The sequence below is a fragment of the Streptomyces sp. NPDC101152 genome, from assembly GCF_044768275.1.
Classification (GTDB): Bacteria; Actinomycetota; Actinomycetes; order Streptomycetales; family Streptomycetaceae; genus Streptomyces.
Window position 1 is genome coordinate 170,860 of the sequence record NZ_JBIWPO010000004.1, and the last position, 56,059, is coordinate 226,918.

At 71.4% G+C, this 56,059-nt stretch carries 50 protein-coding genes and 3 tRNA genes (2 of these 53 running past the window's edge); 28 read left to right on the forward strand and 25 right to left on the reverse strand.

Going from position 1 to position 56,059, the window contains the following annotated elements; all coding sequences use genetic code 11:
* On the forward strand, positions 1-1,022 hold the 3' portion of the coding sequence (locus ACIRVK_RS07090) for a hypothetical protein (RefSeq protein WP_404244401.1). 388 nt of this gene lie to the left of the window's left edge; 1,022 of the gene's 1,410 nt are visible here — the last part of the coding sequence; the start codon falls outside the window, past its left edge; the stop codon is at positions 1,020-1,022.
* Here ACIRVK_RS07090 and ACIRVK_RS07095 read toward each other — a convergent pair whose 3' ends face one another.
* Positions 1,023-1,619 carry a histidine phosphatase family protein gene (locus tag ACIRVK_RS07095; protein ID WP_404244402.1) on the reverse strand — a complete coding sequence of 199 codons (597 nt, stop codon included), beginning with the start codon at positions 1,617-1,619 and terminating at the stop codon, positions 1,023-1,025. It lies immediately after the preceding gene.
* Positions 1,620-1,816: 197 nt separating this feature from the next.
* Here ACIRVK_RS07095 and ACIRVK_RS07100 point away from each other — a divergent pair, with 197 nt between their 5' ends.
* From ACIRVK_RS07100 to ACIRVK_RS07130, 7 genes are all read left to right on the forward strand, one after another.
* Positions 1,817-2,764, forward strand: coding sequence for a phosphatase PAP2 family protein (locus ACIRVK_RS07100; protein WP_404244403.1), 948 nt, complete (start codon positions 1,817-1,819; stop codon positions 2,762-2,764).
* Positions 2,715-3,869, forward strand: coding sequence for a hypothetical protein (locus ACIRVK_RS07105; RefSeq protein WP_404244404.1), 1,155 nt, complete (start codon positions 2,715-2,717; stop codon positions 3,867-3,869). The genes ACIRVK_RS07100 and ACIRVK_RS07105 overlap by 50 nt, the downstream gene beginning before the upstream one ends.
* Positions 3,860-5,461: a hypothetical protein gene (locus ACIRVK_RS07110; protein WP_404244405.1), complete on the forward strand. Its 1,602-nt coding sequence runs from the start codon at positions 3,860-3,862 to the stop codon at positions 5,459-5,461. The genes ACIRVK_RS07105 and ACIRVK_RS07110 overlap by 10 nt, the downstream gene beginning before the upstream one ends.
* Positions 5,458-6,804, forward strand: coding sequence for an AAA domain-containing protein (locus ACIRVK_RS07115; protein ID WP_404244406.1), 1,347 nt, complete (start codon positions 5,458-5,460; stop codon positions 6,802-6,804). Before ACIRVK_RS07110 ends, ACIRVK_RS07115 begins: the two co-directional genes overlap by 4 nt.
* 108 nt (positions 6,805-6,912) lie before the next feature.
* Complete coding sequence (locus tag ACIRVK_RS07120) at positions 6,913-7,278, forward strand: hypothetical protein (protein ID WP_404244407.1); 366 nt, start codon at positions 6,913-6,915, stop codon at positions 7,276-7,278.
* Positions 7,279-7,424: 146 nt separating this feature from the next.
* Positions 7,425-8,012, forward strand: a complete 588-nt coding sequence (locus ACIRVK_RS07125) for a bifunctional DNA primase/polymerase (protein ID WP_404244408.1) — start codon at positions 7,425-7,427, stop codon at positions 8,010-8,012.
* Positions 8,003-8,076 (forward strand) — tRNA-Lys (locus tag ACIRVK_RS07130). The genes ACIRVK_RS07125 and ACIRVK_RS07130 overlap by 10 nt, the downstream gene beginning before the upstream one ends.
* Positions 8,077-8,496: 420 nt before the next feature.
* Here the strand turns inward: ACIRVK_RS07130 and ACIRVK_RS07135 are convergent.
* Positions 8,497-9,777: a M6 family metalloprotease domain-containing protein gene (locus ACIRVK_RS07135; RefSeq protein ID WP_404244410.1), complete on the reverse strand. Its 1,281-nt coding sequence runs from the start codon at positions 9,775-9,777 to the stop codon at positions 8,497-8,499.
* 315 nt (positions 9,778-10,092) lie between these two features.
* On the opposite strand from ACIRVK_RS07135, the gene ACIRVK_RS07140 reads away from it, so the two are divergent.
* The gene (locus tag ACIRVK_RS07140; protein ID WP_404244411.1) at positions 10,093-11,898 is read left to right on the forward strand and encodes a putative bifunctional diguanylate cyclase/phosphodiesterase; all 1,806 of its coding nucleotides are present in this window, start codon (positions 10,093-10,095) and stop codon (positions 11,896-11,898) included.
* Here ACIRVK_RS07140 and ACIRVK_RS07145 read toward each other — a convergent pair.
* From ACIRVK_RS07145 to ACIRVK_RS07160, 4 genes are all read right to left on the reverse strand, one after another.
* Positions 11,877-12,965, reverse strand: coding sequence for an LLM class flavin-dependent oxidoreductase (locus tag ACIRVK_RS07145; RefSeq protein ID WP_404244412.1), 1,089 nt, complete (start codon positions 12,963-12,965; stop codon positions 11,877-11,879). The two genes, ACIRVK_RS07140 and ACIRVK_RS07145, sit on opposite strands and share 22 nt — an antisense overlap.
* Positions 12,966-13,025: 60 nt before the next feature.
* A complete protein-coding gene (locus ACIRVK_RS07150) occupies positions 13,026-14,528 on the reverse strand; it encodes a hypothetical protein (protein ID WP_404244413.1) in 1,503 nt (500 codons plus the stop codon).
* A complete protein-coding gene (locus ACIRVK_RS07155; protein ID WP_404244414.1) occupies positions 14,525-18,283 on the reverse strand; it encodes an ACP S-malonyltransferase in 3,759 nt (1,252 codons plus the stop codon). Before ACIRVK_RS07155 ends, ACIRVK_RS07150 begins: the two co-directional genes overlap by 4 nt.
* Positions 18,284-18,595: 312 nt before the next feature.
* Positions 18,596-19,804, reverse strand: a complete 1,209-nt coding sequence (locus ACIRVK_RS07160; protein WP_404244415.1) for an MFS transporter — start codon at positions 19,802-19,804, stop codon at positions 18,596-18,598.
* Between the two features lie 262 nt (positions 19,805-20,066).
* Here ACIRVK_RS07160 and ACIRVK_RS07165 point away from each other — a divergent pair, with 262 nt between their 5' ends.
* On the forward strand, positions 20,067-20,444 hold the full coding sequence (locus tag ACIRVK_RS07165) for an ArsR/SmtB family transcription factor (protein ID WP_404244416.1): 378 nt from the start codon (positions 20,067-20,069) through the stop codon (positions 20,442-20,444).
* A gap of 23 nt (positions 20,445-20,467) precedes the next feature.
* Here the strand turns inward: ACIRVK_RS07165 and ACIRVK_RS07170 are convergent, their stop codons facing one another.
* Together ACIRVK_RS07170 and ACIRVK_RS07175 are read right to left on the reverse strand one after the other, a co-directional pair.
* Positions 20,468-21,115, reverse strand: a complete 648-nt coding sequence (locus tag ACIRVK_RS07170) for a ScbR family autoregulator-binding transcription factor (protein WP_404244417.1) — start codon at positions 21,113-21,115, stop codon at positions 20,468-20,470.
* A 95-nt stretch (positions 21,116-21,210) separates the two neighbouring features.
* Entirely contained in the window at positions 21,211-21,927 is a 717-nt protein-coding gene (locus ACIRVK_RS07175) for a response regulator transcription factor (RefSeq protein WP_404244573.1), read from the reverse strand.
* Between the two features lie 395 nt (positions 21,928-22,322).
* Between ACIRVK_RS07175 and ACIRVK_RS07180 the strand changes: the two genes are divergently transcribed.
* Together ACIRVK_RS07180 and ACIRVK_RS07185 are read left to right on the forward strand one after the other, a co-directional pair.
* Positions 22,323-23,255, forward strand: coding sequence for a ScbA/BarX family gamma-butyrolactone biosynthesis protein (locus tag ACIRVK_RS07180; RefSeq protein WP_404244418.1), 933 nt, complete (start codon positions 22,323-22,325; stop codon positions 23,253-23,255).
* A gap of 34 nt (positions 23,256-23,289) precedes the next feature.
* A complete protein-coding gene (locus ACIRVK_RS07185; protein WP_404244419.1) occupies positions 23,290-24,219 on the forward strand; it encodes an NAD-dependent epimerase/dehydratase family protein in 930 nt (309 codons plus the stop codon).
* A gap of 16 nt (positions 24,220-24,235) precedes the next feature.
* Here ACIRVK_RS07185 and ACIRVK_RS07190 read toward each other — a convergent pair whose 3' ends face one another.
* Both ACIRVK_RS07190 and ACIRVK_RS07195 read right to left on the reverse strand, forming a co-directional pair.
* Positions 24,236-24,967 (reverse strand): decarboxylase, encoded by a 732-nt coding sequence (locus ACIRVK_RS07190; RefSeq protein ID WP_404244420.1) that lies wholly within the window; start codon positions 24,965-24,967, stop codon positions 24,236-24,238.
* Positions 24,964-25,758: an aspartate/glutamate racemase family protein gene (locus tag ACIRVK_RS07195; RefSeq protein WP_404244574.1), complete on the reverse strand. Its 795-nt coding sequence runs from the start codon at positions 25,756-25,758 to the stop codon at positions 24,964-24,966. Before ACIRVK_RS07195 ends, ACIRVK_RS07190 begins: the two co-directional genes overlap by 4 nt.
* A gap of 142 nt (positions 25,759-25,900) precedes the next feature.
* On the opposite strand from ACIRVK_RS07195, the gene ACIRVK_RS07200 reads away from it, so the two are divergent.
* Together ACIRVK_RS07200 and ACIRVK_RS07205 are read left to right on the forward strand one after the other, a co-directional pair.
* Entirely contained in the window at positions 25,901-26,848 is a 948-nt protein-coding gene (locus ACIRVK_RS07200) for a D-2-hydroxyacid dehydrogenase (protein WP_404244421.1), read from the forward strand.
* Positions 26,849-26,876: 28 nt separating this feature from the next.
* Positions 26,877-28,259, forward strand: coding sequence for an amidase (locus tag ACIRVK_RS07205; protein WP_404244575.1), 1,383 nt, complete (start codon positions 26,877-26,879; stop codon positions 28,257-28,259).
* Here ACIRVK_RS07205 and ACIRVK_RS07210 read toward each other — a convergent pair.
* Positions 28,240-28,734 (reverse strand): DUF3830 family protein, encoded by a 495-nt coding sequence (locus ACIRVK_RS07210; protein ID WP_404244422.1) that lies wholly within the window; start codon positions 28,732-28,734, stop codon positions 28,240-28,242. The two genes, ACIRVK_RS07205 and ACIRVK_RS07210, sit on opposite strands and share 20 nt — an antisense overlap.
* Before the next feature lie 47 nt (positions 28,735-28,781).
* On the opposite strand from ACIRVK_RS07210, the gene ehuB reads away from it, so the two are divergent.
* The 6 genes from ehuB to ACIRVK_RS07240 all read left to right on the forward strand — a co-directional run bounded on the left by ehuB (position 28,782) and on the right by ACIRVK_RS07240 (position 33,090).
* Positions 28,782-29,711: an ectoine/hydroxyectoine ABC transporter substrate-binding protein EhuB gene (gene ehuB, locus ACIRVK_RS07215; protein WP_404244423.1), complete on the forward strand. Its 930-nt coding sequence runs from the start codon at positions 28,782-28,784 to the stop codon at positions 29,709-29,711.
* The gene (gene ehuC / locus ACIRVK_RS07220) at positions 29,711-30,433 is read left to right on the forward strand and encodes an ectoine/hydroxyectoine ABC transporter permease subunit EhuC (protein ID WP_404244424.1); all 723 of its coding nucleotides are present in this window, start codon (positions 29,711-29,713) and stop codon (positions 30,431-30,433) included. The genes ehuB and ehuC overlap by 1 nt, the downstream gene beginning before the upstream one ends.
* The gene (ehuD, locus tag ACIRVK_RS07225) at positions 30,430-31,080 is read left to right on the forward strand and encodes an ectoine/hydroxyectoine ABC transporter permease subunit EhuD (protein WP_404244425.1); all 651 of its coding nucleotides are present in this window, start codon (positions 30,430-30,432) and stop codon (positions 31,078-31,080) included. The genes ehuC and ehuD overlap by 4 nt, the downstream gene beginning before the upstream one ends.
* A gap of 10 nt (positions 31,081-31,090) precedes the next feature.
* Positions 31,091-31,867: an ectoine/hydroxyectoine ABC transporter ATP-binding protein EhuA gene (ehuA, locus tag ACIRVK_RS07230; protein WP_404244576.1), complete on the forward strand. Its 777-nt coding sequence runs from the start codon at positions 31,091-31,093 to the stop codon at positions 31,865-31,867.
* Positions 31,868-32,166: 299 nt separating this feature from the next.
* The gene (locus ACIRVK_RS07235) at positions 32,167-32,919 is read left to right on the forward strand and encodes an IclR family transcriptional regulator (protein WP_404244427.1); all 753 of its coding nucleotides are present in this window, start codon (positions 32,167-32,169) and stop codon (positions 32,917-32,919) included.
* Positions 32,920-33,016: 97 nt separating this feature from the next.
* Positions 33,017-33,090, forward strand: a tRNA-Lys gene (locus tag ACIRVK_RS07240).
* A gap of 282 nt (positions 33,091-33,372) precedes the next feature.
* Here the strand turns inward: ACIRVK_RS07240 and ACIRVK_RS07245 are convergent.
* The 4 genes from ACIRVK_RS07245 to ACIRVK_RS07260 form a co-directional block, all read right to left on the reverse strand.
* The gene (locus ACIRVK_RS07245; protein WP_404244428.1) at positions 33,373-34,992 is read right to left on the reverse strand and encodes a long-chain-fatty-acid--CoA ligase; all 1,620 of its coding nucleotides are present in this window, start codon (positions 34,990-34,992) and stop codon (positions 33,373-33,375) included.
* A gap of 40 nt (positions 34,993-35,032) precedes the next feature.
* A complete protein-coding gene (locus tag ACIRVK_RS07250; protein ID WP_404244429.1) occupies positions 35,033-35,506 on the reverse strand; it encodes a DUF3592 domain-containing protein in 474 nt (157 codons plus the stop codon).
* Positions 35,507-35,612: 106 nt separating this feature from the next.
* Complete coding sequence (locus ACIRVK_RS07255) at positions 35,613-36,758, reverse strand: SPFH domain-containing protein (RefSeq protein WP_404244430.1); 1,146 nt, start codon at positions 36,756-36,758, stop codon at positions 35,613-35,615.
* Between the two features lie 63 nt (positions 36,759-36,821).
* On the reverse strand, positions 36,822-38,180 hold the full coding sequence (locus tag ACIRVK_RS07260; protein ID WP_404244431.1) for a peptidoglycan-binding protein: 1,359 nt from the start codon (positions 38,178-38,180) through the stop codon (positions 36,822-36,824).
* A 183-nt stretch (positions 38,181-38,363) separates the two neighbouring features.
* Here ACIRVK_RS07260 and ACIRVK_RS07265 point away from each other — a divergent pair.
* The 3 genes from ACIRVK_RS07265 (at position 38,364) to ACIRVK_RS07275 (ending at position 43,226) form a co-directional block, all read left to right on the forward strand.
* Positions 38,364-38,437 (forward strand) — tRNA-Lys (locus tag ACIRVK_RS07265).
* 827 nt (positions 38,438-39,264) lie between these two features.
* Positions 39,265-41,292: a glycosyltransferase family 2 protein gene (locus ACIRVK_RS07270; RefSeq protein ID WP_404244432.1), complete on the forward strand. Its 2,028-nt coding sequence runs from the start codon at positions 39,265-39,267 to the stop codon at positions 41,290-41,292.
* Positions 41,289-43,226, forward strand: coding sequence for a galactose oxidase-like domain-containing protein (locus ACIRVK_RS07275; RefSeq protein ID WP_404244433.1), 1,938 nt, complete (start codon positions 41,289-41,291; stop codon positions 43,224-43,226). The genes ACIRVK_RS07270 and ACIRVK_RS07275 overlap by 4 nt, the downstream gene beginning before the upstream one ends.
* 90 nt (positions 43,227-43,316) lie before the next feature.
* On the opposite strand, the gene ACIRVK_RS07280 is transcribed toward ACIRVK_RS07275, so the two are convergent.
* Positions 43,317-44,324 (reverse strand): glycoside hydrolase family 6 protein, encoded by a 1,008-nt coding sequence (locus tag ACIRVK_RS07280; RefSeq protein WP_404244434.1) that lies wholly within the window; start codon positions 44,322-44,324, stop codon positions 43,317-43,319.
* 154 nt (positions 44,325-44,478) lie between these two features.
* On the opposite strand from ACIRVK_RS07280, the gene ACIRVK_RS07285 reads away from it, so the two are divergent.
* Positions 44,479-45,243: an ANTAR domain-containing protein gene (locus tag ACIRVK_RS07285; RefSeq protein WP_404244435.1), complete on the forward strand. Its 765-nt coding sequence runs from the start codon at positions 44,479-44,481 to the stop codon at positions 45,241-45,243.
* A gap of 275 nt (positions 45,244-45,518) precedes the next feature.
* Here ACIRVK_RS07285 and ACIRVK_RS07290 read toward each other — a convergent pair whose 3' ends face one another.
* From ACIRVK_RS07290 to ACIRVK_RS07310, 5 genes are all read right to left on the reverse strand, one after another.
* Positions 45,519-46,184, reverse strand: coding sequence for a class F sortase (locus ACIRVK_RS07290; protein ID WP_404244436.1), 666 nt, complete (start codon positions 46,182-46,184; stop codon positions 45,519-45,521).
* Between the two features lie 2 nt (positions 46,185-46,186).
* Positions 46,187-46,723, reverse strand: coding sequence for a hypothetical protein (locus ACIRVK_RS07295; protein ID WP_404244437.1), 537 nt, complete (start codon positions 46,721-46,723; stop codon positions 46,187-46,189).
* Between the two features lie 93 nt (positions 46,724-46,816).
* Complete coding sequence (locus ACIRVK_RS07300; RefSeq protein WP_404244438.1) at positions 46,817-47,596, reverse strand: HAD-IIA family hydrolase; 780 nt, start codon at positions 47,594-47,596, stop codon at positions 46,817-46,819.
* Between the two features lie 94 nt (positions 47,597-47,690).
* Entirely contained in the window at positions 47,691-48,434 is a 744-nt protein-coding gene (locus ACIRVK_RS07305; RefSeq protein ID WP_404244439.1) for a hypothetical protein, read from the reverse strand.
* An 87-nt stretch (positions 48,435-48,521) separates the two neighbouring features.
* Complete coding sequence (locus ACIRVK_RS07310) at positions 48,522-49,721, reverse strand: ROK family protein (protein ID WP_404244440.1); 1,200 nt, start codon at positions 49,719-49,721, stop codon at positions 48,522-48,524.
* Between ACIRVK_RS07310 and ACIRVK_RS07315 the strand changes: the two genes are divergently transcribed.
* Entirely contained in the window at positions 49,720-50,814 is a 1,095-nt protein-coding gene (locus ACIRVK_RS07315) for a Gfo/Idh/MocA family oxidoreductase (protein WP_404244441.1), read from the forward strand. The two genes, ACIRVK_RS07310 and ACIRVK_RS07315, sit on opposite strands and share 2 nt — an antisense overlap.
* Positions 50,811-51,317, forward strand: a complete 507-nt coding sequence (locus tag ACIRVK_RS07320) for a heme-degrading domain-containing protein (protein WP_404244442.1) — start codon at positions 50,811-50,813, stop codon at positions 51,315-51,317. Before ACIRVK_RS07315 ends, ACIRVK_RS07320 begins: the two co-directional genes overlap by 4 nt.
* Positions 51,318-51,341: 24 nt before the next feature.
* Here the strand turns inward: ACIRVK_RS07320 and ACIRVK_RS07325 are convergent, their stop codons facing one another.
* The 4 genes from ACIRVK_RS07325 to ACIRVK_RS07340 all read right to left on the reverse strand — a co-directional run bounded on the left by ACIRVK_RS07325 (position 51,342) and on the right by ACIRVK_RS07340 (position 54,301).
* Complete coding sequence (locus ACIRVK_RS07325; protein WP_404244443.1) at positions 51,342-52,199, reverse strand: fumarylacetoacetate hydrolase family protein; 858 nt, start codon at positions 52,197-52,199, stop codon at positions 51,342-51,344.
* A gap of 120 nt (positions 52,200-52,319) precedes the next feature.
* Positions 52,320-53,042, reverse strand: coding sequence for a YidC/Oxa1 family membrane protein insertase (locus ACIRVK_RS07330; RefSeq protein WP_404244444.1), 723 nt, complete (start codon positions 53,040-53,042; stop codon positions 52,320-52,322).
* 78 nt (positions 53,043-53,120) lie between these two features.
* Positions 53,121-53,432, reverse strand: a complete 312-nt coding sequence (locus tag ACIRVK_RS07335; RefSeq protein ID WP_404244445.1) for a DUF6412 domain-containing protein — start codon at positions 53,430-53,432, stop codon at positions 53,121-53,123.
* An 80-nt stretch (positions 53,433-53,512) separates the two neighbouring features.
* Positions 53,513-54,301: a class E sortase gene (locus ACIRVK_RS07340; RefSeq protein ID WP_404244446.1), complete on the reverse strand. Its 789-nt coding sequence runs from the start codon at positions 54,299-54,301 to the stop codon at positions 53,513-53,515.
* A 250-nt stretch (positions 54,302-54,551) separates the two neighbouring features.
* Here ACIRVK_RS07340 and ACIRVK_RS07345 point away from each other — a divergent pair, with 250 nt between their 5' ends.
* Together ACIRVK_RS07345 and ACIRVK_RS07350 are read left to right on the forward strand one after the other, a co-directional pair.
* Positions 54,552-56,024 carry a beta-1,6-galactanase gene (locus tag ACIRVK_RS07345; RefSeq protein ID WP_404244447.1) on the forward strand — a complete coding sequence of 491 codons (1,473 nt, stop codon included), beginning with the start codon at positions 54,552-54,554 and terminating at the stop codon, positions 56,022-56,024.
* Positions 56,021-56,059, forward strand: the start of a protein-coding gene (locus ACIRVK_RS07350; RefSeq protein ID WP_404244577.1) for an MFS transporter. It continues 1,206 nt past the right edge of the window; the window shows 39 of its 1,245 coding nt (coding positions 1-39); it begins with the start codon at positions 56,021-56,023; its stop codon lies beyond the right edge, outside the window. The genes ACIRVK_RS07345 and ACIRVK_RS07350 overlap by 4 nt, the downstream gene beginning before the upstream one ends.

Consider the following 56,059-nt stretch of genomic DNA (forward strand, 5'->3'; position numbering starts at 1 on the left):
AGAGCGACGTGCTGCGTCGCGCATTCATGACCGGCGGGGGCGCCACCGTGGCCGCCGCCTCGCTGGGCCCCATCGGGCTCGCCTTCGACGCCGCGGCGGCGGGACGCCCCGTGCGCCGCGCCGGGGCGGACGACGCGTACGCGCTCGAGGAGGCCGTACGCAGAATCCGGCTGCTGGACGACCGTCACGGCGCGGACGGCCTCTACCGGCGCGCGGCACAGCCGTTGCGCGCCGCCTACGCGCTCCTCGACGCCGGCGCGACCCGGCGGACGACCGCCGAGCGGCTGCACGCGGGCGCCGGTGAACTCGCCATCTCGGTGGGCTGGCTGGCGCACGACTCGGGCCGCTTCGACGACGCCCGCTCGCACTACGCGGAGGCGCTCGCGACGGCCCGGATGACCGGCGACGACGCCCTGGAGGCGCACGCCTTCTGCAACACCGCCTTCCTCGCGCGCGACGCGGGCCGCCCACGCGAGGCGGTACGGGCCGCGCAGGCCGCGCAACGGGTCGGGCGGAACCTCGGCTCCCCCCGGCTGATGTCGCTGCTGGCCCTGCGCGAGGCGGGCGGCTGGGCGGGGCTCGCCGACCGCACCGGCTGCGAGCAGGCACTGGCCCGCGCGCAGGCCCTCTACGAGCGCGGCACCTCCGAGGCCGACCCCGAGTGGATGAGCTTCTACGGAGAGGCCGAACTGGAGGGCCTGGAGGCGCAGTGCTGGTCGACGCTGGGCGACTGGTGCCGCGCGTCCCGTCACGCCCGGCGCGCGGCGCAGCTGCAGGACCCGCACTTCACCCGGAACATCGCTCTCTACACCGCTGAACTCGCCGACGACCTCGCGCGGGGCGGCCGGCCGGACGAGGCCGCCGCAGCGGGCATGCGGGTGCTGGACCTGCTGGACCAGGTGCAGTCCTCCCGCATCCAGGCGATGCTGGCGGCCACCGCACGCGTGCTGCTGCCGCACCGGCGGGCGTCGGGGGTGTCGGCGTTCCTGGAGCGGCACGCCTCGTCACCGCGCACCGCGTAGCTACCCGCCCAGGTGCCCCAGGTCGTTCCAGCTCTCGATCGCCGGGTCCCCGTAGGCCCAGCCCAGCACCGACAGGGACGTCGGGAGCAGTTTGATCCGGGCCGCGAAGTCGATCGGCAGCCCCAGCCAGCGCGCCCCGATCGACCGCAGGATGTGGCCGTGGGCGAAGACCAGCACGTCCCGGTCCGCCGACCGCGCCCACGTGACCACCTCGTCGGCGCGGGCGGTCACCTCGGCTAGGGACTCCCCCTCGGGGACGCCGTCGCGCCAGATCAGCCAGCCGGGCCGCACGTCCTGGATCTCCTCTGGCGTCATGCCCTCGTACGCCCCGTAGTCCCACTCCATCAGCGTGTCCCAGACGGCCGCGCGCTCCCCGAATCCGGCGAGTTCGCACGTCTCACGCGCGCGTGCGAGCGGGCTGGTCCGCACCTCCGCCCCCGGCAGGCCCTCCAGCGGCGCCCGGTGCAGGCGTTCGCCGAGCAGCTTGGCACCGCGCCGTCCCTCCTCCAGCAACGGCACGTCACTCCTGCCGGTGTGCTTGCCGGACAGCGACCACTCGGTCTGTCCGTGCCGGGCCAGCAGGATGCGCGGTGCCATGAGGAGGAAGCCCTTCGGAAGGAAATCGCAGGCGGAACCCCTCCATCATCGCGCACCCTGGTCGGGGGCAACCCGGCGGCCGATCTCTGCGTCTTTGACTGCCGGGGGCGCCCCGTGGGGGGCACGCACGTACGCCGTAAAGTGGCACGACCCGTCCACCGGGCGCCGCGCGAGACGAAGAAGGGGGAGGCGATCGGATGCCGAAGACCGAGACGACACCTGGCACCGAGGCAGCCGCCCCGCGCGCCCGTCTGCGCTGGTGGACCGAGCTGCCGCTGATCATGCTGGTGTACGCGTGTTACTCGGCCGGCCGCCTCCTCGTGCGCGGTGACACCTCCGACGCCGTCGACCACGGCCTGGCGATCCTGCGCGTCGAGAAGTTCCTGCACATCAACGCCGAGCACCCGCTCAACCGGCTCTTCACACGCGAGGCGTGGCTCGGCATCCCGGCGGACTTCTGGTACGCGTCCCTGCACTACCTGGTGACGCCCGCCATCCTGGTCTGGCTGTTCCGCTCGCGCGCGGTGCACTACCGCGCGGCCCGCACCTGGCTGATGACGTCCACCTTCATGGGCCTGATCGGCTTCACCCTGCTGCCGACCTGCCCGCCCCGCCTCCTGTCGGCGGGCCAGGGCTTCGTGGACACGATGGCCCAGTACAGCTCGTACGGCTGGTGGGGCGGGGCCGCGAGCGCCCCGAAGGGGCTCGGCCACATGACCAACCAGTACGCGGCCATGCCGAGCCTGCACGTGGGCTGGGCGCTGTGGTGCGGGGTCATGCTGTGGCGGCACGGCAGGACGCGTACGGCGAGGGTCGCCGCCGTGGTCTACCCGCTGCTGACCACGCTCGTGGTCATGGGCACCGCGAACCACTACCTCCTGGACGCGGTCGCGGGCGCCGCGGTGATGGCCGCCGGGCTGTTCCTGACGCCGTACGTGCTGCGGCTGGTGGACTCGGTCAAGGAGCGGTTGCCGTTCGTCGCAGGGTCCTCCAGGGTCGCAGGTTCCTCAATTGTCAGTGCCGGATGCCAGACTTCCGCGGGTGAGCGAATTCCACGGCAGCGCGAGTCGCGGTTCAGCGACGGAGCCGAGCCCGGTGCCTCTTCCGCGGACGCGGGGGAAGGCGCTGCGGCAGCGGCTCGCTGAGCTGCGCGGTCCCGACGTCCCGGCGAAGGCGCTGGACGCCCGCGCCCTGGCCGCCCTCGCCGCCAACCCGGGCTGCAGACGGCGCGCGATCCTGGACGGCGCCGGGGTGGACAAGGCGGCGCTCGCGAGCGCGCTGGGCGCCCCCTCGGTGTTCGGGCAGTCGCAGTTCGCCTTCACGCGGGGCAACGCGTTCGAGGCGAAGGTCAAGGCGGACGGCGGCGCGGAACTGCTGAGGCTGGCGCACGAGAAGCTGGACCGCACCGCCGAGCCGCCCGTCGGCGCGCGGGTGCCCGATCTCACCGCGTCCGGTCCGGAGGGCCGCACGGCGCGTACGGCGCTGGCCCTGCGCGAGGCCGCCGGGGCGCCGGGCACCTGGACGCTGCTCGACCACCCGATGCTCGCCCTCGACGTGGCGGGCTCGCCCGCGTTCCTGGAGCCGGACGCGGTGGTCGTGCACCCCGACGGCGGCTGGACGGTCGTGGAGATCAAGTCCTTCCCGATGCTGGACGGTTCCGCCGACCCGGCGAAGGTCGGCGCGGCGGCCCGGCAGGCGGCGGTCTACGTGCTGGCGCTGGAGGAGGTGGCCGCCCACCTCGACCCGCCTCCGGAGGTACGGCACCGGGTGCTCCTCGTCTGCCCGAAGGACTTCTCCAACCTCCCCACCGCCTCGGCCGTCGACGTCCGCAAGCAGCGCGCGGTGACCGCCCGCCAGTTGGCCCGCCTGACCCGCGTCCAGGACATCGCCGACACGCTCCCCGCCGGCACCTGCTTCTCCCCCGAGCTGCCCGCCGCCGACCTGACGGCCGCCGTGGAGTCGGTCCCGGCGACCTACGCCCCCGAATGCCTGTCCGCCTGCGAACTCGCCTTCCACTGCCGGGGCCGCTCCCGCGAGAGCGGCGCGGTCACCACCCTGGGCCGCTCGGTCCGCGCCGAACTGGGCGGCCTGACCACGGTCGACACGGTGCTGGCGGCGGCGCACGACGAGACCGGCGACCCCTCGGACCCGACCGTGACGGCCCTCCGCAGAGCCGCACGACTGCGCGCCGAGGCGCTGGCAGGGCTGCCCCCGCGGACCCAGGCTCCGGGGGAGTCATCATGTCCCTGATCTCCACGCTCGGTCGCCTGGAGGCCGTCCGCACCGGACGGGCCCAGCCCGCCGCCACCGTCCGGCACCGGCACCTTTCCGAGCGGCCGCTCGTCTTCGTGCCGCTCACCACCGCCGGTGAGGCGGGCGCACCGCTCGGCGCGCTCGTCGGCACCGACCGGGACGCGCCGCGCCTGCTGGTCGTACCGCAGCCGCGCGACCGGGACCTCAGGTTCGCGTTCCTGGCGGAGCTGGCGGACGTCGTCCTGCCGTACGTCGACACCTTTGCCGAGGAGGTGGAGGCGGCCGAGCGCAACGAGACCGATCCGGAGACCGGCAAGCGGGTCAAGGTCGAGGTGGAACTGTGCGCCGACGCCCCCCAGTTGATCGTCCCCAGCCGCGCGGGCATCGACTTCGTACGGCTCCTCGGCCGCTCCATGCGCTTTAGGCGCACGGCGGAACAGGACCCGGAGAGCCCGCACCCCGCGCCCCCGCGCGTGCCGTTGCTCGGCCGGTGGCTGACCCACTTCGGGGAGCGCGCCCGGGTCCCCGGCTCGTCCCTGCTGCTCGCCATGACCGACGTACTGGCCCGGCACTGGTCGAGCGGCCAGTCCACCCTGGAGGACCAGCATCTGGGTGCCCTCCTCGCCTGGATCGCCCCGCCCGCGGGCATGTCCGGCGCCGAGGCGGCCCTGCACGCGGAGCTCGCCCGCGGCCCCCGCGACCAACTGCTGTGCCCGCCCGCCGGACCCGCCACCGACCCCGCTTTCGACAACAAGCTCCTCGCCCCCGCGATCGAGCGCTACGACCGCGCGCGCACCGCCCTCGCCGCCGCCGAGGACGGCCTGGAGGCCGACGACCGCCTCGGTGAACTCACCGCCGCCGAGCGGGACATCCGCGACCTCGTCGCCGGTGTCACCCGGCCCACCTGGGACAAGGTGTGGACCGGCCTCGACCTGCTGCGCACCCTCCCCGAGGGCGCGCACGTCGAGGAACGCTGGACGCGCGACCGCTGGTCGTTCACCGCCCACCGCGACCGCGTCACCGCCGGCGAGCCCCCGCAGCCGCGCCGCGACGACGCGGTGACGGCCGCGAACAAACTCGCCTCGCGCGAGCGTGAGCAGGCCCGCCTGGAGGCGCAGGAGGCCCTCGACGATCCGCTGGTGATGGCGGGGCGCCGGCTGTCCGGGGAGGCGTTCGAGGGGGAGGTCACGGACGTCGTGATGGCGTACAGCGAGAGCAAGCGCCCGAGCCCCCGCCCCCTGGTCACCGTCCGCACGGACGACCGCCCGCACCTGGGCGAGCGCGCGAGGACCTACCGCTCGCTGAACGGCAAACCGCAGTCGGCCGAGTTCGTCGGCCACGAGGAGTCCGCGGAGGGCGGCACGCTCGTCGTCCTGCGCATCCTCGACAAGATGGGCCGCGGCAGGGATCCGGAGCCCGGATCGGTGCCCGAGAAGGGCGACCGGATCTGCTTCACCCTCTTCGAGCACGAGCAGCGCGGCGGCCCCAAGCTCCCCGACCCGGAGGAGACGCCGTGGACGCACGGCGGGCCGCCCGGTGAGGCCGTGGCGGAGGCCGCCGACCCCCTGACCTCGGAGGACGTCCTGTGACCACCGTTTCCGCCCCCGGCCTCGACCCGGGGACCGCGGCCGCCGAGGCCACCGACGCGATCCTGAGCGACACCCTGCACGGCACGCACCGCGGCGTGGTCGTCGACTCCCCGCCGGGCGCCGGAAAGTCCACGCTCGTGGTGCGCGCGGCGCTCGAACTGGCCGACGCGGGACGCCCGTTGATGATCGTGGCGCAGACCAACGCCCAGGTGGACGACCTCGTCGTCCGGCTCGCCGAGAAGAACCCGCAGCTCCCGGTCGGCCGGCTGCACAGCAGTGACGCCGACCCGTACGACAAGGCGCTGGACGAGCTGACGCAGGTACGGAAGTCGGCGAAGGCGGGCGACCTGGCCGGGCTCCCGGTGGTCATCTCCACGGCCGCCAAGTGGGCGCACGTGAAGGCCGACGAGCCGTGGCGGCACGCGATCGTCGACGAGGCGTACCAGATGCGCTCGGACGCGCTGCTCGCCGTGGCGGGGCTGTTCGAGCGGGCCCTGTTCGTGGGCGACCCGGGTCAGCTGGACCCGTTCTCCATCGTCGGCAGCGAGCAGTGGGCGGGACTGTCGTACGACCCCTCGGCGTCCGCGGTGACCACTCTGCTGGCCCACAACCCGGAGCTGCCGCAGCACCGTCTGCCGGTGTCCTGGCGGCTGCCCGCGTCGGCGGCCCCGCTGGTCTCGGACGCCTTCTACCCCTACACCCCGTTCCGCAGCGGCACCGAGCACGACGACCGCCGCCTGTCCTTCGCCGTCCCCTCGGACGGCTCCGGCCCCGACCGGGTGATCGACGCGGCGGCGGAATCCGGCTGGGGCCTGCTGGAACTGCCCGCAGGGCACACCCCGCGGACGGACCCGGAGGCGGTACGGGCGGTGGCGACGGTCGTAAGGCGACTGCTGGACCGCGAAGGCGCGGCCGTGTCGGAACGCTCGCCGGACCCCACCCCGCTCACCGCCGCCCGGATCGCCGTCGGCACGGCCCACCGGGACCAGGCGGCGGCCGTGCGGGCGGCGCTGGCGGAGCTGGGCGTCACGGGCGTCACCGTCGACACGGCGAACCGCCTGCAGGGCATGGAGTTCGACGTCACCGTCGTCCTGCACCCCCTCTCCGGCCGCCCCGACGCCACCGCCTTCCACCTGGAGACGGGCCGCCTGTGCGTGCTGGCCTCCCGCCACCGGCATGCCTGTGTCGTCGTCTGCCGGGCCGGCGTCGGCGACCTGCTGGACGAGTACCCGTCCACAGAACCGGTCCAGCTGGGAACGCTGGTGAAATTCCCGGACGGGTGGGAGGCGAATCACGCGGTGCTGGCGCGGCTGGGGGAACATCGCGTGCCCTGGGCACCTTGAGAGTGCGGGGCCGCGATCCCCTGCCCGGGCCCTCTTGCACGGTCGCGGGACAATGGACGGTGGCCCATGCACGTGAGGGTCTTCCGCGACATACGAGGAGGAGAAGACATGGCGGAGCAGACGCCGCGTCGGAACGAACCGCGGCTGCGCCCCGCGCCCCTGCTCTTCGAGCCCGCCGAGGCGGCCGCCGACCCGGAGCACTTCTTCGACCTGGAGTCCATCGACGACCCCCGCACGCTGCTGGCCCGCTCGACGGAGCTGGCGCAGGCCTTCCGCGCGGCGGCCGACCGGGCCGTGGAGTTCCAGGCGATGGCGGCCGCGCAGCTCGCCGACCCCCGCCGCTTCGACCGGCTGACGCCGGCGGACATCGCGGAGCGTGCGGAGTGGACCGAGGACTACGCCAAGAAGATGGTCGAGTTCGGCCGGGACCTGATGAGCGGTGCCGAGGGCGCGGGTTCGGCCGACCCGGTGTGAGAGGCCCGGTGGCCCCGGCGGTCTGAACACGATCCTCTTCGGTTTGGCATATGCCAAGCGGGCAAGATACCCGCTCCCGCCCGCCCGTGTCCCGACTTCCGGCAACCCTCGGGAACGACGGCGTCACAGCCGGTAGACATGCCGCCATGAGCAGCGAACGCAGCCACCCGTTCTCCGACGGCCTCGACGCCTGCGGGGTCACTCCGGACGGAGCCGCCTGGCTCGCCTCGGCAGGAACGTATCCGCGCAGCACGCTCGCCCTCTGGGAGGAACACCCCGACGCCCCGGTGGTGCTGCCCTGCGGTGCGGTCTTCGACGTCGTGAGCGCCCCGGCGGTGTTCGGTCGCCGGATGGTCGACCGGCTCTGGGACGAGGGCCCGGGGTCGGGCCCGGTGGCGACCTTCCGGGGCCGCATGCTGCTGTTCGCCGCGCCGGGTACGGCCCAGCGGCTGCCGTCGCTGCTGCGCTGGGAGGAGTTCGGCCGCACGGGAGCGATCCCGCCGCTGCTGTGGCACGGCCACGGCGACGCGGTGACCGTCCCGGCCCCCCTGGGCGCCGCCGCCCCGTCGGCCTCGCGCTGGCTGGTCGCCCCGGACACCCGCCAACCCTGGCTGCCGGGCCCGGAAATCCTGCTCTGGGCCGCGGTGCGGGCGGCCCGGACAGCCGTACGGATATCGATTTCGTCGTCCGCCGATCAGGATGCTAAGGTCTACGACGTCAGCAGGCGCCGCTAGCTCAGTTGGTTAGAGCAGCTGACTCTTAATCAGCGGGTCCGGGGTTCGAGTCCCTGGCGGCGCACGCATACCGAAGGCCCTCCGCACACACGGGGGGCCTTCGCCATTGACGGCGAGCCCTCCCCCCGGAGACGGATCCTCCCGGGCACGGCAGGGCCGGCTGGGGGTCCGGGGGTTACCCCCCGGGAGACACAGCATCAGCGGGTCCGGGGTTCGAGCCCCTGGCGGCGCACGCATACCGAAGGCCCTCCGCACACACGGGGGGCCTTCGCCATTGACGGCGAGCCCTCCCCCCGGAGACGGATCCCCGGGCGCGACAGGGCCGGCTGGGGGTCCGGGGGTTACCCCCCGGGAGACACAGCATCAGCGGGTCCGGGGTTCGAGTCCCCGGCGGCGCACGCATACCGAAGGCCCTCCGCACACACGGGGGGCCTTCGCCATGACGGCGAGCCCTCTCTCGGCTTTTTGCACGCCCCCAACCGCACTACCCCGCCGTGATCGTCACCCGCCAAGCCCCCGATGCCGTGCGGTTCTCCGGATGGACTGTGATGTTCGTGCCGGGGACGGTGAAGGTCTCTCCGAGGGATACCGGGGCGTCGGCCAGGGGTGGGTAGACGGAGTTCTCCCAGCAGGCCTCGGTGTGCGGGTGGGCGTCGATCACCCGGATGGGACCCTCACCGGAGGGGGCGCCGCTGCGGACGCGGTAGACGAGGATGCCGGAACGGCAGGTCGCCGCGTCGTTGCCGACCGGTCCGCGCGCCTCGAAGGCGAGCACGCTGTCCGGCCCGGTGCGCACGACCGCGAGCTTGGTGCCGTGGCCCAGCCCGTAGGAGGGCGACTCGAGGGCCGCCGGCTCCGGTCCCGCGCCGAGCGGCTCCAGCGTCAGCCGGGTGGTGCCGGCCTCCCGTACGCACACCACCTGCCGTGGCTCCAGCCACCCGAGCTTCCACTTGTGCCAGCCGAACAGGTCGGGGGCGAGCCCGAACTGGCTGCCCATCAGATCCCAGTCGCCGACGTACGTGTCCCAGTCGCCCTTGCCGTCGGCCGGCCGGTGGTAGAGGTCCGGCAGGTCGAAGACGTGCCCGGTCTCGTGTGCGAGGACCAGCCGGTCCGGCGGATGCTTCTCGAACACCGTGACGACCCGGCGGATGTCCCGCCCGTCGGCCCGCAGCGGGGTGTCCAGGTTGACGACCTTCGTCGCGTCCGAGTCCACGCCGGGCGCGTCCGGGTCGGCGACGAAGTAGACGATGTCATAGCGGGAGAAGTCGACGACGGGGTCGGCGGCGGCGAGCGCGTCGCGCAGGTAGGCGGCACGGTGCTCGGCGCTCCAGTCGCGCCGTATGGCGTAGTCCGTCGCCGGGTGCGGCATCCGGATCCAGCGGTCGACGGGGTGCGCGCGCAGGGTGAACCTGCCGTAGGAGGCGCGGTCGTAGAAGCGGCTGGTGGCCGGGAAGTGGTCGGCGGCCAGCTGGGCCGGTGTGGTGCGCGGCTTCGAGCCCGGGAAGGACAGGAAGACCATCACCGCGTCCAGCGCGCGGGTCGGGCGCGGATAGGAGGCGTTCCAGGTGTCGAGCCCCTCGGAGTGGTGGGCGTCGGTGCGCTGCAGGGCGCACGGCACCGACGAGAAGGGTTCGGCGACCGACGGCCCGGTGACGAGGGAGGTCGCGGCGACCGCGGACAGGGTGGTGCACACGGCGGCGGTGCTGCGCAGCCGGGGCCCCCTGAACCCCCTGAAGGGAACCGTGAAGGGGAACGGACGCGGCACAGGAAACCTCCGGGAGCGGTACACGGGACACCGCACCCAGCCTGTGCATGTTTGTCGTACTACGCCCTGTTTGTCTGCCCCAGAAGAGTGAGCGGGCCGACGGACCCTCAGATTCCGACACCCCCGAAACGCTCACGGAACGTCACAAGTGGTCTCGGCACCCATGAACCCCTCCAGCTGCGGGCAGAAACGATCTGTCAGAAGTTCCGCTGAATCCGGGACACTGGACACTGACTGGAAGGCCCTTGGGTCTGCCTCTATGATCGGCACACTTTCCTGCACGGACAGAGATCGAGTGCACTGCGGGAGCTAGCGGTGAGCGGAACGTCCGAAGGGCCGGCGCCCGCGGCAGACCTCGACCGGGGCGCCGTAACAGAGAGTGACAGCATCTATCGGTCCGTCTTCAGGGCCGCCGCCCTCGCGATGGCGGTCGTCGACCGCGAGGGCCTGGTGGTCAGCGCCAACGACGGGTTCGGCGCGCTGCTCGGCAGCACACCGGAGGCGCTGGCCGGCAAGGTCGCCGCCGATCTGGTGGACCTGGCGTCCGACGCCCGTACCTGGCACGCCTACCTCGAGGTGCTGCGCGGCCGGGAGGCGCGAGTACGCTGCACCCGGCGGCTGAAGCATCCCGACGGCCGGTCCGTCTGGGTGCAGGTCACCGTCGCGCCGCTGCCGCCCGGCGAGGACGGCGTGCTGCTGTCCGTCACCGACATCAGCGCCCAGCGTGAACTCGAGGCCCGGATCAGGCACTTGCAGATGCACGACCCGGTGACCCGGCTGCCCAACCGCACCCTGTTCTTCGAGCGGTTGACGGCCGCCCTGGAGGCGGGGTCGTACGAGGAGAGCGGCACCGGCCGGATCGGCCTGTGCTATCTCGACCTGGACGGCTTCAAGGCCATCAACGACACGCTCGGCCACCGCGTCGGCGACCGTCTGCTGGCCGCCGTCGCCGAACGCCTCACGCGCTGCGCCGACGAGGCCGGGTACGCCAGAACGAGCGCGCCGCTGGTGGCCAGACTCGGCGGCGACGAATTCGCCCTGCTGGTCGAGGACTCGACGGGCACGGAGCAGCTCGCCGATCTCGCCGAGTCCGTCCTGAAGGCCGTCCAGGCGCCCTTCGACCTGGCCGGTCAGCGGCTGTCGGTGTCGGCGTCGATCGGGGTCGTCGAGCGGCACGCGGCCGGCACCACCCCGACCGCCCTGATGCAGGCGGCCGACACCACGCTCTACTGGGCCAAGGCGGACGGGAAGGCCCGCTGGACGCTGTTCGACCCGGAGCGCAACGCCCACCGCATGACCCGTCAGGCCCTCGCCTCCCACCTGCGCCCCGCCATCGAGCGCGGTGAGTTCGTGCTGGAGTACCAGCCGCTGGTGGGCATGGAGGACGGGCGGCTCAACGGCGTGGAGGCGCTGGTCCGTTGGAACCATCCGCAGTTCGGTGTGCTGACGCCGAATCGGTTCATCGGACTGGCCGAGGAGGACGGCTCGATCGTGCCGCTCGGTCTGTGGGTGCTGCGCACGGCGTGTCGCCAGGCCCGGCGCTGGCAGCTCGACCACCCGGACGATCCCCCGCTGTTCGTCAGCGTCAACGTGGCCGTCCGCCAGGTCTGGGACTCCGACCTGGTGGCGGACGTCGCCCAGACCCTGGCGGAGACCGGCCTGGCACCGGGGCTGCTGCAACTGGAGCTGACCGAGTCGGCGGTGATGGGCTCGGCGGGCCGCCCGCTGCAGGCCCTGCAGGCGCTCAGCGAGATGGGCGTGCGTATCGCCATCGACGACTTCGGCACGGGCTACTCGAACCTGGCGTACCTCAGCCGGCTGCCGGTCTCGGCGCTGAAGCTGGACGGCTCCTTCGTACGGGGCTTCCAGTACGAGGGCCGCAGCGACGAGGCGGCCCCGCCGAACCCGGCCGACGAGGTCGTCGTCGAGGCGATGATCCAGCTCGCCCACCGGCTGGGCCTGACGGTCACCGCGGAGTGCGTGGAGACCTCGGCGCAGGCGACGCGGCTGCGCCGGATCGGCTGCGACACCGGCCAGGGGTGGCTGTACTCACGGCCGGTGTCGCCGGAACGGATCGCCGAGTTGATGGGGGCTCGGACCTACGCGGTCGGCAACCCGTAGGCGTTCGCGATCAGTTCGTAGGAGCGCAGGCGCACCTCGCCGCGGTGGGCGTGCGAGGTGAGCATCAACTCGTCGACGCCCGTGCGCTTGTGGAGGGCGTCGAGGCCCGCGACGACCTCGTCGACCGTGCCCTGCTCGATGTTGGACGTCCAGGACGCGACGAACTCCTCCTCGTACGGGCTGAACTCGTGCTTCTCGGCGTCGTCCGGGTCGGGGAACAGGCCCGGGCGGCCGGTGCGCAGGCGGATCATGTTGAGGGCCGTCGCGCGGGTCTGCCGGCGGGCCTCCCGCTCGTCGTCCGTGGCGAGCACGGAGACGCCGATGAGGGCGTAGGGCTGGTCGAGGACCTCGGAGGGGCGGAAGGACTCGCGGTACAGGTCGAGGGCCGGGATCGTGTTCTGCGCGGAGAAGTGGTGCGCGAAGGCGAAGGGAAGGCCGAGGACGCCGGCCAGGCGGGCACTGAAGCCGGAGGAGCCCAGCAGCCAGATCGGCGGCCGGTGCGGGGACTGGACGCCGCCGGGAGAGGTCGCCTGGACCGGGCCGGGTACGGCGTGGATGCGGCGGTAGGGGTGGCCGTCCGGGAAGTCGTCGTCCAGGAACCGGGTGAGCTCGGCTAGCTGCTCGGGGAAGTCGTCGGCACCCTCGCTCAGGCGGTCGGTGCGGCGCAGGGCGGCGGCGGTGGCGCCGTCGGTGCCGGGGGCACGGCCGAGGCCCAGGTCGACGCGGCCCGGGGCCAGCGCCTCCAGCGTGCCGAACTGCTCGGCGATCACCAGCGGCGCGTGGTTGGGGAGCATCACGCCGCCGGAGCCGAGCCGGATGCGTTCGGTGTGGGCGGCGAGGTGGGCGAGGATCACGGCCGGCGAGGAGGAGGCCACGCCCGGCATGGAGTGGTGCTCGGCCACCCAGTACCGGTGGAAGCCGCGGGACTCCGCGAACCGGGCCAGCTCGACGCTGGTGCGCAGCGCCTGGGTGGCGGTGGACCCCGCGCCGACCGTCACCAGGTCCAGTACGGAGAGGGGGACGGGGGCCGACCCCTGTGCCTCGCCCCGGATCTCGTCTGCCGCCACGTCAGCCTCCTGATTCGTCCATGTGCTGTCCCTGCCCGCTAACAGGAGATCCCCTCCGCTTTATTCCCGGGCCTTGCCCGGGCTCCTGTCCCGGGGGCGGGCTCCGAACACGTGGTCGCGGAACAGGGGTGTCTCGCCGGGCCCAGGCCCGCGCTGGCGGAGGGCGTAGCTGACCAGGGCGTGGTTCAGCATGTACAGCCGGTGCTCCTGGCGGCCGCCCGCGGAGAGCCGGTCGACGACCCAGGCGACGGGCGTCTGCCCGGCGTAGGCGTCCCTGGGCTCGAACAGCAGGTGCGCGGCGCCGACTTCGCCCAGCACGTTCAGCGCGTAGGCGAAGGGGTAGGGGCGGTTGATCCGGTTGTCGTCCGTTCGGTCGAGGCCGGGGAAGCCGTCCACCATCCGCTCCAGGGTCCGGTCACCGACGAGGTCCATGCGGCCGGTGAGCATGGCGGTCTGCACGATGTAGGAGTACGCGATCCCGCTGAGGAAGTAGTCCGCTCCCGGATCGATGTACTCCCACTGCCCCACGACGTCCTCGACGAAGGCGTCCAGGTCCGGCACCTGGTCGGCCAGCCGGCCCAGGTTGTGCAGGGCGACGAGGTAGTAGAGGCCCATGTGGGTGCGCTCGACGGGCGTGATACGCCGGAAGAGGTCCCTGGCCTCGGCGAGCCGGTCCCGGCCGTGGTTCAGGTACTCCTCCGCCCGGCCGCTCAGGGCGACGGCGTTGAGCATCGTCAGCAGCGGGTAGATCCGGACGAACGCGTCCGACATGGGCTGCGGGAACGCCGGGGGCAGGTTCAGCTCGTCCGCGCGGTCCAGGTAGGACAGGACCTCCTTGACGAAGTCCCGGCCCTCGCCGGCCGTGAACCGCTCGAAGCCGAGCAGCGAGAGAACCGACAGCAGCATGGAGCCGCCTCGCCCGCGGAAGAACGGCGCCGGGATTGTCTCCAGCAGGTGCAGCGCTTCCCGGACCCGGTTGCGCCGCCCGGTCACCAGCCGGTCCTTCAGGCCGAGTTGGCCCATCGCGAGGAAGACCGCGGAGCAGGCGGACAGCTTCTCGTAGTGGCCGTGGCGGCCGGCGTTCTCGTCCTTGATCCGGTCGGGCTCGATCGTGTCGACGGCGGCGAGGATCTCCGCCGGGAAGTCCGTCCTGGCGTTCACCAGCAGGGTCCGGTCCAGGCCAAGCTTGGCGACCGCGTCCATCAGGATGCAGCCCGCCATCACCCGGAAGTAGGGGTTCTGCTCGGCGCGGACGGCGGCCAGGACCGGGCGCAGGTCCCGCTCGAGGCCGGCGCGGACGAGGGGGCGGCCGGGATCGGTGACGTCCAGGACGAAGTCGGCCAGCAGCCGGGAGAAGCGGGTGTAGGCGTCGTCGACACCTTTGGCCTCCAGCAGCGCGAACGTGTGCCGGATCCGGCGGGCGGCCTCGGGGTCGAAGGCCACGGGGTACTGGCCGAGCCCGATGCCGCGGACCATGCGGCTCCACGGCGTGGCGATCACACGGGTCTCGTTGGAGAGGTGGTGCAGGCCGTGGACCGGGACGGGGTAGGAGGCAGTGGTCATACGAGGCTCCTGGTACGGGAGTCGGGGGTGCGGGAGTCGTCCGTGCGGACGTCGGAGGGCCACGTCGGCAGCGGGGGGACGGCAAGGCCGAGGAACTCGGTACGGTCGCCTTCCAGCATCTGCAGGGCCCAGTTGAGCCACTTGACGCCCTCGCAGTAGATGGCGACCGGGCGGCGCTGGGTCTGGTAGGTGTCGACGAGGGTGCCGTCCAGTTCCTTCTGGAAGTGGAAGGGCGGCATGGCCGTGAAGTGCTGCCCCATCATGAACACGAACCGGACCAGCCAGTACGGGTCGTCGCGCAGATAGGGCGAGTCGGGGTCGTCGAGGCCGAGGGCCGCCGTCATGACGGGCGCGAACCAGTCCTCCATGCCCCGCGGTGCCCCGGGATCGACGCTGCCACCGGCCGCGACCACGTCCCGCACCCGGTAGGCCTTCTGGTACGGGTTGCCCGCGAGGAAGGCGATGTCGACGCGCGGCGTCCGGCCCTCGCCGGTGTCGACGTCCAGGGTGAACTGCTCGAAGTGGATCTCGTCGTAGTGGCCGAGGGAGTTGTGCCAGGGCTTGTTGTCGTACATGGGGTCGTCGCGGGTGTCCTCGCCCTCGCTCTTGAAGCCGATGGCCCGCGGGTCGAGGAACCTGATCCCGAGCGAGGCGGGGGTGATGGCCGCCAGCGCCGCGTCGACTTCGGCCTGCGGCGCCCCCGACTCGACGAGCGACTGGGCGCGGACCAGCGGCCCGATGTCCGTGATCTTGATGTTCTCGGTGTTGGTGTCGCCCATGACGAGGGAGTGGAAGGCCGGTTCGAGGATCTCGGCGTACCCGGGATTCCCGCGGAACCGCTTCAGCAGGGCGGGGGCGTTGAGATAGGAGACGCCGTCGACGACGATCCGCTCGGTGTCGAGGAGGTGCGCGTTGAAGGTGCCCGGTGCCGTGCGGCGGCACAGGTCCAGCCGGTCCTCGATCTTCCGGAAGTAGGAGACGTCCAACGTCGCACCCGGCGCCGGCACCCGGCCCACGCTGTGCACGTCCTCGTTCAGGACGCGGATGATCTGCTCGTAGAGCCGGGCGACCACGGCGGGCGGCGGCGTGTGCTTCTCGACGTACCGGCTGACCTCCGCCCCGGCGACGTAGCTCATCTCGTAGATGACCTCCCGGTCGACCGTGCGGTCCTCGCGGCGCAGGCGGGCCGGGACAGGGACCTCCCGTTCCAGGACGGTGTGCACCTCGGGGAAGTAGGCGCGCACCGGTTCGGGCAGTGCCCGCAGGTACTCGGCCTGCTTGCGGGCCTTCGCGAACGGCGGCAGCATCACGCCGTCGCCCTCCGGGTTCCAGCGGGCGGTCGTCAGGGCCTCACTGAGGATCTTCCGCACCGTGACGTGCTCCTCGCCGTCTTTGCGGACGAAGATCGTCATGGACTCACTGCCGCCCTGGCCGAAGCTGACCACCGACTCGTCACTGTTGATGTAGGCCTGGACCGTGCTGGAGAGGACCCGGCGACTGCGCGCGTTGGCCAGGACGCGCTCGTTCTCCTCGGTCAGCGCGAGCACGCAGTCGTACTCGAAGGCGTCAAGGGCGGGGTTGGGCCCCTTCTTCCATATCTCGGCCGGCCGCAGCACGGACAGGACACGCACGGCGTACGGCCCCGCGTCGACGTCGGCCGCCGCCAGCCGTGAACCGAGGGCGACGATCTGGCAGTTGCCGCCCAGGTGGACCCGGCGCGGCGGGCTGTCGAGGGCGCCGTCGCACAGCACGGCACGGGTGGCGTCCGCGAGGTCCTTCCGGGACTGGGCGGGCACCCCCTCGGGTGACACCAGTGGAATCCGGGCCTCGGTCAGGCCGTTCAGGATCCGCTCCACGGCTTCCGCCCCGGCGTGGGGCCCGCTCAGGGTGACCGCGTCGCTCAGCGAGAGGGCGCCGGACACGGCCAGGGCGGCGAGCCAGCCCGGGACGTCCCCGCCTTCCAGGTAGTGGTCGCTCTGTGCGAGGAGAGCGGGCCGGTGCTGGGCGAGGAGGTGGAACAGCAGGTACTGGTGGACGATGCGCTGACCGGTCGGCGGGATGCCGTCGTCGAGGAGGGCGTCGAGCAGCTGGTCGCGGATCTCGTACGCGGTCGGCTGGGTCTCCAGCAGCAGCCGGGTCCGGGCCGCGAGGACCCGCTCGTCGAGGTCGTGCGGTGCGCCGAAGTGGAAGACGACCACCTCCGGGCGGCCGGTGTGGACCGTCTGGACCCGGCTGGTCCCCGCCGGGTCCAGCACGCGCAGTTCCACGTAGGCCTTGCCCAGCAGCGCGGAGTCACCGGTGGTGATCCGCTTCTTCAGCCGTGCCCGGGTGACCAGTTCGCCCTGGTCGACGGCGATGTGCTCACGGTGGTCGCGGGTGTGCTGGAAGATCTCCAGGAACCGGTAGAAGGTGGCCGAGCCCTCCCGGTCGGGGCGCAGCATCTCCGCGGTGATGACGCGCCCCAGGGTGCGGGAGAAGTAGGCGTCGCAGAAGTCGCTGCGCGCGGCGAGGCGGAACAGCTCCCGCAGGAGGTGGTGGTCCTCCCCCGTGAGCTGCTCGCCGGTGGTGTACAGCGTCTCCAGGCGGGACAGCAGGGTGCCCACCAGGTTGACGGCGCGCAGGAAACCGGCGGTGTCGGCGTGGCTCCCGGTGTAGGCCAGGACGGGGGCGGCGAGGTCGTTGTCCCGCAGCAGTTGGACGGACTTCCCGCCCAGGCCCAGTTCCAGGACGATGTCCACGTCGAGGCCGCCGAGGGTCTCGCAGGTGTCCCGGGAGGCCATGACCTGGTCCGTCATGGCCAGTACGCCCTGGCGGACGGCATCGGCGGTGGTCAGCAGGGACATGTCGTGGTTGGACACCACCGGGACGCGGGGCTCGCCGAAGCGGATGCCATGGGCGGTGAGGAACCGTTCCAGTGCCTCGCGGGCCGGGCGCATGCGCGCGGAGTGGGCGAGGAACACGGTCGGTTCCTTCAACTCCCAGGCGGTGACGTGCGGGAACGCGGTGAGGAACCGGTCGAAGGCGGGCCTGGCACCGGAGCGCACGTAGAGGTTCGCCTGGGTCGGGGCGTAGGTCTTGTGCAGTTCGACGTCCGTGAGCGGGAACTCCGCGCACGCCTGCTCCAGGACCGCCGCGAGGTCCTCGGGGCTGTCGGCCTTCACCGCGAGCACGTGGTGCGGCTCCGGGACCAGGCGGGTGTGCCGGGCGGACTCGTCCAGGTAGGCGGCGATGGTCCGGGCGAACGCCTCGTCGGTGCTCTGTGCGCCGGCCGTCTGGAGCATCAGCGGGGTGAACGCCTGGGCGATCCGCACACCGTCGTGGACGGAGAGGGAGCCGCTGGCCACGGCGGCGGTCAGGATGCCGAAGCTTTCGCCGGTGTAGGCGACGAAGCCGACCGGTGTGCCGTTCTTCGCGATCCTCTCGCGCAGGTAGGCGTCGAGGGCCAGGCTGTGCACCAGCAGCGCCGCTCCGATGAAGCCCTGCCGCTCCATGATGCCCGCCGGCAGGGTCTCGGGGTCCATGAGCAGCAGGTCGGGGCGGCCGGGGATACCGAGGGCGCGGGCCGCGTCCCGGTAGACACGGGTGACCTCGGGGACGCCGGAGTCGATCAGTAGCCGGCCGAGGCTCCGGTAGAAGGCGCGGCTGCCCAGGCCGGGGAAGAACCCGGCCACGCGTATGCGGTCCTCGGTGCTGAGGACGTCCGCGACGAGAGCGGGGCGGGCCGGGGAAAGGACATCGGAAAGAGAGCGGGACACGGGCATCGCCTCTCGGGTTTCTGTGGCGGTAACGTCGCGCTCGCCTTTGGGCGCGGGGAATTCACGTTCCCAAGTACGGAATAGATTCTTTCCGCCCGGTCGTACCCGATTCAACACATGCCAATACAGGGTTTTTCAGGGGTCCTCAGGCTCCCGCAAGGAAATGTCAGAAGAGCGTCAACATCGCTGGTCAGCGACGCATGTTCAGCACATGAGGCGAAACGCGAAAGCAACGGCCAGGAATCAGTGATTCCTGGCCGTTGCTTTCGTCGAGCTATTTTCCCTGTACTTTTCGAGACGTCGGCGACACCTTTATCGCGTGGCCGCCTCGACCGTTTCCGCCCGAGGTGCGGAATCCGCGGCAGCGGTGCCGGAGACCCGGGAGCGGCCGCCCATGGAACCCGCCGCCACGACGACCAGTCCGGCGAGGGCGAGCCCCGCGCCGACCCACAGCGGGGAGACGAACCCGTATCCGGCGGCGAGGGCCAGCCCGCCGAGCCAGGCGCCGAGCGCGTTGCCGATGTTGAAGGCCGCGATGTTGGCTCCTGAGGCCATGGTGGGCGCGTCGTCGGCGTACTTCATGGTCCGCACCTGCAGGCCCGGCGCGGAGGAGAGCCCGATGGTACCCATCAGCAGCAGCGAGATCAGGGTCGCGACCTTGTTCTCGGCGGTGAGGGCGAAGACGCCCATGACCACGGCGAGGACGGCCATGATGCCGGTGAGGGCGGCGTTGAGGGACTTGTCCGCCGCCTTGCCGCCGACGAAGTTGCCGATGAACGTGCCGGCGCCGAACAGCACCAGCAGCCAGGGCACCGTACCGGTGGCGAAGCCGCTGACGTGAGTGAGGGTGAAGGCGATGTACGTGTAGCCGCCGATGACACCACCGAAGGCGAGGATGCTGAGCAGGATGGAGACCCAGACCTGCCCCCGGCGGAAGACGGCGAGTTCGGCGCGCAGGTCGGTCCGCGCTGCCGCCGCGGTCCGCGGGACCAGGATCTGGATGCCGATCAGCGCGACGACGCCGATGACCGTGATGGCCCAGAAGGTGGAGCGCCAGCCCAGCTGCTGGCCGAGGAAGGTGCCCAGCGGCACACCGAGGACGTTGGCGGCCGTCAGCCCGCCGAACATGAGCGCGATGGCGCCGCCCTTCTTGTTCTCGGCGACCATGTCCGAGGCGACGACCGCGCCGACGCTGAAGAAGGCTCCATGGCACAGGGCCGCGACGACCCGGCCGGTCATCAGCAGTCCGTAGCTGGGCGCGATCGCGGAGATCAGGTTGCCGGCGATGAACAGCGTCATCAGGCCGACCAGGACCTTCTTGCGGTCGAAGCGAGAGATGGCCGCGGTGAGCGCCAGGGCGCCGACGGCGACGCTCAGCGCGTAGACGGAGACCAGGTACCCGGCGACCGATTCGGAGACGCCGAAGTCGTCTGCCACCTCGGGCAGCAGTCCTACGATCCCGAACTCCGTGAGGCCGATACCGAAGCCCCCCAGCGCCAGGGCGATGAGCCCGATAGGCATGTGAAAACCCTTCGTTGCAGTGGCATGCGGTCCGGGACCGTGCCGTGCGGGACGCTTACATATCGAAGTATCGCAGAACGTCGATGCGTCATGTCAAGCGAAGCCGGGGCGAGGGGAGGCGGTTCCGGGCCACCTCGACCCGCCGGCACAGCTCGACGGACCACGCCTGACCTGCGGAAACGGTCTGCCGCTTACATATGCGTAACGTATCGATTATCCTCGATATATCAACAGTCGGCTCCGCGTCAGCACCGGAAGGGCCATGACCACACACGACACGCCGCCCACGACAGGCGACCTCGCGCCCCTGCTCGAATGTCTCAAGGCGCTCGCCAACCCCGTGCGGCTCCAAGTCCTCCAGTGGCTGCGTGAACCGGAGGAGCACTTCCCGGTCGAACCCGCAGTCACCGACCCGCGCAAGGTCGGCGTCTGTGTCAGCCACATCCAGGCCAAGACCGGACTCGCGCAGTCCACCGTCTCCGCCTACATGGCCGCGCTGGAACGGGCGGGCCTCGTGCGCTCCACGCGCGTGGGCAAGTGGACCCACTACCGGCGCGACGAGGAGCGCATCGCCTGGCTGGTCGAGGAGCTCGGACGCAGGGCCGGACAGACCCAGGCGCCGGAACTCCTCGTCCAGTAAGCGCTGTTCGCAGCCGGCCGACGCTAGGACGGGGCCCCTTCGACCGGCTCGACCGCCTCGACCGGCTCGACCGGTGCGCTTGTACGCAGACGGGGCAGCAGGCCCGGCACGGCGAGCCCCGGAAGCACCAGTCGCCACAGCGCGGAGACCCGGGCGGGCAGGTCCCGCCGGTTGCTGTAGGCCTGGGACATCACCTGCAGGCCGGTGAACGCACCGACGACGGTCGCGGCCACCTCCGGCAGATCCGTCCCCGGCAGCAGCTCCCCCTGCTTCTCGGCCTGGCCCAGAAGATCCTCGATCACCGCGACGGACTGGTTGTAGGGCCTCTGGGCCGAGGCCGCGAAGGACGACTGCTCGACGGCGAGGCGCACGCTCGCCCGCAGCACGGCATCCGTCTGCAGCCTGCGCGAGAAGGTCAGGGTCAGGTCGATGACGGCCTGCAGCCGCACCGGGTGGTCGGGCACCACGAGGGCCTCGCTCTGCGCCTCCACCAGCGCGGTCGCGATCGCCTCCTTCGAGGGGAAGTGGTGGTAGAGCGCCCCCCGGGTGAGACCGGCTCTGGCGAGGATGTCGTTCGTGCTCGCCGCGTCGTAGCCCCGCTCGCCGAACACGTCCGCCGCGGCCTCCAGGATCGAGCGTCTCGACCTGATCCCTCGCTCCTGTCGCGCCATCGCGGGGCCCTCGCATTCCAGGCTCGGAAACATACAGACTTGCTTGCATTGTATTCCGTCCTGCGAACGGTTCACCTGCCGGGACGGCCTTCGCGTCACACATGTCCGAGCCGGAAACCGACCCCGCGCACCGTCACGATCCAGCGACTCGATCCGAGCTTGTTGCGCAGGCTGCTGACGTGCGTGTCTATGGTGCGGCCCCGGTGGGACCACTCGTCGTCCCACACCTGGCTCAGCAGCTGTCGGCGGGAGACGGTGGCGCCGGGCTGCGAGGCCAGCAGGAACAGCAGGTCGAACTCCTTCGGCGTGAGTTCCACCCGTCGTCCCTCCAGCCGCAGTTCACGGGTTCCCGCGTCGATCCTGAGCGGCCCGTGCGTGATGACGGGGGCCGGTCTGTACGGGCGGGCCCGGCGCATCACCGCCTCCATCCGGGCCAGCAGCTCTCTCAGTCCGTAGGGCTTGACGACGTAGTCGTCGGATCCGGCCTGCAGGCCGAGCACCCGGTCGAGCTCCGCTCCGCGCGAGGTCACGGTGATGATCGGGACACCACCGTCCGCCCGCATCCGGCGGCACACCTCCAGCCCGTCGAGATCGGGCAGGTCGAGGTCGAGCAGGACCAGGTCGACACCGTGGTGCACCTGCAGGGCCTCGGCGGCAGTCGCGACGCTGGTCGCCAGGTGGCCGTGCCGGCACAGCTCCTGTACCAGTTCCGCCGCGGCGGGGCCGTCGCTCTCGACGACGAGAACCCGCAGCCCCTGGCCGGCTTCCGGCATCCGGTCGACCGCCCCGACAACCGGTCGGGACGCATCCATGACCTGCCGATTCATCCCGCTCTCCTCCCGCAGGAACGCCAAGTCGAACTGTTGAGCGTTCACCTCAGGCGACGGTACCAGGCAGGTCTGTCTGTTTGTCAACGCGACTTTAGCGGACAGCCCGCACGGCAGACCATTCGGAAGTTAAGCCATCAAATGCGGTCATTCCACCTCCACTCCGCAAGCCGGCCGCCCCTCCCGGCGATCCAACGATGCGCAAAGCGAACGTAACCACCGCGTTAAACAAACAGGTGCTCACTTATTTAACCCGGCCTTACTTTGAAACCAGGCCGACCTGTCTGTATGTTGACGATGCACGCATTCCATCGACGACGGGGGGTCGGGACACGCATCCCAGTCGACCCCTGTCCGCACCCAGACAGGAGAGCCCGCGGATGCTCAGCACCGTCACCGGCCCGCTTCTGACGACCACCGTCCCTCGGGAATACGTCCACCGCGCCTCCGTGGCGGAGGTGTTCCTCACCGACTGGAAGGCCGAACCAGGCGGGTCGGCGGAGCTCGCCAACCGCTTCGTGGTCCACGCCCAGTGGCCGCGCAGCCACGCGCTGTTCGCTCCGTCGGACGGCCACCAGGACCCGTTACTCCTGGTCGAGTCGATCCGACAGATCGGAAGCCTGCTCGCCCACGCCGAGTACGGGGTCCCCTTCGGCCACCAGTTCCTGATGTGGGACATGTCCTTCGAGGCCACGGCCTCGGCGTTCGACGCCGACTCCGCCCCGACCGAGGTCGAACTGCACACGGTGTGCAGCGACATCGTCCGCCGCGGCCGGACCGTGGCGGGCATGCGCTACGAGGTCTCGGTCCGGCGGGCCGGCGTCACCGTGGCGAGAGGCGGCGCGAGCTTCAGCTGCACCAGCCCCGCGGCCCACCGGCGGCTGCGCGCCGACCGTCCCACCACGACGGGTCGCGCCCTACCGACGCCGACCGACCCGGCCACGGTGGGCCACACGGACCCGCGGCACGTCGTGCTCGCCGCTCCGCAGACACCCGGCGAGGCCCGCTGGGAGCTGCGGGTCGACACCGGCCACCCGGTCTTCTTCGACCACCCGGTGGACCACGTTCCCGGCATGATGCTGATGGAGGCCGCCCGGCAGGCGGCCCGTGCCGCCACCCGGCAGCCCCGGGCCCTTCTCCTCGGTATGGACAGCGAGTTCACGCGCTACTGCGAGCTCGACGCCCCCTGCCGGATACAGGCCCGGCCGCTCGCCTCCGACACCCCCGGGCACGTCCGGGTCGAGGTGCGCGGCGTCCAGCAGGGCGAACAGGTCTTCACCGCCGACCTGGCGCTGCGCCGTCCGGCCGCATGACCCGACCCCACCTCCCAAGGACGGAGACCCTCACGTGCGCAGCGTTCTGATCACCGGAGCCGCGGGCTTCGTCGGCGGCCACGCGGTCCTCGAGGCCGCGCGCCAGGGGGTGGAACTCACCCTGCTGTCGCACCGCCGACCGGTCCCGGACGCCGGACCCGGTCACCGCCTCCGGTCCGCGGACCTCGCCGACCCCCAGTCGCTGCGCGGCGTGTGCGAAGGCGTGGACGTCGTGCTGCACTGCGCGTCGTACATCGGTTCGGCGCCGGGCCCCAACGAGTCGGTCAACGCCCGGGGGACCCGGCACCTGGTCGCCGAGGCCCGTCGCGCGGGGGTGTCCCGCATCGTGTACGTGAGCACGGCGTCCGTCTACGGCCGGGGCGTCTTCCGGAGCGCGCACCCCGCGGACCTGGTCCGCAGCCCCGGCTCGCCCACCTCGGCGAGCCGGGCCGCGGCTGAGGACGCCGTCCTCGAGGCGGGCGGGATCGTCCTGCGGCCCCATCTGGTCCACGGGCCGGGGGACGTGTGGATGGTCCCGGGGCTGGTGCGGCTGCTGCGTGCGCTGCCCGGCAGCGTCGAGGGCTGGACCGCCCGGCTGTCGGTCGTCTCCGTGCACGACCTGGCCCGGCTCGTGGTCGGCGCGGGTCTCGCGCCCGCGGCCGACCTGACGGCCACCGTCTACCACGCGACCCATCCCGCGCCGGTCACCGCGGACGCGCTGCTGCGCGCGGTGGCCGCCTGCGCCTCGCTGCCCTGGCCCGAACGCGTCCTCTCGCTGCCCCGGGCGCGGGACCTTCTCGCGGCGGACCCCCGGGCCTCGCACGCGCTGGACATGGTGCGCACCGACCACTGGTTCGACGGCGTCCCGCTCTGGCGTGACCTCGGTCTGCCACCCGGCCCGGGCTTCCCTGCCGCATTCGCCGAGTCGGCGAGCTGGTACCGCGACGCGCCGGCCCCGGCATGAGCGTCGTCGCGCCCCCTCACACCTGCACGATCGGCTCCCGGGTGAACAGTGCTCCCATGCTCGGCGCGTTCACCCGTCGCTCCGCGAGCCGCAGGCCCTCCCACACCGTGACCTGGTTGGCGGTGAGGACCGGCTTGCCCAGTTCCTTCTCCAGGGCCGGGATGTGGGCCGCCGTGTGCAGGGCCGTGTCCGGCAGGAGGAGGGCCTCGGCGTCGGGCCGGTCGGCGTCGCGGGCCAGCAGGAAGACCTCCGCCTCGCCCCAGGTGCCGACCTCCGCGGCCGTGACGATCCCGGCGCCGCGGACGGACGTCACCTCCAGGCCGCCCGCGCCGAGGAAGTCCGCGAAGAGCCCGGCCACGTCCTCGGGGTAGGTCGCGCCGACCGCCACCCGCCGCACGCCGAGCTCCTGGGCCGCGTGCACGAAGGCGAAGGACGTGGAGGAGGCGGGCAGGCCGGCCGTGACGGCGAGGGTGCGCACCTGTTCGTGGGCGCCGTCCCAGCCGTACACGAAGCTGCCGCTGGTGCACGCCCAGACGACGGACTCGGCGCCGCCCATGCGCAGTTCGTCGACGCCCGCCGCGAGCCGCTCGGCCGAGCCCATCTCCCGCAGGGCGTCCACCCGGTGGGCGTCCGTACCGATGTCGGTGTGAACGACGTCGAGGCGGATGTCGCTGCCGAGCAGTTGCTCGATGCGCGCGTAGTCGTCCTCGGCGGAGTGCCCCGGGTAGAGGAATCCGAGTGCGGTCATGGCCTGCCTTCCTGCTGTTCACCGTCCGGGAGCTGTGGCACCACGGGACCCGAGCGCGCCGCCGGATCGATCAGCGCCTGGTACGGTCCCACCGCTCGGGTACCCAGCCGCGCCAGCGCAGCCCACATCGTCACCTGGTTGGCCGAGATCACCGGGATGCGCAGTTCGGCCTCCAGTTGCGGGATGACGTCGTAGGTCGGCAGGTTGGTGCAGCTGATGAACAGCGCGTCGGCGGCGCGCCGCACCGCCTTGTGCGCCATGGCGACCACCTCGCGGTACGGCACCTTCCAGATGTGCCTGGTCAGGCCCATGTAGGCGCACCCGGTGACCTGGACACCCGCCTCGGCGACGTACGCCTCCAGGGCGCGGGTGACGGACACGGTGTACGGCGTCACCAGCGCCACCCGGCGTGCGCCGAGCGCCGCCAGTGCCTCGAGGAGAGCCCCCGAGGTGGTGACCGAGGGAAGCGCGCCGGCCCGGGTCATCGCCGCGCACATCGCCCGCTCCCCGGCGATCCCGCCGACGAAGCTGCCGGAGGTGCAGGCGTAGGCGACGACCTCGGGCGAGATCGCGGTCAGGGTGCGTACCGCGTCGTCCAGGGTCTCGTGCTCGCTGACCAGCCGGGCGAGGTCGAGACTGACCTCGACCGGCACGTACGGCGTGCGCGTCAGGTGCAGCGAGACGTCGTCGGGGACCCAGCGCCACAGCTCACGGTCCAGGGCGAAGTCGAACGGGGCGACGACTCCGACACCGCGCTGCGGCCGGGGGCCACCGAGAAAGGACACGTCCATGACGGGCACCGCCCTCACTGTGCGAAAGGGGTGAGCAACGGACCGTACGTACGCCCGTGTTGACGAAGGTAGGTTCGGGTGCGAGCGTGGTCAAACCTCGCATGTCAGACGGCCACCCCGCACCGGAAACGAGTCCCTCTGCATGACCATCCCCACGGTCCTCGTCCTGGACGCCGAACCTCTCCCCCGCCTCGGGCGCCTCACCGGTCGCGCCCGTGTCGAGCACACCGACGAGGCGGGCCTCGCCGAGCGGCTGCCGTCCGCGGACGTGCTGCTGGTCTGGGACTTCGCGTCCCGGGCCGTGCCGTCCGCGTGGCCGGGTGAGGGGCCGCGGCCGCGCTGGGTGCACACGGCGAGCGCGGGCGTGGACCATCTGATGTGTCCGGAACTCGCCGCCTCCGACACGGTGGTGACCAACGCGCGCGGCGTCTTCGACCAGCCGATCGCCGAGTACGTCGCCGCCCTCGTCCTCGCCATGGCCAAGGACCTGCCGAGGACGCTGGAGCTGCAGCGGGAGCGGACCTGGCGGCACCGGGAGAGCCAGCGGGTGGCGGGCACACGCGCGTGCGTGGTCGGTTCCGGGCCGATCGGCCGGACGATCGCCCGCACGCTGAAGGCGCTGGACATCAACACGGCGCTGGTCGGGCGCACCCCGCGCACCGGCGTCCACGGCCCCGACGACCTGGACCGGCTGATCTCCCGCGCCGACTGGGTGATCGCCGCGGCCCCGCTCACCGAGCAGACGCGGGGCATGTTCGACGCCCGCCGCTTCGACGTGATGCAGCCCTCGGCCCGTTTCATCAACATCGGGCGCGGCGGCCTGGTCGTCGAGCAGGACCTCGCGGACGCCCTCGCCAAGCGGTGGATCGCGGGCGCCGCCCTGGACGTCTTCGAGCACGAACCCCTCACCCCCTACAGCCCGCTGTGGCGGGTCCCCGGCCTGATCGTGTCCCCGCACATGAGCGGCGACACGGTCGGCTGGCGCGATGAACTCGGCGCCCAGTTCGTGGAGTTGTACGAGCGCTGGGCGGCCGGGCGGCCGCTGCTGAACGTGGTCGACAAGCAACGGGGGTATGTACCCGGACGCTGAACCGCCGAGCCATGAAGGGCAGATGCAGATGTCGGACCTCGACCTCACCGAGCTGACCGCCGCACGTCTCGTCGAGGGGTACCGCAAGGGCGAGTTCAGTCCCGAGGAGGCGACGCGGGCCGCGCTGGAACGGGCCGAGCGGATCCAGCCGGAGGTGAACGCCTTCGTACGGCTGCTGGCGGACGAGGCGCTCGCGCAGGCCCGGGAGTCGACCGAGCGGTGGCGGCGGGGTGAGCCGAAGGGGCTGGTCGACGGGGTCCCCACGACCGTCAAGGACATCATCCTGCTGCGCGGGGCGCCCACCCTCAAGGGCTCGAAAACCGTCTCGGAGCAAGGGAGTTGGGACGAGGACGCGCCCTCCGTCGCCCGGCTGCGCGAGCACGGCGCCGTGTTCCTCGGCAAGACCACGACCCCCGAGTTCGGCTGGAAGGGCGTGACGGACTCGCCGCTGACCGGCGTGACCCGCAACCCGCACGACCCGTCCCGCACCGCCGGCGGCTCCAGCGGGGGCGCGGCGGCCGCCGTCGCCCTCGGCGCGGGCCCACTCGCGCTCGGCACGGACGGCGGCGGCAGCGTCCGTATCCCGGCCGCGTTCTGCGGGATCTTCGCGCTGAAGCCGACGTACGGCCGTGTCCCGCTGTATCCGGCGAGCGCCTTCGGCACGCTGGCGCACGTCGGCCCGATGACCCGGGACGCGGCGGACGCGGCGCTGCTGCTCGACGTGATCGGGGTGCCGGACAGTCGCGACTGGTCGGCGCTGGGCCCGCCGCCCGGGTCGTTCTCGGCGGCGCTGGCGGGCGGGGTGCGGGGGCTGCGGGTCGCGTACTCGCCGTCCCTGGGCGGGCAGGTGGCGGTCCAGCCTGCGGTGGCCGCCGGGGTGCGCCGCGGGGTGGAACGGCTGGCGGAACTCGGCGCGTACGTCACCGAGGCGGACCCCGACTTCACCGACCCGGTGGACGCCTTCCACACCCTGTGGTTCTCCGGGGCGGCCCGGGTGACCCAGCGACTCTCGCCGGAACAACGGAAGTCGCTCGACCCGGGCCTGCGGGAGATCCGGGCGGCGGGCGCCCGCCTGTCCGCCCTCGACTACCTGGCCGCCGTCGACGTCCGCATGGAACTCGGCCGCCGCATGGGCCGCTTCCACGGCTCCTACGACCTGCTCGTCACCCCGACCCTCCCGATCACCGCGTTCGAGGCGGGTGCCGAGGTCCCGAAGGGCTCGGGGCACCGGCGCTGGACGGGCTGGACGCCGTTCACGTACCCCTTCAACCTGACCCAGCAGCCGGCGGCGACCGTCCCGGTCGGCAGCGACGGGGACGGCCTGCCGGTCGGCCTCCAACTGGTGGCCGCGCGGCACCGCGACGACCTGGTGCTGCGCGCGGCGCACGCGCTCATGTCCGGCGGAAGCTGAGCGTCTCCCCCGCCGCCCCCGACCGCCACAGGTCGTTGCAGCCCTCCGCCATCGCCGCGAGGCCCTCGACGACCTGGCCCCAGACGATGCCGGGGACCCAGCCGACGTCGGCGTTCAACAGGAGGTTGTTGCGTTCGTAGAACAGGGCGAGGTCGACGACCGTGGTGCCGGCGCGGACCTCGCGGTCGTAGCCGTAGGCCTTCGTGCCGAGTTCCGTGCCGGCGAAGGAGAAATAGCAGAGATCTCCGGGAATGGGGGTGACTGTCGGGTTTTCCAGGGGTGGTTCGGATGTCGCGAACGGAGGGAAGAGGGCGTAGATCTCGTTGCGCGCGTATTTCGCGTGGTAGACGTCACCGCCCAGCGGGAGGGCGTCCCACACCGCCGCACAGGTGAGGGGAGCACGGTCGTCGAGCAGTTTCGCCGTGCAGGTGATTCCGCGTTTGACCAGCGAGACTTCTATGTAGCGGTCAGCCATGTCATCCATGGTGCATACATCGCATGCCTTCGGGTAGCCGCGCCGCCATGGCTCCACCTTTTGGGTACGCAAACGACAGAGACACACCCGGGACCACACGCCGATCGCTGCTCGCGGGGGTGGCGGCGCTCGGTGCGCTGGGGGCCGCGGGGTGCAGCCGCGTGGCCACAGCGTCCACCGTCGCGGGCGGTGACCTGCTCGAACGCCTCCGTGCCGCCGGTGTCGTACGGCTGGGGATCGCCGGTGAGATCCCGTTCGGGTACATCGACAAGAACGGTCAGTTGACCGGTGAGGCACCCGAGTTGGCCAAGGTCATATTCAAACGGCTCGGCATCGACAAGGTGCAGCCCGTGCCGACGGAGTTCGGTTCGCTGATTCCGGGCCTGAATTCCCAGCAGTTCGACGTCGTGGCGGCCGGTATGTACGTCAACCCGGAACGCTGCCAGCAAGTGATCTTCGCGGACCCCGACTATCAGATGCTCGATTCCTTCATCGTCCGCAAGGGAAATCCAAAAGGTCTTCACAACTACAAGGACGTCGTCGCCAAGAAGGCGAAGTTCGCCACCGGCACCGGATATGCGGAGATCCAGTACGCCGTCGAGGCCGGATACAAGCAGAGCGACATCCTCATCGTGCCGGACCAGGTCGCCGGACTGAACGCCGTGGAGGCGGGGCGCGTCGACGTCTTCGCCGGTACGGCGCTCACCGCCCGGGAAGTGGTGAAGAAGTCGAGCAAGGCGGAGGCCACCCAGGCCTTCGCACCCCTGGTCGGCGGCAAGCCGCACGTCGACGGCGGCGCCTTCGCGTTCCGGCAGACCGAGACCCGGCTGCGGGACGCCTTCAACGTCGAGCTGCGCCGGCTGAAGAAGAGCGGCGAGCTGTTCCGGATCCTGCGCCCCTTCGGCTTCACCCGGGACGAGATGACCGATCTGACCGCGAAGCAGCTGTGCGGCGGCGGGAAGAGCGGAGCGAGCTGATGACCACCGGACTCTGGGAACTCGTCCTCAAGGGTGTCTGGACCACCGTCCAGCTGCTGGTCCTCAGCAGCCTGCTGGCGGCCGCCGTCTCCTTCGTCGTCGGTGTCGCGCGCACCCACCGGCTGTGGATCGTCCGCTTCCTCGCGGGCTTCTACACCGAGGTGTTCCGCGGGACCTCTGCCCTGGTGATGATCTTCTGGGTGTTCTTCGTGCTGCCCCCGGCCTTCGGCTGGCAACTGGTGCCGATGTGGGCGGGCACGCTGGCGCTCGGGCTGACCTACGGCGCGTACGGCTCGGAGATCGTGCGCGGCGCGCTGAGCGCGGTCGACCCGGCGCAGCAGGAGGGCGGGATTGCGCTCAGCTTCACGCCCTGGCAGCGGCTGCGGCTGATCCTGCTGCCGCAGGCGGTACCGGAGATGATCCCGCCGTTCTCCAACCTGCTCATCGAACTGCTCAAGGGCACCGCGCTGGTGTCGGTCATGGGCATGGGCGACCTGACGTTCAGCGCCAACCTGGTGCGGCTCGCGCTGCAGCAGAGCGCGGAGATCTACACGTACGTGCTGCTGATCTACTTCGTGATCGCGTTCCTGCTCACCCGGGTCATGCGCGGCCTGGAGAAGAAGCTGAAGACCGGTGTCGGCAGGGCTCCCGAGCGCAAGGTGACGGCTCCTGAGCCCGTGGGCGCCGGCGTCGGCGCCGGTGTGGGAGGTGGTTCCCGGTGAACTGGGACTGGAACGCCGTGAGCGACTTCATGCCGCACTTCTGGGACGGCGTGCTCGTCACCCTGCAGGCCCTCGCGCTCGGCTCGCTGATCGCGTTCGCGCTGGGCCTGGTGTGGGCGCTGCTGATGCGGACGCCGAGCCGCTGGGTGCGCTGGCCGGTCGGCGTCGTCACCGAGTTCGTGCGCAACACCCCGCTGCTGGTGCAGCTGTTCTTCCTCTTCTACGTGATGCCCGAGTGGGGACTGACGATGTCCGCGCTGACCACCGGCGTCATCGGCATCGGCCTGCACTACTCGACATACACCATGCAGGTCTACCGCGCCGGCATCGAGGGCGTGCCGGCCGGCCAGTGGGAGGCCGCGACGGCGCTGAACCTGCCCCGGCTGCGGACCTGGCAGGTGGTGATCCTGCCGCAGGCGATCCGCCGCGTGGTGCCGGCGCTCGGCAACTACGTCATCGCGATGCTCAAGGACACGCCGATGCTGATGGCGATCACCGTGCTGGAGATGCTCGGCCAGGCCCGGCTCTTCTCCCAGCAGCACTTCCAGTTCACCGAGCCCCTCACGGTGATCGGCGTGGCCTTCATCGTCATTTCCTATCTGGCCTCCCTTCTTCTGCGAGCTCTGGAGCGACGCCTTGTCCACTGACGCCCCCCTGATGAACGAACCCGACGCCCACGCGAACCCGCCGGTGGACGGCAGCGAGCTGATCCGGCTCGAACAGGTCACCAAGCGGTTCGGCGACAACACGGTCCTGGACCGGCTGGACTTCTCCGTCGACTCCGGCAAGCACGTCACGCTGATCGGCCCCTCCGGCTCCGGCAAGACGACGATCCTGCGGCTGCTGATGACGCTGACCAAGCCCGACGAGGGCACCATCACCGTCGACGGCCGGCAGCTGTTCCCGGCGCCCGAGAAGGAGGTCCGCGAGGTCCGCAAGAAGATCGGGATGGTCTTCCAGCAGTTCAACCTGTTCCCGAACATGAGCGTGCTGCGCAACGTCACCGAGGCGCCCGTCACCGTCCTCGGCATGTCCCGGGACGAGGCGGAGCAGCGGGCCCGCGAGCTGCTCGACCTGGTGGGCCTCGCCGACAAGGCCGGCTCCCGCCCGACCCAGCTCTCCGGCGGCCAGCAGCAGCGTGTGGCGATCGCCCGCGCGCTGGCCATGCGTCCGCAGGTGCTGCTCCTCGACGAGGTGACCTCGGCGCTCGACCCGGAACTGGTCGCCGGCGTCCTGGACGTGCTGCGGGACATCGCCCGCACCACCGACATCACGATGCTGTGCGTGACCCACGAGATGAATTTCGCCAGGGACATCTCCGACCAGGTGCTGATGTTCGACTCCGGACGGGTCATCGAGTCGGGGCCGCCGGAGAAGATCTTCAGCGAGCCGGAGCAGGACCGTACCCGGGAATTTCTGAGCGCTGTGCTCTGACGTGGAAAGTTGAACGCGGTTCAACCTCCGAGGTCCGGGGCGCGGGTCATGTCTTTGGCATATGTCAGAGTGCCTGCGCCCCTGTTGAGAGCCGTACCCGTGCGCCGGAATCTCGCCAACAACCGCTCCCGACAAGGCCCTTGGCCGTTATCGTGGTAGTGATTCGCTGACCGGATTGCGGCCCAGTAGTAGCGAGCGCAGGGGGAAACCGTGGCGCTGCTGTATTCGCCCGGGGGACACCCCCCGGACCCCCGGCCGATCCTGCTCGCACCCGACACATCACTGCGAGGTGAGCTGTCATGAGGATCGAGCCGACCGCGCCGTACCACTCGGCCCAGGACGCCCTGCGCGTCCTGGAGACAGTGGCCCGGCACACCACCGGAATCACCGACGTCGAACTCGCCAGGCTCACCGGCCTCACCCCGGAGCGGCTGACCACCCTCCTGAGGATGCTGCGCCGCGAGGGCTACGTCGAGCAGATCACCGATGGCGCCTACATCACCGGCGACGCCCTGACCCGCCTGAGCTCCGCCGAGAGCCACGAGCAGGCGCTGCGCGACAAGCTCCAGCGCACCCTGGACCGGCTGCGCGACTCGGTGGGCGCGGCGGTGTACCTGAGCCGGTACGTCGACGGCGAGGTGAAGGTGTCCCAGTACGCCGACGGGCCCACGACCCCCGTCGTCCACGAATGGGTCGACTTCCGCTACTCCGCCCACGCCACCGCGATCGGCAAGAGCCTGCTCGGCCAGCTCGACAGCAACGGCCGCCGCGACCATCTCTCCCGGCACAAGATGGCGCGCCTCACCTCGCGCACCATCACCAGCGACAAGCTCCTGCTGCACCGCCTGGAGTCCCAGCCGCCGTCGGTGCCCCACCTCGACCTCCAGGAGTACGCGATCGGCACGGTCTGCGCGGCCGTACCGATCACCGCCGGCTCCACGGTCGGCTGTCTGGCCCTGTCCCTGCCCGTCCAGGACGCCCACCGCCTGCGCCGCGCCGCCGAGGCCCTGAACCGGAACGCGGCCCCGGTCCTGCTCTCGCTGGCCATCTGAAGAGACCCGGGGGTGGTCACGAGCACCCCCACGGACCAGGTAGTATTTTCTTCGTCGCCAGCCGCTCGACACAGATCGAACGGCAGGCGTGAGTCATGCGCCGCTAGCTCAGTTGGTTAGAGCAGCTGACTCTTAATCAGCGGGTCCGGGGTTCGAGTCCCTGGCGGCGCACAGACGGCATGGCCCCTCGCAGCAGTAGCGGGGGGCCTTCGCCATTGACGGCGAGCCCTCTCCCCAGAGCCGGATCCTCCCGGGCGCGACAGGGCCGGCTGGGGGCCTGGGGGTTACCCCCCGGGAGACACAGCATCAGCGGGTCCGGGGTTCGAGCCCCTGGCGGCGCACGATGTCGATGGCGAGGCGTGTTCGCGGACAGCGCGAACGGCCTCACCATCGTCGTTTCTGCGCGGCTGCGCCGCGCGTTGTGGGGGCTTCGCCACCCACACCCCCACCCCCTCAGGCGAGGTCTCTCGTGGACGCCAGGGCCCCTTCGGCGTCCCCCGGTGTCAGCCGTCGGTACGTCCGTTCGCCCGGTGGGCGCCACCACACCGGATCGTCGCAGTGGACCCCCTCCTTCCGCAGCCGGGCACGGTGGATCTTGTTCGTCGCTGTGACCGGCATCCGGTCCACCACCCGCACGAACCGGGGTGCCATCTTCGTCCCGAGATCCGGCTGGGCGTCCAGGAACCCGGCGAATTCCGCCGGCTCGAAGCGCCCGGCGATCGTCGCCATCACCTGGTCCCCGGTCACCGGGTCCGGCACGGCGTAGACGGCTACCGCGTCCGCGCCCTCGTAGCGGGCGAGGATGTTCTCGATCATCGCGGCGGCCAGGTTCTCGCTGTCGACGCGGAGCCGGTCGTCCGTGCGGCCGGCGAAGTAGAGGTAGCCGTCGCCGTCCCGGTAGAAGAGGTCGCCGGTCCAGTACGCACCGTCCCGGCGCCGCTCGGCCTCCGCCGCCGCGTTGCGCCAGTACCCCTCGAAGGGGTTCGGTCCGCGGTTGACCAGCTCCCCTATCGCCTCGTCCCCGTTGACCAACTGCCCGGCCGCGTCGAACACCGCCGGCCGGCACTCCCGCCCCGTCTCCGGATCGAGCACGACGAGACCGGGCGCCGCCCTCCCCACCGCCCCGGCAGGCGTCCCCGGCGACCACTGGATCGCCGCCCCGCCCTCCGAGGAGCCGTACCCCTCCACCAGCCGCACCCCGAACCGCCGCTCGAAGGCCGCCGCGTCCACCGCCCCCGCCTCGGTGCCGAAACCGAGCCGCAGCGGGTTGTCCCGGTCGTCGGCACGCTCCGGCGTTGCCAGGATGTACTGCACCGCCCGTCCCACGTAGGTGAAATACGTCGCCCCGAACCTCCGTACGTCCGTCAGGAACCCGGACGCCGAGAACCGCCGCCGCAGCGCCACCCCCGCTCCGGCGGCCAGCGCGGGCGCCCAGTCGGCGATCACCGCGTTGCCGTGGAACATCGGCATGCAGATGTAGTGCAGGTCCTCGCGCCGCACCCCGAACTGCCCGACCAGGGAGGCTCCGGCGGCCGCCAGCCGGCCCTGGCTGCAGATCGCCGCCTTGGGGGCGCCGGTCGAGCCCGAGGTGAAGTACAGCAGCAGCCGGTCGGCGGGCCGGGCCCGGGAGGCGTCCGGCTCAGCGCCCGCGTACGGCGCGAGGAGGTCGGCGTACTCCTCGGTGTCGGTCAACAGCAGGCGTACGCCGGGGAGTTCGAGGTCCGCCAGGAGCGGGAGGTGGGAGCGCCCGGTGACCAGGACGCGGCACTCGGTGTGCAGGATGTCCCGGGCCAGTTCGGGGCCGCGCCGGGTGGGGTTGATGCCGGCGACGGCGGCTCCCGCGAGGGCTGCCGCGCTCAGCCACAGGGGGTACTCGGGGGTGTTGTCGAGCAGCACCCCCACATGCGGCTCGGCACCGGCCGGCAGGAGGTCGGCCAGCAGGGCCGCTCGGGCCGCGGCGCCGGCGGCCACCTCGTGATGGGTGAGCACCTGCTCCTCGAACCACAGCCCCGGACGGTGGTCACCCCACCGCTCGGCCACCAGCTCCGCGACCGTGCGCCTCCTGGAGTCCATGGAGCCGCACGGTAGTTGACGGACCGTCAGATGGGGAGCCTCACGGCATGACCACGTGCGTGACGTCGCGCATGAAGCCGAAGCCCGCGTGCACCGTAACCATGAACATGACACAGAACCCGATGAACACGCCGAAGAACGCCAGCAGGCACCCCTGCTCGGCTATGAGCCGCCCCGGCGTCGGCGGCTTCGCCGTGGCCCGCTCCGGGTGCTCGGCCAGGTAATGCACCGTGACGATGTCACCCGTCACGATCGTCCGCGGCCCGCCTCCCTCCTCGAACCGGACCGGACGGCCCTCACGGGTGACGAACTCGTACACGTGGTGCAGGGTCGTCCTGACGGAGGTGTCCCCGCCCCCTCTGGTCGTCGTGTACGTGTTCAGGCACCGCGCCTCGGCGGTGAGTCCGCCGTTCCAGGCGCTGCTGAGATGCCAGGCACGCCTCAGGACGCTGATCAGGGCGATGAGCGCGAAGGCGATCATGAGGCCGGGCACGAGGTAGAAGAAGGCTTCCATACGATCCCCCGAGGTCGGTCCGCCGGCCTCGTCCGGCTGGCGTGGCAGGACCCTACCCACGCCGGCCGCGCGCCGGGCTCAAGGAAACCTCAGAACGTGACGCCGGTCACGGCCCTTGTTCGCCCCGCCCCGCGCAGAACGCCACCGTCAGGTCCTTCACCAGCGCCTTGCGCTCGTAGTCGTCGAGTTCCACCAGCCCCCGCACGGTCAGCCGGGTCACCGTGTCCTCCACCGAGTCCACGACCGACGCGAGCATGCCCGCCCGCTGCTGGGCGTCCAGCGCGGCGATCCGGCGGCGGTGCATCGCCGCGGCCACCTCGGGCGCGTACTCCACCCGGACCGGCCGCACGGAGAAGACCTCGAGCCCGACCGGCGCCGCGTCCGCCGCGACCAGCCGGGTCAGCGCGTCCCCGGCCGCCTCCACCGACCCCCGCGCCCCGCCCGGCGGCTCCACCGGCACCTGGGCGAGGGCCGCCTCCACGCACTCGCGCAGATACGTCTCGTGGTCCTCCACGCCCAGCACGGCCCTCGCGGTGTCCCGCACCCGCCACACCACCAGCACGACCACCCTGAGCGCGACCCCGTTGCCGTCCGCCGCCTGCATCGGCTCGCTGCGCCAGTGCCGCAGCCGTACGTCGACCCGGCGGCGCAGCAGCAGCGGGTTGACCCACATCAGGCCGGTGCGCCGGACCGTCCCCCGGTAGCGCCCGAACAGTCCGAGCACCCAGGCCCGCCCGGTGCGGCCGCGGGCCAGCCCGCCGAACCCGAACAGCCCGAGGGCACCGGCGCCCGCGTACCCGGCCCACTGCACGGGCCCGAGCCCCGCCCCCGCGTCCCCCGGCAGCCGCAGGGCGTGCACCGCGAGCGGTGGCAGCACCCCGGCCCACCAGGAGTTCGCGACGCACCCCGCCATCCCGCACACCCCGGCCAGGACCCCCGCGACTCCGGGCAGCACCCTGGCCGGCCGCTCGACCAGCTCCGGGTCGACCCGCACCGCCGGCCGGGCCTTCGCCGCCACCGGCCGCCGGAAGCGCGGCGCTTCCCTGCCGTCCCGGAGCGGCAGGAACGGCTGCTCGCCGGTGTCCTGCCGGCGCCCCACGACCACCGGTGAGGCCGGCACCGGCTCCGGGTCAGGGTCGTCGCGGAACAGCAGGTGGACGGGGATCTCCATGGTCGACTCGTTGTGGATGAGCCGGCCCGCTCTGGGCGGTCCCTCGGACTCGGGTGTCGGTGATGTGGTCGTCGTACTCATGCGTGCCTCCAGCCTCCGCGCCAGATGCGTCATGACAGATGGGGTGGTCGAAGCCGTGGCCGGCTACGAGAACAGCCGCCGCCAGGTCTCCGGCCCCGGATACCCGTTCGCCGCGCCGCCCCGCCAGCCCTGGCTGCGCTGGAAGGCCTCGACGTTACGGCGGTCCGCCTCGCTCCAGCGCGGACCGGGACCGGACGTGTAGTACGTGCCGAACCCTTTCTTCACCAGCTGCTCGCCGAGCAGGGTGACGTACTTGTTGACGGCCCCGGGCCGGAACAGCCCGCGCCCGGGATACCCGGCGACCCCGTGGGACGCCGGAACTCCGGGCGAAACGGTCGTTCCGGCCGCCCCGCCGGTCCCAGCCGCCGGGATGTCCTTCCCCTTCCCGGTGACCAGCAGGTTCCAGGTCCGCGGTCCCGGCAGCCCGTCGGCGTCGGCGCCCGTCCAGCCCTGGGCGAGCTGGAAGACCCGGGTGGCCCGCTGGTCGGAGTCGGACCAGCGGGGCCCCGGGCCCCTGGAGTAGAAGCGGGCGGCGCCGCGCGCGACGAGCAGCTGCCCGAGCCGCGTGACGTGGGCGTTGTCCGCGCCGGGACCGAAGGACGCCGCTCCCGGGAACGCCGTCGCCGCGCCCCGAGCGGCGGACGTGTCCGTGGAGTTCGGGGTCGCGCCCGCGGTGTCCGGCGCGAGCCCCTTGTACCGGTAGGGGACGTACTGGTCCGAGTGGCTCCAGTAGGCGTACGGGGTGGCCTGACGGCGGGCGCTCGGGGGCGTCTCCTCGTACGCGACGTAGGAGGTGTGGGTGTGGTCCGTCCAGCCGCCGAAAAGGACGACGTGCGAGCCTTTCTCGGGGTCGGCGGGATTGTGGAACAGCAGAATGTCGCCGGGCTGCAGTTCCTCCTTGGAAATGCGGATCCCGTACGTGCCGAGGCTGCCGGTCCATTCGTTGTCGGGCAGCCGCCAGGCCATCGAGACAAAGCCCGAGCAGTCCTGCCGGTAACCGTCGGACCAGTAGTCGTCCATGCTGTACGGCACCTTGGCGGCGACCCAGGTCTTGGCCCGGTTGATGATCTCCGCGCGGGTGATGGCGGGGACCCGTACGGCGTGCTGCGCGTCGGCCGGCATGCCTCCCGGGCCGTACAGCGGGGCCCTGCCCCCCTGCGGGGTCTGGGGCTCGTCACCTGCGGCAACGCCGGGTCCCGGGGAGACGTACGGAGCCGCGAGCGCCGGCACCGCGTGACCGGTGCCGAGGGTGGCGGACGCGGCGGACGCGGCGACGATCACGACACGCTGCGCGGGCCGGCACCGGGCCGACCGCGGCCCCGGCGAGGACTGGGCGCGCGGAAGGACACGGCGCCAGTACGCGCATCCAGGGCAGTCGCAGTCGCTCGCCGGGTCGAATTCCTCGAAGACCGGAGTCTCCATGCGATTCCCCTCACGCTCAAGATGGAAATGACCGCGCTCGTGCACGTCGATCAGTTTCCCAACCCTCCTCCCGACGCGCATTCTGACGGTCCGAATGACGTACGGGCCCGGTCCGCACCCCGGCCGACCCGACAGGTGGTCGAGGGCACCCCTCGGGGTCCGGTAGAGTTACGCCGTCAGCAGGCGCCGCTAGCTCAGTTGGTTAGAGCAGCTGACTCTTAATCAGCGGGTCCGGGGTTCGAGTCCCTGGCGGCGCACGCACACCGAAGGCCCTCCGCACACGCGGGGGGCCTTCGCCATTGACGGCGAGCCCTCTCCCCGGAGCCGGATCCTCCCGGGCGCGACAGGGCCGGCTGGGGGTCCGGGGGTTACCCCCCGGGAGACACAGCATCAGCGGGTCCGGGGTTCGAGTCCCTGGCGGCGCACGCACACCGAAGGCCCTCCGCAGAAGTGCGGGGGGCCTTCGCCATTGACGGCGAGCCCTCTCCCAGGGTCCGGGGTTCGAGACCCAGGCGGCACACGCACACCGAAGGCCCCTCGCAGGAGTAGCGGGGGCCGTCGCCATTGACGGCCGAGGCCCCTCGCAGGAGTCGCTGGGGACCTTCGGTGTTGACGGACGGCCGTCCCCCGGTACCGGATCCTCCCCCTCGCCCGAACGAGGGGCCCGTCGGCACGTTCGGACGAGGTCGGCAGCATGTCCGGAATACCCGCGTCCTGCCGTGCACAAGAGGTCCACAAGACCCCCACAGGCACCCCAATGAACGCGTATGACCGGTAAACAGCGCGTTTCGTGTCTTGCGATCATGGTGAGCGCCATAGAACCCTGTGTCCAAGATGCTGCTGATACGCGGCAGTTGGGGGAGTAGTAAGCGGTTGCCGGATCTGCGGGGATAGGGGGCCCCGTGCACGAGCGGATGCCGAGGGGGGCGTCCTGCAACCGGAAGGCCGCCGTGCCGTGTCCCAAGTGTGGAGAACATGGCGATTGCGGCCCGCCACGACGCACCTGTGCAGGTCTAGGGGGACCAGCCACAGGTGTGAGGAGAACCGACACAACACGCGGTGTCCGCGTGTGGGGGGATGACTCATGACGTCGACGCCGACGGGCGCCCGGCATAACTTCGACCCGTCAGAAACCACGCAGCTGAGGGTGCCTTCGCACAACAGCGGCCACACCGGTCACACAGGCCAGTTCCGGCGGATCAAGAAAACCCTGCCCAGATACGACTACGAGCACTACAGCAGGCTGGCCGGCCCGCTCACGCAGCCGGACCCGGACAAGCCGTACAAGGTGCAGTACCGCTCGCTGCTCTCGCAGGAGCCGCACCGGATCCGGGCCGCCCTGATGCTGGGCGCCGCGCCGCTGCTCTCACTGGTCCTGCTGGCCTGGCTGCTGCAGCCGCAGCACTGGACCGAGCGCGACTATCCCGCCTTCTCCTTCCTGCCGGTGCTGGACGTCGTGATGCTGGTCTCGATCGGCCTGATCGAGTTCTTCCGCTGCATGAACGTGCTGTCCAACGCGCACGCCACCCTGGTCGCCCGCGACCCGGTCCCGGTGGTGCCGGAGACCGGCACCCGGGTCGCCTTCATCACGACGTACGTGCCCGGCAAGGAACCGCTGGAGATGGTGACGAAGACCCTGGAGGCGGCCGTGCGGCTGCGCCACCGGGGCCTGCTGCACGTCTGGCTGCTGGACGAGGGCGACGACGACGAGGTGAAGGCGGTCTGCGCGCGCCTGGGCGTGCACCACTTCTCCCGCAAGGGCGTCGAGCAGTGGAACCGGAAGAAGGGCCCGTTCCGCGCGAAGACGAAGCACGGCAACTACAACTCCTGGCTGCAGGCGCACGGCGACCAGTACGACTACTTCGCCTCGGTCGACACCGACCACGTCCCGCTGCCCAACTACCTGGAGCGGATGCTCGGCTTCTTCCGCGACCCGGACGTCGGCTTCGTCATCGGCCCGCAGGTGTACGGCAACTACGACAACCCCATCACCAAGGCGGCCGAGTCCCAGCAGTTCCTCTTCCACGCCCTCATCCAGCGGGCCGGGAACTTCTACGGCTCCCCGATGTTCGTGGGCACCTCGAACGCCGTACGCATCAGCGCGCTGAAGCAGATCGGCGGTCTGTACGACTCGATCACCGAGGACATGGCGACCGGCTTCGAGATCCACCGGCACCGCAACCCGGCCACCGGCCGGAAGTGGAAGTCGGTCTACACCCCGGACGTGCTCGCGGTCGGTGAGGGGCCGGGCGCCTGGACGGACTTCTTCACCCAGCAGATGCGCTGGTCGCGGGGGACGTACGAGACGATCCTCAAGCAGTACTGGAAGGGCTGGTTCTCACTGCCTCCGGGCAAGCTCTTCAACTACACGATGATGATCATCTTCTACCCGATGTCGGCCCTCAACTGGATTTTGGCCGCACTGAGTTGCGCGCTGTTCCTGGGCCTGGGCGCCTCGGGCGTGAACATCGACCCGACGGTGTGGCTGATGCTGTACGGCAACGCGTCCGCGCTGCAGATCGGCCTCTACATCTGGAACCGCCGCCACAACGTCTCCCCGCACGAGCCCGAGGGTTCGGGCGGTGTCGCGGGCATGGTGATGTCGGCGCTCTCGGCGCCGATCTACGCCCGCTCGCTGATGGACGCCGTACTGCGCCGCAAGTCGAAGTTCGTGGTGACGCCCAAGGGCGACTCGGCCAGCCCGGACACGCTGTTCGGGACCTTCCGCATCCACCTGTTCTTCATCCTGGTCTTCGGCGGTTCGATCGCCGCCGGTCTCACGCTCGGGCACTCGCACCCCGCGATGATCACCTGGGCCTCCTTCGCCCTGCTGATCACCGCCTCGCCGATCTTCGCCTGGCGCTACCAGGTGCGGCAGGCGGAGAAGCAGCCGCCCCTGGCGGCTGAGCCGCAGGACGCCCCGCCCTCCGTGCCGTACCAGCCGCGGCCACTGCCCCAGCGGCAGACGCCGCGGCACGGCACGGGGCAGAAGGCCCAGTGGGCCGCGTCGCAGGGCAACCAAGGAGGCCAAGGAGCCTCAGAGGGCTCGGGTCCGGGTGACGACCAGACCATGCAGATCGCGCTCGGTGGATTTGGGGGACGCAAGGAATGAACGACCGTGCAGGCCGCCGCCGCGCCCGTCGGTTCGCGATCGGGACGGCGGTGGTACTCGCGCTGGCCGGGATGAACGGGCCCTGGGTCTACCGCTTCGGCACCGCGAAATACCACCAGTACGCGATCAACAGACCCGAGTACAAAAGGGACAACGGGCACTGGCAGATCATCGAGTTCCCGAAGGAGTACCGCCAGGACACGATCCACGCGGCGCTGCTGCGCACCGGCAAGGTGCTGCTGATCGCCGGCTCGGGCAACAACCAGGACAACTTCAACGCGAAGAAGTTCGACACCCGCATCTGGGACCCGGTCAAGGGCACCATCAAGAAGATCCCGACGCCGAAGGACCTGTTCTGCACCGGCCACACGCAGCTCGCCAACGGCAATCTGCTGATCGCGGGCGGGACGAAGCGGTACGAGAAGCTGAAGGGTGACGTCACCAAGGCCGGCGGCCTGATGGTGGTGCACAACGAGAACCCGGACAAGCCGATGACGCTGCCCGCGGGGACGGTGTTCACCGGCAAGGAGAACGGCAAGACGTTCGTCTCCAAGGACCCGGTGCTGGTCCCGCGCGCGAAGAAGGTCTTCGACCCGAAGACCGGCAAGTTCCTGCGCAACGACCCCGGGCTCGGCCGTATCTACGTCGAGGCGAGGCGCAGCGGCACCAAGTACGAGACCGGCACCCAGGACAACTACACGATCCAGGGCCTGACCGGTGCCGACGAGCGCAACACCTACGGCATCGCGCAGAAGCTCGCACTGGACAAGAAGGACTTCCAGGGCATCCGGGACGCCTTCGAGTTCGATCCGGTCGCCGAGAAGTACATCAAGGTCGACCCGATGAACGAGGCCCGCTGGTACCCGACGCTCACCACCCTGAGCGACGGCAAGATCCTCAGTGTCTCCGGGCTCGACGACATCGGCCAGCTGGTGCCCGGCAAGAACGAGATCTTCGACCCGGCGACCAAGACATGGACGTACACGAAACAGATCCGCCAGTTCCCGACCTACCCGGCGCTGTTCCTCCTGCAGAACGGCAAGATCTTCTACTCCGGCTCCAACGCGGGGTACGGGCCGGACAACGTCGGCCGGGACCCGGGCGTCTGGGACGTGGACACCAACCGGTTCACCAAGCTGCCCGGCCTCAGCGACGCCAACAAGATGGAGACGTCCGGGACGGTGCTGCTGCCGCCCGCGCAGAACGAGAAGTTCATGGTGATCGGCGGCGGCGGGGTCGGCGAGTCCAAGCTGTCCAGCGACAAGACCCGGCTGATCGACCTGAAGGACAAGAGCCCGCACTTCGTGGACGGGCCGACGCTGGAGAAGGGCACGCGCTATCCGCAGTCCTCGATCCTGCCGGACGACACGGTGCTGGTGTCCGGCGGCTCGGAGGACTACCGGGGGCGCAGCGACTCCAACATCCTCCAGGCGCGGATCTACCACCCGGACACCAACACCTTCCAACAGGTGGCGGATCCGCTGGTCGGGCGGAACTACCACTCCGGGTCGATCCTGCTGCCCGACGGGCGGATCATGTTCTTCGGGTCGGACTCGCTGTACGGCGACAAGGCGAACACCAAGCCGGGCAAGTTCGAGCAGCGGATCGAGATCTACACGCCGCCGTATCTGTACCGGGACTCACGGCCGTCGCTGTCCGGTGGCCCACAGACCATCGCGCGGGGCGGCACGGGGACGTTCACGTCTCCGCAGGCGTCCGCGATCAAGAAGGTGCGGCTGATCCGGCCGAGCGCGTCGACGCACGTCACGGACGTCGACCAGCGGTCGATCGCGCTGGACTTCAAGAGGTCCGGGGACAAGATCACGGTGACGGTGCCGGAGAATCGGAATCTGGTGACGTCCGGGTGGTACATGCTGTTCGTGGACGATGATCAAGGGACGCCCAGTGAAGCGCAATGGGTGAGGGTTCCCTAAGCTCGTCGGGCGGGTGCGGGTGGGCTGTGGCTTGTCGCGCCCACGCGGCGGAAGCCGCACATGTCACAGCCCCGCGCCCCTGAAAAGACCTCATCCTCCCGCAAGCTTCAGAGCGTAGGTCGGCCACCAATCGCCTGCCTTCGGGCCCCCCTTGCACGTCCCGTCCGACTCCCCCGGCCGCTTCACCCACAGGTACGCGTCCACCGAGGGATCCGCCGTCTTCGTCGTCGGCGTCTCCCCCAGTGCCCGGCCCGGTGGGTTGCACCAGCGTTCGTTCGGGTTGCCGGCGGTGTAGGGGCCGTTGCCGTTGCGGCTGGTGTCGATGACGAAGTGTTTGCCGCCCACCCTGGCGGAGAGCTGCTTGCCGTAGGCGATGGAGTCCTGGGTGGAGTAGAAGTTGGAGACGTTGACGGCGAAGCCGTCGGCCTGGGCGATGCCCGCGCGCTGGAGGGGCTGGAAGATCTGGTCGGGGTGGCCCCAGCCGGCGTTGCCCGCGTCGAGGTAGACCTTGGTGGACTTCAGGGACTTCAGCTTGCCGATGGCGTAGTTGAGCAGGCTGTAGCGCTCCTCCTGGAACTGGCCCGGGGTGCAGCCGTCCACCAGGTGCAGGACGGCGTCCGGTTCGAGGACGACCATCGCCGAGCGGTCCGCGATGCCGGAGGCCACCGCGTCGATCCAGGCGCGGTAGGCGTTGCCGTCCGAGGCGCCGCCCTGGGAGTACTGGCCGCAGTCACGGTGCGGGACGTTGTAGAGGACGAGCAGGGCGGTGCGGCCCGCCTTGTCGGCGGCCTCGGTGAAGCCCTGGGCCTCCTGCTCGGGGTTCTCCGGGCCGATCCACTCGCCGGTCGGCTGCTCGGCGATCTTGCGGATCCGCTCGGCGTCGGGGGCCTTGCCGGACTTCGCGTACGCCTTCACCTGCCGGGCCGCGTTGCTGTCCGGGTTGACCCAGAAAGGGTCGCTCTGGCTGGGCTGTTGGGTGATCGTCGCCGCGCCCGCCTTGTCGTCCTTGCCGCCGCCGCCCGAGGAGGAGCACCCCGCGACCAGCAGTGCCGCCCCCAGCACGACCGCGCCTGCCCGCGCCCCCCTGCTGCCGTACATCCAACTCCCCCTTGGGTGCACCGGTCCAAGGGGTCAATCGTGACATACGACCCGAGCCGCCCACGAGATCGCCCGCGCCTTGTCGGCGAGCTGTTACACCACGGATGGTGGGAGGGGAACGGGAGGCGGGCTCGGGAAAGGGGAGTGTGCGCGCATGCACGACACCGACCGGGAACTCCGGCTGGCGACGGCACTGGTGGAGGCGGCCGACACCCTCGCCGACGGCTTCGAGACGCCGCACCACCTGCGGCGCGTCGCCGACCGCTGTGTGGAGCTGCTCGACGCGCGGGCCGCCGGGATCATGCTCGTCGAGGCCGGCCGGGCGGTGTCCCTGGCGGGCAGCAGCCGACAGGAGGCGGTGGCGCTCGACCTGCTCAACGCCCAGCACGGCGGCGGCCCGTGCCTGGAGAGCTACGGCACGGGCAGGCCGGTGCCGCCCGTCTCGATCCGGGTCGCCCACGCGGCCGCCCGCTGGCCGGACTTCACCGAGCTGGCGCTGAGGCACGACATCGCGGGGACGTACGCCGTCCCGCTGCGCCGCCGCGAGACACTGCTCGGCGCGCTCAACGTGTTCGTGCCGACCCTGCCGGACGGTGTCGAGGCGCAGCTTCCGGTGGCTCAGGCCCTCGCCGACGCGACGGCCGTCGGGCTGCACAACCACCGCACCCACGACGAGTACCGCACGCTGGCGGGCCAGTTGCAGCAGGCGCTGTCCAGCAGGGTGCGCATCGAGCAGGCGAAGGGGATGCTCGCCGAGCGCTGGGGCACCGGGGCCGACGCCGCGTTCGGTGCGCTGCGGCAGTACGCGCGCCGGCGGCGGCTGCCGCTGGACCAGGTGGCGCGGGGCGTCGTCGAACGGACCCTCGGGGACGAGGAGTTGCGCGCCCGGCCGCCGGGAGGGCCCCTGGACCGCCCGTAGCGGTGTCGGCACCAGTGTGTATGACGCAGAGCCACCGAAGGGGGACCTGGCGTGAGACGCCCCCTAGGCTCTGGCGCTCATCCGTTCTATCGTCTTCTCAAACGGCCCCAGCCCCCGGCCGGACTACACCACCGCGTCCTCCCGAACCTCCCGCGCCGGCGCCGGGTTACTCCCGCAGCCCGTGCGCGCGCGGTCGAGGACCAGCCCGGTCGGCGGCTTCCGGGGGAGCGGGTCGCCGACCGGGCCGGGTGCGGCCGGCGCCCTCTCCCCCGCTGTCACCGTCCCGTTCCGGTGAGGTACGCCGAGACGACCACGTTCGCCGTGTAGCTGCGGCTCGCCCGGTCGAAGCTGCCGCCGCAGGTGATCAGCCGCAGTTCGGCCCGTCCCGACTCCCGCTGGCCGTAGGCTTGCCGGGCGTCGAAGCGGTCCCGCGGGAGGACCCTGATGTCGTCGACGGTGAAGTCGGCGACCTTGCCGTCGTCCCGGACCACGCGGATCCGCTCGCCGGGCCGCAGCGAGCTGAGCTTGTAGAAGACGGCGGGGCGGGTCTCGGTGTCGACGTGCCCGACCATCAGGGCGGTGCCGGCCGCCCCGGGTTTCACCCCGGCGGCGTACCAGCCCACCACGCCCGCCTGGTCGAAGGGCGGCGGATCGATCGCCCCTTGCCCGTCCAGGCCGCGCGCCACGACCGGCGCCTGCACACCGAGGTCGGGAATGTCCAGGCGTTGCGGCGATGCTCCGCCCAACGGCCGTGCCGCGGGCGGGAGTTCCATATCCGGTGGCCGGCCGACCGCCGCCATGTCGCCGGTGGTCGGGGCGGATATCCCCTGCCGTATGTCGGTCACCTGCCGTCCCCACAGCCACAGCCCGAGCAGCAACACCACCCAGGCCATGCCCGTCACCAGGCGACCGGAACCGGCGGAACGCTCGTGATCGGACATGGTCAACCCGTTCCGCGTCTCCGGCGCCCGCCGAGCACGGCCACCGCGGCCGCCGCCACACCCGCGAGCACCAGCCCCGTCACCGCGTGCGCCGTACCGGGCCCGGCCGCGCGGACGCCCGAGGAGGACAGGCGCGCGGTACCGCCGCCACCGGCGTGGACGGGGGCCACGGGAGAAGCGGGGACATTGGCGGGGGCGCTGGGCCGGGCCGTGTCCTGGCCGACGGTGAGCGTGCTCGTGCGCCGGGAGGTGCCGCAGGTGACCGTCACGTCGTAGGTGCCCACGGTGAGGGACGAGCGGACGCGGGTCTCGCCGACCAGCGCGCCGTCCGCCACGGACAGCCGGGCGTCCGCGACGAAGGCCGCCGAGACGGCCGTGGCGGTCTTCTCCGCACAGCCGCTGACCCGCAGCGCGACATCGCTGCCGGGAACCGGCGTGGCCGGGTTGACCCAGACGCCCCCGTCCTGCGCGTACGCCGTCGGGGCGAAGGCGACGACTGCGAGGGCCGCCGCACAGAGAGTGATCCTTGCTGAACCCATCGTGAACCTCCAGACATGTGGAGGGTCCCCCGGACGGCCGGACCCCGCATCCGCAGCGGGGCCCGCACTGCTCCGAACGGGTGGTGACGGGTTTCAGACCCGGTCGACGAGATCCGCGATCGAGTCCACGACCTTCGACGGCCGGTAGGGGAAGTCCTCGACCTGCTCGGGCCGGGTCAGCCCGGTGAGCACGAGGAACGTCTGCATCCCCGCCTCCATGCCGGCCAGCACGTCGGTGTCCATGCGGTCGCCGATCATCGCGCTGGTCTCGGAGTGGGCGCCGATCGCGTTGAGCCCGGTGCGCATCATCAGCGGGTTGGGCTTGCCCGCGAAGTAGGGCTTCTTGCCGGTCGCCTTGGTGATCAGCGCGGCGACGGCGCCCGTGGCGGGCAGCGGCCCCTCGGCGGAGGGGCCGGTCTCGTCGGGGTTGGTGGCGATGAAGCGGGCGCCGTCCTGGATGAGCCGTACGGCCTTGGTCATCGCCTCGAACGAGTACGTGCGGGTCTCCCCGAGGACCACGTAGTCGGGCTCGTGGTCGGTCAGGATGTACCCGATGTCGTGCAGGGCGGTGGTCAGGCCGGCCTCGCCGATGACGTACGCCGAGCCGCCCGGCCGCTGGTCGTCCAGGAACTGGGCGGTCGCGAGCGCCGAGGTCCAGATGGACTCGACCGGCACGTCCAGGCCCATGCGCCTGAGGCGGGCGTGCAGGTCACGCGGGGTGTAGATGGAGTTGTTGGTCAACACCAGGAAGGGCCGACCGGACTCGCGCAGCTTCTTCAGGAAGGCGTCGGCGCCGGGGATCGGTACGCCCTCGTGGATGAGCACACCGTCCATGTCGGTGAGCCACGACTCGATGGGCCTGCGTTCTGCCATGTGCGGGATCTCCTGCCGTACGCCCGTACGCGGTGCGGGTGCTGCGTGGGACCCCAGCCTAAACACTGGCCGGATCTTGCGGAACGGCCGGTTTTCAGCGCCGCCTTCCCGGCCTGCGCAACAGCAGCACGGCACCGCCCGCCACAAGGATCGCGGCAGCGGCGGCGGCCAGGAGTCCGCCCAGGGTGCCGAGGCCGGTGCGGGCGAGTTCGTCGGCGAAGGGCAGGTCCTCGATGCCGCCGGGTGAGGCGGAGGACGCGTCGGGAGTGGCGGCCTCGGGGCCGTCCTCGACGCGGAAGTGGTAGTCGTCGGACTGCCCCACCCAGTCGCCGTCGTCCTGGTGCCGCTGGACGACGGCCGCGTTGGCGGTGACCTCGTTCGGCACGGCGTCCCGGGCGAACGCGAGGCGGACCGTGACGCTGACCGTCCGGTGGGGGCCGACGGTGAAGCCCGGGAAGCCGTCGTCGAAGGGGCCGACGAGCTCGTCCTCGTCGGTGTGCACGAACGGGACGGGATGCGGACGGCCGCCGGGCCGCCCGTCGGAGAACTCCAGGTGGACCTGGGACGGCTTCAGTGCCCGCTTGGCGTCGACCAGCACGACGACCGGGTGGATGGCGGCGCAGGTACGGGTGGTGGTGTTGGTGAGGTCCAGGTACCAGGTGCCGTAACCGTCGCCCGCCCGGTAGGCGTCGGGGCCGCCGTGGATGCGGGAGGTGAGGGGGAAGCGGTCGCCTGTCGAGCAGGTGGGCGCGGGGGCGGCGGACGCCGGGGTCGCCGCGGGGAGGAGGGCGGCTGCGGCGAGGCAGAGGGACAGGGGCGTGTGCAGTCGCATGAACACATGACCATGCCGGGTGCGGGCGGGGGACGGCGGTCGCCGCTCCGGGCCGCCCGTCAAGTCCCCTCGATCAGCGCACGCGCGGGTCCCTCAGCCGTCGGCCCGTCCGAACAGCGGTGCCAGCAGCAACTGCGCCGCGCCTTCGGCCACCTCGCCGAAGGCGGCCCGCACCAGAACCGCTTCGGCGCCCGAGCGCCGGGCCCGCTCGTCGAGGACGGCGGCGACGCCCCGTACGAAGGTCTCGGGGGCGGTGGCGACGGTACGGCCGCCCAGCAGCACGAGGTCCACGTCGAGCAGCGCGACCAGGTTCCCGGCACCGGTGCCCAGGACGCGGGCCGCCTCGGCCAGGTCTCCGCGGGCCACGGCGGCCAGGCACAGCGCCTCGACGCACCCCCGGTCGCCGCAGTCGCACGGGGGCCCGTCGAGCTGGATCACCTGGTGCCCGAACTCGCCGGCGCCGGTGCGGGCACCGCGGTGGACGGTGCCGCCGATCACCAGCCCGGCGCCGAGGCCCGTACCGAGGTGCAGATAGGCGAAGGAGCCGCGCTCCCCGGCGACCGCGAGTCCCAGCGCGGCGGCGTTGGTGTCCTTGTCGACGACGACCGGCATCCCGAGCCGCTCGGCCAGCGCGTCCCGCAGGGGGAACCCGTCCCACTCGGGGAACCCGGTGAGACGGTGCAGGACACCGCGGGTGTGGTCGAGGGGGCCGGGCAGGGCGACGCCCACGCCGAGCAGGGAAGGGCTGACGGGCCGGGACCCATGGCCCGTGATCCCCTCCACCTCCCGGGCGACCGTCCGCACCACGGCCTCGGCGCCCGCCCCGAGGTCCAGAGGGGCGCGCCGCTCCCCCACCACGTCCCCGGTCAGGTCGACGAGCACCACCCGCAGTCCGTCCCGGTCCAGGTGCACGCCCACCGCGTGGGCCGCCCCGGGCACCAGCCGTAGGACCGTGCGTGGTTTGCCGCCCGTCGACGCCCGCCGCCCCGCCTCCGTCGCGAGCCCGTCACCCCGCAGCCGGGCGGTGATCTTGCTGACGGCCTGCGGGGTCAGCCCCGTGCGCTCGGCGAGCTCGAGCCGGCTGATGCCGTCCGGGCCGGCGGTCCGCAGCAGGTCCAGGACGAGCGCGGTGTTGTGCGTGCGCAGGGCCGGCAGGTTCACCCCGGCGGCTGCTCCCGGCCGCCCTGCCCTCGCCGTTACCGCTGTCACCTCTGCCACCGCAACCGTCCGCTCCACGGTCCCATTCTCCCCCGCGCTTGCACTTTGGCAACAGCGTTGCGAAAGTGGGACCATGACTGGCACACCCCTCGGCGCCCCCTCCGCCACCACCCCGCTCCGCGTCGGCCTGGTCGGCTACGGCCTCGCGGGCTCCGTCTTCCACGCCCCCCTGATCGCCGCCACCGAGGGCCTCGCTCTCGACACGGTGGTCACCTCGAACCCCGAGCGGCAGGCCCAGGCCCGCGCCGAGCACCCGGGCGCGCGGATCGCGACGAGCCCCGACGAGCTGTTCGAGCGGTCCGCCGAGCTGGACCTGATCGTCGTCGCGTCGCCGAACCGGACGCACGTGCCGCTGGCCACCACCGCCCTCGAGGCCGGTCTCCCGGTCGTCGTCGACAAGCCGGTCGCCGGCACCGCGGCCGAGGCCCGCGAACTCGCCGCCCTCGCCGACGAGCGCGGCCTCCTCCTGTCCGTCTTCCAGAACCGCCGCTGGGACAACGACTTCCTGACCCTCCGACGCCTCCTCGCCGAGGGCGAGTTGGGTGACGTGTGGCGCTTCGAGTCCCGTTTCGAGCGGTGGCGGCCGCAGCCGAAGGGCGGCTGGCGCGAGTCCGGCGACCCGGCAGAGATCGGAGGTCTCCTGTACGACCTCGGCAGCCACGTCGTCGACCAGGCCCTGACCCTGTTCGGCCCCGTCACCGGCGTCTACGCCGAGTCGGACGTCCGCCGCCCCGGCGCCGAGGCCGACGACGACACCTTCATCGCCCTCACCCACGCGAACGGCGTCCGCTCCCACCTCCACGTCTCCGCGACCGCCGCCCAACTGGGCCCGCGCTTCCGGGTGCTGGGCTCGAAGGCCGGGTACGTGAAGTACGGCCTCGACCCCCAGGAGGCGGCCCTGCGCGAGGGCGAGCGGCCGGGCGAGGACTGGGGACGCGAGCCCGAGTCGGGGTGGGGCCGGATCGGCTCCGGGGAGTCCCCGGCGACCGGCGGCGGCGCTCCCGTACCGACCCTGCCCGGCGACTATCCCGCGTACTATGCGGCCGTGACCAGGGCCCTCAGGGACGGCGGTGCCAATCCGGTGACCGCTCTGGAGGCGGCCGCCGCCCTCGACGTGCTCGAGGCGGCCCGCCGTTCGGCCCGCGACGGAGTGGTGGTGAAGCTGTGACGCACAACACCGAGCTGACCCCGAAGTTCCACCCGGAGATCACTCCGCCGCTGGAGGAACTGGAGGCCCAGGAACGGCGCCTGGTCTTCAGCCGTTTCACCCACGAGGACGCCTGGGCCCTCGGCTCCCTGCTCGTCGAACTCGCCCGGGAGCGCCAGGCGCCGGTCGCCATCGACATCCACCGCGCCGGCCAGCAGCTCTTCCATGCCGCCCTGCCCGGCTCCACCCCCGACAACGACGCCTGGATCACCCGCAAGCGCCGGGTCGTCGAACGTTACGGCTCCGCCTCCTACCTGGTCGGCGCCCGTTTCCGCGCGAAGGGCACCACCTTCGAGGACTCCTCCCGCCTCGACCCCGACGAGTACGCGGCCCACGGCGGCTCCTTCCCGATCACCGTCGAGGGCGTCGGCGTGATCGGCTCGGTGACGGTGAGCGGTCTGCCACAGCTCCAGGACCACCGGATGGTGGTCGAGGCACTGGAGGAGTTCTTGAAGCGGGACTGAGACGGGGCAGGGGTTGGACGGCGGCTAGGCGTCCTTGAACTCCTGACGCTGCCGCCCCAGCCCCGAGATCTCCAGCTCGACCACGTCCCCGGCCCGCAGGTACGGCTTCGGCTCGGGATGCCCCATCGCGACTCCGGCCGGCGTGCCGGTGTTGATGACGTCTCCGGGGTACAGGGTCATGAACTGGCTGACGTAGCGCACCACTTCGCCCACCGGGAAGATCTGCTCGGCGGTGGTCCCGTCCTGCTTGAGCTCGCCGTTGACCCAGAGCTTCAGCGACAGGTCCTGCGGGTCGGGCACCTCGTCCGCAGTCACCAGCCACGGCCCGAGCGGGTTGAACGTCTCGCAGTTCTTGCCCTTGTCCCAGGTCCCGCCCCGCTCGATCTGGAACTCCCGCTCGGACACGTCGTGCGCCACCGCGTACCCGGCGACATGCGCGAGCCCGTCCTCCGCCGACTCCAGATACCGGGCCGTACGCCCGATGACCACCGCCAGCTCCACCTCCCAGTCGGTCTTCACCGACGCGCGGGGAACCAGCACCGTGTCGTTCGGTCCGACCACGGTGTCCGCGGCCTTGAAGAAGACGACGGGCTCGGCGGGCGGCTCGGCCCCGGTCTCGCGTGCGTGGTCGTGGTAGTTCAGCCCGATGCACACGATCTTGCCGATCCGCGCGAGCGGCGGCCCGATCCGCAGTCCGGTCGCGTCCAGTCGGGGCAGCTCACCGGAGTCGGCGGCCGCCCGGATCCGGTCGAGCGCCGTCTCGTCGGCGAGCAGCGCGCCGTCGATGTCACCGACGACACCCGACAGATCCCGCAGGCTTCCGTCGTCCCCCAGCAGCGCGGGCTTCTCCACTCCGGCCGTCCCGACACGCATCAGCTTCATGGTCACAGTCTCCCTCGATCGCAGGCGTCCGACCGACGGGTGCAGCCATCGGAGGACTGGTCGATCCTCCAAGCTCCACGTCCGGTAGGCAAGACCCGGTTCAGGTACTGGACCGTAGCCTCACCGGTACAACACGACTCGCTCCACGGCACTCCATGTCGTGCTGGTCACCACGTAGAGCGCGGCGGCCAGCGGCACCACCGCCACGGTGACGAGCGTGAAGAAGGACAGGAACGGCATGGCCTTGGTGACGGCCCCGAGCCCCGGCACCTGCTCCCCGTCGCCGGCCGGCAGAGGGCTGCTCGTGGCCATCGTCCGCAAGGTGCGACGGTAGGTGAACGTGGCGACGACGGCGACGACCACGAACAGTCCGAGGTACACCAGCCCGGCGCCCCCGACCACTCCGCCCGCGCTCAACGCGTCCGCCCACCGCCCGCCGAGCGGCGCCGCGAACAGCCGGTGGGCGAGCAGCCCGTTGCTCCCGCCGCCGATCGTGGGGCTGGAGAAGAGGTGGTACAGCAGGAAGAACGCGGGCAGTTGCAGCAGCCCCGGCAGACATCCGGACAGCGGCGACACCTTCTCCCGCGCGTGCAGCTCCAGCACCGCCGCCCGCAGCCTCTCGGGATCCTTGGCGTGCTTCACGCGCAGCTCGGCGATCCTCGGCCGCAGGGCGGTCCGGGCCCGCTGCCCGCGCGCCGCCGCCCGGGACAGGGGGTGCACGAGCAGGCGTACCAGAGCGGTGAACAGGACGATCGCGGCGGCTGCGGCGGTGGCACCGAACAGCGGATGGAGCAGGTCGGCGAGTTGGCCGACCAGGTCGGCGAAGACGGTGAAGACGGACATGGGTGAACCCTCCGAGGGTCATGCCTGGGTGAGGTGACGTCGGCATGACGACCGCGCGGGGTCACCTGGGCGGTGTCCCTACGCGGCGGTCGTCGGAAGGTGTCGTCCGGGGGCTCGGGGCCGGGGGCGTCCCCGGGCGTCGGGATCGCGTTGCGGCAGGAAGGCCGTACGCCGGGCACGGTCGCGGATCGCCGTACGCACCCGGGTCGGCGGCACCGCGGGCGCGCACCGCGCGGCGAGGAGCGCACAGGCGGCGAGGGCGGCGCCGGCCGCGGCGGTGGCGGCGAGCGCGACGGTGGCGGTAATCGTGCCCGTGTCGAGCAGCGCGAGGTGGAGGAGCAGCAGCAGGAGTACGGCAGCGGGGCGCGCGGACACGCGGCTGCGGACCATGACCCGCTTCCCCCTCCTCCTGGACTCGCTGTAGGAACGTCCGGAACCGCTACGCCGGTTCCGCACACCGCGCAATATTTTCAGCCCCTGGCCCGCACCGACACCAGCAACCCCCACACCACCATCCGGTACCGGGACGTGAATTCCGGAGTACAGGTCGTGAGCGTGACGTAGTAGCCGGGCCGGCTGTACCCGTACGCCGGCCTGTCGATCGACCGCGGGATCGGCCGTATCACCCCCGAGTCGCGTGCCGAGGTCTGCGGGAGGGTCTGGTCGACGGCGTACGTGTAGGTCGCGGCGCTCGTCTCCACCTCCACCAGGTCCTTCATGCGCAGCCGGTTGAGGTAGCGGAACGGCTCACCGTGGGTGTTGCGGTGCCCGGCGAGCGCGAAGTTGCCTTCCTGCCCCGGCTGCGCGGTGCCGCGGTAGTGGCCGACGTACCCCCTATTGAGCACGTCCTGCTTGCTGACGCCCTCGGCGACGGGGACGCGCAGCCCGAGGCGGGGGATGATCAGCACGGCGTAGGCCTGAGACCAGGAGGGGCGCACCTGCCCCGCGTCGGCGGCCCGCTGGGACGTACGGCCGCCGGTGCCCGCGTCGCCGTACGGCTGCGCGGACCCGGCCGGGACGGACGTAACGGAACCCCCACCGCCCGCACCGCCTCCGCCCGTGCGCCACTCCCGCTCCAGCGCCTCCACCTTCCGCTCGGCCCCGCGCCTGGCCTCCCGGTTGGTCCACCACAGTTGGTGGACGACGAGGAGCAGCAGGACGACGCCCACGGTGACCAGCACCTCGCCCCCGCTCCACAGCACGCGCCGGCGCCGCGCCGACCGTCGCCGGGTGCTGTGCTGCACGACGGGAACGCGCATCCGTACGCCTCCTTGACGGGGCCGGCACCGGGCCGCCCGCACCATAGGCGACCGTCCTCCAAGTCACCAGCCACACGCCGCGTTCGGCACTTCGTACATCGGTTTTAGAAAGGGATGACGGAACCCTCGACAACCTCACCCGTCACACCCGATGCTTCCTCGTGGCACGAACGGGACAGGCCACAGCGCCGGGCCCGGCCGCCGGTTCAGGGACCGCCGGCCTGCCCGCGAGCGAAGCGGAGTAGCAGCCATGATCCGACGCAGAACCCTGCTGGCCGCGGCCGGCGGCACCCTCCTCGGCAGCGCCCTCGCGACCGGCACCGCACGCGCGGACGCCACGATCGCCGTCAATCCCGGCACCTCCTACGGCACGTGGGAGGGCTGGGGCACCTCCCTCGCCTGGTGGGCCAATGTATTCGGCGCCCGGGACGACTTCGCCGACATCTTCTTCACCACCAAGTCGACGACGTACAACGGCACTTCACTCCCCGGCCTCGGCCTGAACATCGCCCGCTACAACCTAGGCGCCTGCAGCTGGAACACCGTGAGCGGCTCGAGCATGGTCGCCTCCGCCAACATCCCCGCCTTCAAGCAGATCGAGGGCTACTGGCAGGACTGGAACAACGAGGACCCCACGTCCTCCGCCTGGAAGTGGACCGCGGACGCCACCCAGCGCGCGATGCTGACCAAGGCGGTGGCCCGCGGCGCGACCACTGAACTGTTCGCCAACTCCCCCATGTGGTGGATGTGCCTGAACCACAACCCCTCCGGCGCCTCCGACGGCGGCAACAACCTCCAGTCCTGGAACTACCGCCAGCACGCCTCCCACCTCGCCGCCGTCGCCCTCTACGCCAAGAACAACTGGGGCGTGAACTTCGCGACCGTCGAGGCCTTCAACGAGCCCAGCTCCAACTGGTGGACGGCGACCGGCACGCAGGAGGGCTGCCACATGGACTCGACCGTCCAGGCCGCCGTACTGCCCTACGTACGCAGCGAGTTGGACAAGCGGGGCCTCACCGGCACGAAGATCTCCGCCTCCGACGAGACGAACTACGACCTCGCCCGCACCACCTGGGGCTCCTTCAGCTCGACCACGAAGGGGTACGTGAACCGGGTCAACGTCCACGGCTACCAGGGCTCCGGCGGCCGCCGCGACCTCCTCTACACGGACGTGGTCACCACGTCCGGCAAGGCCCTGTGGAACTCCGAGACCGGCGACAACGACGGCACCGGCTACACTCTCGCCTTCAACCTGCTCTACGACTTCTGCTGGCTGCACCCCACCGCCTGGGTGTACTGGCAGGTCATGGACCCGTCCACCAACTGGGCGATGATCGCGTACGACGCGAGCACCCTGCAGGCGGGCGCGGTGCAGACGAAGTACTACACGATGGCCCAGTTCAGCCGCCACATCCGCCCCGGCATGAAGATCCTCGACACGGGCGTGAGCAACGCGGTGGCGGCCTACGACGCGAGCGCCAGGCGCCTGGTGATCGTGGCGCTCAACACCTCGACCTCCGCCCAGACGTTCACCTTCAACCTCTCCAACTTCACCACGGTGAGCGGCGGTTCGGGCGGCCTGGTCCCCCGCTGGAACACGGTGACGACGGGCGGTGACCTCTACCGGTCGTACTCCGACACGTACCTGAACGGGAAGAGCGTGTCGGTGTCACTCGCGGGCAAGGCGGTGCAGACCTTGCAGATAGACGGGGTAGTCATCTGACCCCCTCCTCCCCTGCCCCCTCTCCCGGCCCCGGT

Coding starts and splice junctions, on each gene's coding strand:
- ACIRVK_RS07095 (WP_404244402.1), bottom strand. CDS start 1,619: ATGGCACCGCGCATCCTGCTGGCCCGGCACGGACAGACCGAGTGGTCG.
- ACIRVK_RS07100 (WP_404244403.1), top strand. CDS start 1,817: ATGCCGAAGACCGAGACGACACCTGGCACCGAGGCAGCCGCCCCGCGC.
- ACIRVK_RS07110 (WP_404244405.1), top strand. CDS start 3,860: ATGTCCCTGATCTCCACGCTCGGTCGCCTGGAGGCCGTCCGCACCGGA.
- ACIRVK_RS07120 (WP_404244407.1), top strand. CDS start 6,913: ATGGCGGAGCAGACGCCGCGTCGGAACGAACCGCGGCTGCGCCCCGCG.
- ACIRVK_RS07125 (WP_404244408.1), top strand. CDS start 7,425: ATGAGCAGCGAACGCAGCCACCCGTTCTCCGACGGCCTCGACGCCTGC.
- ACIRVK_RS07150 (WP_404244413.1), bottom strand. CDS start 14,528: ATGACCACTGCCTCCTACCCCGTCCCGGTCCACGGCCTGCACCACCTC.
- ACIRVK_RS07160 (WP_404244415.1), bottom strand. CDS start 19,804: ATGCCTATCGGGCTCATCGCCCTGGCGCTGGGGGGCTTCGGTATCGGC.
- ACIRVK_RS07165 (WP_404244416.1), top strand. CDS start 20,067: ATGACCACACACGACACGCCGCCCACGACAGGCGACCTCGCGCCCCTG.
- ACIRVK_RS07170 (WP_404244417.1), bottom strand. CDS start 21,115: ATGGCGCGACAGGAGCGAGGGATCAGGTCGAGACGCTCGATCCTGGAG.
- ACIRVK_RS07175 (WP_404244573.1), bottom strand. CDS start 21,927: ATGGATGCGTCCCGACCGGTTGTCGGGGCGGTCGACCGGATGCCGGAA.
- ACIRVK_RS07180 (WP_404244418.1), top strand. CDS start 22,323: ATGCTCAGCACCGTCACCGGCCCGCTTCTGACGACCACCGTCCCTCGG.
- ACIRVK_RS07190 (WP_404244420.1), bottom strand. CDS start 24,967: ATGACCGCACTCGGATTCCTCTACCCGGGGCACTCCGCCGAGGACGAC.
- ACIRVK_RS07195 (WP_404244574.1), bottom strand. CDS start 25,758: ATGGACGTGTCCTTTCTCGGTGGCCCCCGGCCGCAGCGCGGTGTCGGA.
- ACIRVK_RS07200 (WP_404244421.1), top strand. CDS start 25,901: ATGACCATCCCCACGGTCCTCGTCCTGGACGCCGAACCTCTCCCCCGC.
- ACIRVK_RS07205 (WP_404244575.1), top strand. CDS start 26,877: ATGTCGGACCTCGACCTCACCGAGCTGACCGCCGCACGTCTCGTCGAG.
- ACIRVK_RS07210 (WP_404244422.1), bottom strand. CDS start 28,734: ATGGCTGACCGCTACATAGAAGTCTCGCTGGTCAAACGCGGAATCACC.
- ehuB (WP_404244423.1), top strand. CDS start 28,782: ATGGCTCCACCTTTTGGGTACGCAAACGACAGAGACACACCCGGGACC.
- ehuC (WP_404244424.1), top strand. CDS start 29,711: ATGACCACCGGACTCTGGGAACTCGTCCTCAAGGGTGTCTGGACCACC.
- ehuA (WP_404244576.1), top strand. CDS start 31,091: ATGAACGAACCCGACGCCCACGCGAACCCGCCGGTGGACGGCAGCGAG.
- ACIRVK_RS07235 (WP_404244427.1), top strand. CDS start 32,167: ATGAGGATCGAGCCGACCGCGCCGTACCACTCGGCCCAGGACGCCCTG.
- ACIRVK_RS07245 (WP_404244428.1), bottom strand. CDS start 34,992: ATGGACTCCAGGAGGCGCACGGTCGCGGAGCTGGTGGCCGAGCGGTGG.
- ACIRVK_RS07250 (WP_404244429.1), bottom strand. CDS start 35,506: ATGGAAGCCTTCTTCTACCTCGTGCCCGGCCTCATGATCGCCTTCGCG.
- ACIRVK_RS07255 (WP_404244430.1), bottom strand. CDS start 36,758: ATGAGTACGACGACCACATCACCGACACCCGAGTCCGAGGGACCGCCC.
- ACIRVK_RS07260 (WP_404244431.1), bottom strand. CDS start 38,180: ATGGAGACTCCGGTCTTCGAGGAATTCGACCCGGCGAGCGACTGCGAC.
- ACIRVK_RS07270 (WP_404244432.1), top strand. CDS start 39,265: ATGACGTCGACGCCGACGGGCGCCCGGCATAACTTCGACCCGTCAGAA.
- ACIRVK_RS07275 (WP_404244433.1), top strand. CDS start 41,289: ATGAACGACCGTGCAGGCCGCCGCCGCGCCCGTCGGTTCGCGATCGGG.
- ACIRVK_RS07280 (WP_404244434.1), bottom strand. CDS start 44,324: ATGTACGGCAGCAGGGGGGCGCGGGCAGGCGCGGTCGTGCTGGGGGCG.
- ACIRVK_RS07285 (WP_404244435.1), top strand. CDS start 44,479: ATGCACGACACCGACCGGGAACTCCGGCTGGCGACGGCACTGGTGGAG.
- ACIRVK_RS07290 (WP_404244436.1), bottom strand. CDS start 46,184: ATGTCCGATCACGAGCGTTCCGCCGGTTCCGGTCGCCTGGTGACGGGC.
- ACIRVK_RS07295 (WP_404244437.1), bottom strand. CDS start 46,723: ATGGGTTCAGCAAGGATCACTCTCTGTGCGGCGGCCCTCGCAGTCGTC.
- ACIRVK_RS07300 (WP_404244438.1), bottom strand. CDS start 47,596: ATGGCAGAACGCAGGCCCATCGAGTCGTGGCTCACCGACATGGACGGT.
- ACIRVK_RS07315 (WP_404244441.1), top strand. CDS start 49,720: ATGACTGGCACACCCCTCGGCGCCCCCTCCGCCACCACCCCGCTCCGC.
- ACIRVK_RS07310 (WP_404244440.1), bottom strand. CDS start 49,721: ATGGTCCCACTTTCGCAACGCTGTTGCCAAAGTGCAAGCGCGGGGGAG.
- ACIRVK_RS07325 (WP_404244443.1), bottom strand. CDS start 52,199: ATGAAGCTGATGCGTGTCGGGACGGCCGGAGTGGAGAAGCCCGCGCTG.
- ACIRVK_RS07330 (WP_404244444.1), bottom strand. CDS start 53,042: ATGTCCGTCTTCACCGTCTTCGCCGACCTGGTCGGCCAACTCGCCGAC.
- ACIRVK_RS07335 (WP_404244445.1), bottom strand. CDS start 53,432: ATGGTCCGCAGCCGCGTGTCCGCGCGCCCCGCTGCCGTACTCCTGCTG.
- ACIRVK_RS07340 (WP_404244446.1), bottom strand. CDS start 54,301: ATGCGCGTTCCCGTCGTGCAGCACAGCACCCGGCGACGGTCGGCGCGG.
- ACIRVK_RS07345 (WP_404244447.1), top strand. CDS start 54,552: ATGATCCGACGCAGAACCCTGCTGGCCGCGGCCGGCGGCACCCTCCTC.